Source organism: Actinoplanes sp. NPDC051411, assembly GCF_040682075.1.
Taxonomy (GTDB): Bacteria; Actinomycetota; Actinomycetes; order Mycobacteriales; family Micromonosporaceae; genus Actinoplanes.
Window position 1 is genome coordinate 1 of record NZ_JBFBAD010000051.1, and the last position, 54,412, is coordinate 54,412.

The 54,412-nt window shown below is 72.7% G+C and carries 59 protein-coding genes and 1 pseudogene (1 of these 60 cut by a window edge); 19 read left to right on the forward strand and 41 right to left on the reverse strand.

Annotation, left to right across the window (positions count from 1 at the left end; genetic code table 11):
* From AB0M88_RS26475 to AB0M88_RS26485, 3 genes are all read right to left on the reverse strand, one after another.
* Positions 1-890, reverse strand: an 890-nt coding sequence (locus AB0M88_RS26475; RefSeq protein ID WP_364106712.1) for an HAD-IIIA family hydrolase, incomplete at its 3' end; no start/stop codon positions are given.
* Complete coding sequence (locus AB0M88_RS26480; protein ID WP_364106714.1) at positions 887-1,939, reverse strand: glycosyltransferase; 1,053 nt, start codon at positions 1,937-1,939, stop codon at positions 887-889. The genes AB0M88_RS26480 and AB0M88_RS26475, both read right to left, overlap by 4 nt.
* Positions 1,936-3,558, reverse strand: a complete 1,623-nt coding sequence (locus AB0M88_RS26485; RefSeq protein WP_364106716.1) for a carbamoyltransferase C-terminal domain-containing protein — start codon at positions 3,556-3,558, stop codon at positions 1,936-1,938. The genes AB0M88_RS26480 and AB0M88_RS26485 overlap by 4 nt, the downstream gene beginning before the upstream one ends.
* Positions 3,559-3,696: 138 nt before the next feature.
* Here AB0M88_RS26485 and AB0M88_RS26490 point away from each other — a divergent pair, with 138 nt between their 5' ends.
* Entirely contained in the window at positions 3,697-5,103 is a 1,407-nt protein-coding gene (locus tag AB0M88_RS26490) for an aldehyde dehydrogenase family protein (RefSeq protein ID WP_364106718.1), read from the forward strand.
* Here the strand turns inward: AB0M88_RS26490 and AB0M88_RS26495 are convergent.
* From AB0M88_RS26495 to AB0M88_RS26525, 7 genes are all read right to left on the reverse strand, one after another.
* Positions 5,092-5,271, reverse strand: coding sequence for a DUF397 domain-containing protein (locus AB0M88_RS26495; protein ID WP_364106720.1), 180 nt, complete (start codon positions 5,269-5,271; stop codon positions 5,092-5,094). The two genes, AB0M88_RS26490 and AB0M88_RS26495, sit on opposite strands and share 12 nt — an antisense overlap.
* Positions 5,272-5,597: 326 nt before the next feature.
* A complete protein-coding gene (locus AB0M88_RS26500) occupies positions 5,598-6,656 on the reverse strand; it encodes a YihY/virulence factor BrkB family protein (protein WP_364106722.1) in 1,059 nt (352 codons plus the stop codon).
* A 68-nt stretch (positions 6,657-6,724) separates the two neighbouring features.
* Entirely contained in the window at positions 6,725-7,582 is an 858-nt protein-coding gene (locus AB0M88_RS26505) for a glycosyltransferase (protein WP_364106724.1), read from the reverse strand.
* 213 nt (positions 7,583-7,795) lie between these two features.
* On the reverse strand, positions 7,796-8,968 hold the full coding sequence (chrA, locus tag AB0M88_RS26510; RefSeq protein ID WP_364106726.1) for a chromate efflux transporter: 1,173 nt from the start codon (positions 8,966-8,968) through the stop codon (positions 7,796-7,798).
* Positions 8,965-9,666, reverse strand: a complete 702-nt coding sequence (locus AB0M88_RS26515; protein ID WP_364106728.1) for a metalloregulator ArsR/SmtB family transcription factor — start codon at positions 9,664-9,666, stop codon at positions 8,965-8,967. Before AB0M88_RS26515 ends, chrA begins: the two co-directional genes overlap by 4 nt.
* 43 nt (positions 9,667-9,709) lie before the next feature.
* Positions 9,710-10,558, reverse strand: coding sequence for a Rieske 2Fe-2S domain-containing protein (locus AB0M88_RS26520; RefSeq protein ID WP_364106730.1), 849 nt, complete (start codon positions 10,556-10,558; stop codon positions 9,710-9,712).
* A complete protein-coding gene (locus AB0M88_RS26525; RefSeq protein WP_364106732.1) occupies positions 10,558-11,826 on the reverse strand; it encodes an MFS transporter in 1,269 nt (422 codons plus the stop codon). Before AB0M88_RS26525 ends, AB0M88_RS26520 begins: the two co-directional genes overlap by 1 nt.
* Before the next feature lie 171 nt (positions 11,827-11,997).
* Between AB0M88_RS26525 and AB0M88_RS26530 the strand changes: the two genes are divergently transcribed.
* Positions 11,998-13,110, forward strand: coding sequence for a SigB/SigF/SigG family RNA polymerase sigma factor (locus AB0M88_RS26530; protein WP_364106734.1), 1,113 nt, complete (start codon positions 11,998-12,000; stop codon positions 13,108-13,110).
* On the opposite strand, the gene AB0M88_RS26535 is transcribed toward AB0M88_RS26530, so the two are convergent.
* The 5 genes from AB0M88_RS26535 to AB0M88_RS26555 form a co-directional block, all read right to left on the reverse strand.
* A complete protein-coding gene (locus tag AB0M88_RS26535) occupies positions 13,107-13,823 on the reverse strand; it encodes an ATP-binding protein (RefSeq protein ID WP_364106736.1) in 717 nt (238 codons plus the stop codon). The two genes, AB0M88_RS26530 and AB0M88_RS26535, sit on opposite strands and share 4 nt — an antisense overlap.
* Before the next feature lie 70 nt (positions 13,824-13,893).
* Entirely contained in the window at positions 13,894-15,729 is a 1,836-nt protein-coding gene (locus AB0M88_RS26540; RefSeq protein ID WP_364106738.1) for a CheR family methyltransferase, read from the reverse strand.
* 34 nt (positions 15,730-15,763) lie between these two features.
* Positions 15,764-16,801 (reverse strand): chemotaxis protein CheB, encoded by a 1,038-nt coding sequence (locus AB0M88_RS26545; protein WP_364106740.1) that lies wholly within the window; start codon positions 16,799-16,801, stop codon positions 15,764-15,766.
* A gap of 229 nt (positions 16,802-17,030) precedes the next feature.
* A complete protein-coding gene (locus AB0M88_RS26550; RefSeq protein WP_364106742.1) occupies positions 17,031-17,447 on the reverse strand; it encodes a hypothetical protein in 417 nt (138 codons plus the stop codon).
* Positions 17,448-17,479: 32 nt separating this feature from the next.
* Positions 17,480-17,650, reverse strand: coding sequence for a PfkB family carbohydrate kinase (locus tag AB0M88_RS26555; RefSeq protein WP_364106744.1), 171 nt, complete (start codon positions 17,648-17,650; stop codon positions 17,480-17,482).
* Between the two features lie 124 nt (positions 17,651-17,774).
* Here AB0M88_RS26555 and AB0M88_RS26560 point away from each other — a divergent pair, with 124 nt between their 5' ends.
* Positions 17,775-18,326, forward strand: a complete 552-nt coding sequence (locus tag AB0M88_RS26560; protein ID WP_364106746.1) for a DUF6328 family protein — start codon at positions 17,775-17,777, stop codon at positions 18,324-18,326.
* On the opposite strand, the gene AB0M88_RS26565 is transcribed toward AB0M88_RS26560, so the two are convergent.
* Positions 18,323-19,399, reverse strand: coding sequence for an NAD-dependent epimerase/dehydratase family protein (locus tag AB0M88_RS26565; RefSeq protein ID WP_364106748.1), 1,077 nt, complete (start codon positions 19,397-19,399; stop codon positions 18,323-18,325). The genes AB0M88_RS26560 and AB0M88_RS26565 overlap by 4 nt on opposite strands.
* A gap of 77 nt (positions 19,400-19,476) precedes the next feature.
* Between AB0M88_RS26565 and AB0M88_RS26570 the strand changes: the two genes are divergently transcribed.
* Together AB0M88_RS26570 and AB0M88_RS26575 are read left to right on the forward strand one after the other, a co-directional pair.
* A complete protein-coding gene (locus AB0M88_RS26570; RefSeq protein WP_364106750.1) occupies positions 19,477-20,370 on the forward strand; it encodes a glycosyltransferase in 894 nt (297 codons plus the stop codon).
* Between the two features lie 35 nt (positions 20,371-20,405).
* Positions 20,406-21,212: an SDR family NAD(P)-dependent oxidoreductase gene (locus tag AB0M88_RS26575; protein ID WP_364106752.1), complete on the forward strand. Its 807-nt coding sequence runs from the start codon at positions 20,406-20,408 to the stop codon at positions 21,210-21,212.
* Here the strand turns inward: AB0M88_RS26575 and AB0M88_RS26580 are convergent, their stop codons facing one another.
* Positions 21,213-22,397, reverse strand: a complete 1,185-nt coding sequence (locus AB0M88_RS26580; protein ID WP_364106754.1) for a zinc-dependent alcohol dehydrogenase — start codon at positions 22,395-22,397, stop codon at positions 21,213-21,215.
* A 73-nt stretch (positions 22,398-22,470) separates the two neighbouring features.
* On the opposite strand from AB0M88_RS26580, the gene AB0M88_RS26585 reads away from it, so the two are divergent.
* Genes AB0M88_RS26585 through AB0M88_RS26600 form a run of 4 tightly spaced genes read left to right on the forward strand, consistent with a single transcriptional unit; the run spans position 22,471 to position 25,404 of the window.
* The gene (locus AB0M88_RS26585) at positions 22,471-23,382 is read left to right on the forward strand and encodes an acyl-CoA dehydrogenase (protein WP_364106756.1); all 912 of its coding nucleotides are present in this window, start codon (positions 22,471-22,473) and stop codon (positions 23,380-23,382) included.
* The gene (locus AB0M88_RS26590; RefSeq protein ID WP_364106758.1) at positions 23,376-24,092 is read left to right on the forward strand and encodes a PIG-L family deacetylase; all 717 of its coding nucleotides are present in this window, start codon (positions 23,376-23,378) and stop codon (positions 24,090-24,092) included. Before AB0M88_RS26585 ends, AB0M88_RS26590 begins: the two co-directional genes overlap by 7 nt.
* Complete coding sequence (locus tag AB0M88_RS26595; protein ID WP_364106760.1) at positions 24,089-24,697, forward strand: class I SAM-dependent methyltransferase; 609 nt, start codon at positions 24,089-24,091, stop codon at positions 24,695-24,697. Before AB0M88_RS26590 ends, AB0M88_RS26595 begins: the two co-directional genes overlap by 4 nt.
* The gene (locus AB0M88_RS26600; protein WP_364106762.1) at positions 24,694-25,404 is read left to right on the forward strand and encodes a glycosyltransferase family 2 protein; all 711 of its coding nucleotides are present in this window, start codon (positions 24,694-24,696) and stop codon (positions 25,402-25,404) included. The genes AB0M88_RS26595 and AB0M88_RS26600 overlap by 4 nt, the downstream gene beginning before the upstream one ends.
* Positions 25,405-25,411: 7 nt before the next feature.
* Here the strand turns inward: AB0M88_RS26600 and AB0M88_RS26605 are convergent, their stop codons facing one another.
* The 7 genes from AB0M88_RS26605 to AB0M88_RS26635 all read right to left on the reverse strand — a co-directional run bounded on the left by AB0M88_RS26605 (position 25,412) and on the right by AB0M88_RS26635 (position 33,337).
* Positions 25,412-26,200, reverse strand: a complete 789-nt coding sequence (locus AB0M88_RS26605) for a nucleotidyltransferase domain-containing protein (protein WP_364106764.1) — start codon at positions 26,198-26,200, stop codon at positions 25,412-25,414.
* 37 nt (positions 26,201-26,237) lie between these two features.
* A complete protein-coding gene (locus tag AB0M88_RS26610) occupies positions 26,238-27,077 on the reverse strand; it encodes an SDR family oxidoreductase (RefSeq protein WP_364106766.1) in 840 nt (279 codons plus the stop codon).
* 69 nt (positions 27,078-27,146) lie between these two features.
* Entirely contained in the window at positions 27,147-29,312 is a 2,166-nt protein-coding gene (locus AB0M88_RS26615; protein WP_364106768.1) for a catalase, read from the reverse strand.
* A 79-nt stretch (positions 29,313-29,391) separates the two neighbouring features.
* Positions 29,392-29,850, reverse strand: a complete 459-nt coding sequence (locus AB0M88_RS26620) for a hypothetical protein (protein ID WP_364106770.1) — start codon at positions 29,848-29,850, stop codon at positions 29,392-29,394.
* Positions 29,851-29,853: 3 nt separating this feature from the next.
* Positions 29,854-32,109 carry a molybdopterin-dependent oxidoreductase gene (locus AB0M88_RS26625; RefSeq protein ID WP_364106772.1) on the reverse strand — a complete coding sequence of 752 codons (2,256 nt, stop codon included), beginning with the start codon at positions 32,107-32,109 and terminating at the stop codon, positions 29,854-29,856.
* The gene (locus tag AB0M88_RS26630) at positions 32,072-32,908 is read right to left on the reverse strand and encodes a MerR family transcriptional regulator (protein ID WP_364106774.1); all 837 of its coding nucleotides are present in this window, start codon (positions 32,906-32,908) and stop codon (positions 32,072-32,074) included. The genes AB0M88_RS26625 and AB0M88_RS26630 overlap by 38 nt, the downstream gene beginning before the upstream one ends.
* 33 nt (positions 32,909-32,941) lie before the next feature.
* Positions 32,942-33,337: a ChaB family protein gene (locus tag AB0M88_RS26635; RefSeq protein ID WP_364106776.1), complete on the reverse strand. Its 396-nt coding sequence runs from the start codon at positions 33,335-33,337 to the stop codon at positions 32,942-32,944.
* 49 nt (positions 33,338-33,386) lie between these two features.
* On the opposite strand from AB0M88_RS26635, the gene AB0M88_RS26640 reads away from it, so the two are divergent.
* On the forward strand, positions 33,387-33,575 hold the full coding sequence (locus AB0M88_RS26640; RefSeq protein ID WP_364106778.1) for a VOC family protein: 189 nt from the start codon (positions 33,387-33,389) through the stop codon (positions 33,573-33,575).
* Here AB0M88_RS26640 and AB0M88_RS26645 read toward each other — a convergent pair.
* The 3 genes from AB0M88_RS26645 to AB0M88_RS26655 all read right to left on the reverse strand — a co-directional run bounded on the left by AB0M88_RS26645 (position 33,572) and on the right by AB0M88_RS26655 (position 36,365).
* Complete coding sequence (locus tag AB0M88_RS26645; protein ID WP_364106780.1) at positions 33,572-34,354, reverse strand: MBL fold metallo-hydrolase; 783 nt, start codon at positions 34,352-34,354, stop codon at positions 33,572-33,574. The genes AB0M88_RS26640 and AB0M88_RS26645 overlap by 4 nt on opposite strands.
* 80 nt (positions 34,355-34,434) lie before the next feature.
* Complete coding sequence (locus AB0M88_RS26650; protein WP_364106782.1) at positions 34,435-35,316, reverse strand: MBL fold metallo-hydrolase; 882 nt, start codon at positions 35,314-35,316, stop codon at positions 34,435-34,437.
* Positions 35,317-35,444: 128 nt separating this feature from the next.
* A complete protein-coding gene (locus AB0M88_RS26655; protein WP_364106784.1) occupies positions 35,445-36,365 on the reverse strand; it encodes a manganese catalase family protein in 921 nt (306 codons plus the stop codon).
* Positions 36,366-36,481: 116 nt separating this feature from the next.
* Here AB0M88_RS26655 and AB0M88_RS26660 point away from each other — a divergent pair, with 116 nt between their 5' ends.
* Complete coding sequence (locus tag AB0M88_RS26660; RefSeq protein ID WP_364106786.1) at positions 36,482-37,732, forward strand: Nramp family divalent metal transporter; 1,251 nt, start codon at positions 36,482-36,484, stop codon at positions 37,730-37,732.
* 34 nt (positions 37,733-37,766) lie between these two features.
* On the opposite strand, the gene AB0M88_RS26665 is transcribed toward AB0M88_RS26660, so the two are convergent.
* A complete protein-coding gene (locus AB0M88_RS26665; RefSeq protein WP_364106788.1) occupies positions 37,767-38,390 on the reverse strand; it encodes a response regulator transcription factor in 624 nt (207 codons plus the stop codon).
* On the opposite strand from AB0M88_RS26665, the gene AB0M88_RS26670 reads away from it, so the two are divergent.
* Positions 38,364-39,113 (forward strand): sensor histidine kinase, encoded by a 750-nt coding sequence (locus tag AB0M88_RS26670; RefSeq protein WP_364106790.1) that lies wholly within the window; start codon positions 38,364-38,366, stop codon positions 39,111-39,113. The two genes, AB0M88_RS26665 and AB0M88_RS26670, sit on opposite strands and share 27 nt — an antisense overlap.
* Here AB0M88_RS26670 and AB0M88_RS26675 read toward each other — a convergent pair.
* Positions 39,076-39,453, reverse strand: coding sequence for an alpha/beta hydrolase (locus AB0M88_RS26675; protein ID WP_364106792.1), 378 nt, complete (start codon positions 39,451-39,453; stop codon positions 39,076-39,078). The genes AB0M88_RS26670 and AB0M88_RS26675 overlap by 38 nt on opposite strands.
* A 206-nt stretch (positions 39,454-39,659) precedes the next feature.
* Here AB0M88_RS26675 and AB0M88_RS26680 point away from each other — a divergent pair.
* A pseudogene (locus AB0M88_RS26680) lies at positions 39,660-39,901 on the forward strand (hypothetical protein); the annotation flags it as partial.
* A gap of 159 nt (positions 39,902-40,060) precedes the next feature.
* On the opposite strand, the gene AB0M88_RS26685 reads toward AB0M88_RS26680, so the two are convergent.
* The 5 genes from AB0M88_RS26685 to AB0M88_RS26705 all read right to left on the reverse strand — a co-directional run bounded on the left by AB0M88_RS26685 (position 40,061) and on the right by AB0M88_RS26705 (position 43,617).
* Positions 40,061-40,600, reverse strand: coding sequence for a hypothetical protein (locus AB0M88_RS26685; RefSeq protein ID WP_364106794.1), 540 nt, complete (start codon positions 40,598-40,600; stop codon positions 40,061-40,063).
* A 129-nt stretch (positions 40,601-40,729) separates the two neighbouring features.
* Entirely contained in the window at positions 40,730-41,335 is a 606-nt protein-coding gene (locus AB0M88_RS26690) for a DUF3618 domain-containing protein (protein WP_364106796.1), read from the reverse strand.
* Complete coding sequence (locus AB0M88_RS26695) at positions 41,311-41,733, reverse strand: phage holin family protein (protein ID WP_364106798.1); 423 nt, start codon at positions 41,731-41,733, stop codon at positions 41,311-41,313. Before AB0M88_RS26695 ends, AB0M88_RS26690 begins: the two co-directional genes overlap by 25 nt.
* Positions 41,730-42,497, reverse strand: coding sequence for a hypothetical protein (locus AB0M88_RS26700; protein ID WP_364106800.1), 768 nt, complete (start codon positions 42,495-42,497; stop codon positions 41,730-41,732). The genes AB0M88_RS26695 and AB0M88_RS26700 overlap by 4 nt, the downstream gene beginning before the upstream one ends.
* 154 nt (positions 42,498-42,651) lie before the next feature.
* Complete coding sequence (locus AB0M88_RS26705) at positions 42,652-43,617, reverse strand: iron-containing redox enzyme family protein (protein WP_364106802.1); 966 nt, start codon at positions 43,615-43,617, stop codon at positions 42,652-42,654.
* A gap of 74 nt (positions 43,618-43,691) precedes the next feature.
* Here AB0M88_RS26705 and AB0M88_RS26710 point away from each other — a divergent pair, with 74 nt between their 5' ends.
* The 3 genes from AB0M88_RS26710 to AB0M88_RS26720 are packed head-to-tail and all read left to right on the forward strand — an operon-like array spanning position 43,692 to position 46,829.
* Positions 43,692-43,919, forward strand: a complete 228-nt coding sequence (locus AB0M88_RS26710) for a CDGSH iron-sulfur domain-containing protein (protein ID WP_364106804.1) — start codon at positions 43,692-43,694, stop codon at positions 43,917-43,919.
* Positions 43,920-43,964: 45 nt separating this feature from the next.
* On the forward strand, positions 43,965-45,728 hold the full coding sequence (locus AB0M88_RS26715; RefSeq protein ID WP_364106806.1) for a thiamine pyrophosphate-dependent enzyme: 1,764 nt from the start codon (positions 43,965-43,967) through the stop codon (positions 45,726-45,728).
* A gap of 3 nt (positions 45,729-45,731) precedes the next feature.
* Positions 45,732-46,829: an enolase C-terminal domain-like protein gene (locus tag AB0M88_RS26720; protein WP_364106808.1), complete on the forward strand. Its 1,098-nt coding sequence runs from the start codon at positions 45,732-45,734 to the stop codon at positions 46,827-46,829.
* On the opposite strand, the gene AB0M88_RS26725 is transcribed toward AB0M88_RS26720, so the two are convergent.
* The 5 genes from AB0M88_RS26725 to AB0M88_RS26745 all read right to left on the reverse strand — a co-directional run bounded on the left by AB0M88_RS26725 (position 46,826) and on the right by AB0M88_RS26745 (position 50,085).
* Positions 46,826-47,746, reverse strand: a complete 921-nt coding sequence (locus AB0M88_RS26725) for a cation diffusion facilitator family transporter (RefSeq protein WP_364106809.1) — start codon at positions 47,744-47,746, stop codon at positions 46,826-46,828. The two genes, AB0M88_RS26720 and AB0M88_RS26725, sit on opposite strands and share 4 nt — an antisense overlap.
* Positions 47,747-48,037 (reverse strand): hypothetical protein, encoded by a 291-nt coding sequence (locus AB0M88_RS26730; protein ID WP_364106811.1) that lies wholly within the window; start codon positions 48,035-48,037, stop codon positions 47,747-47,749. It lies immediately after the preceding gene.
* A 43-nt stretch (positions 48,038-48,080) separates the two neighbouring features.
* Positions 48,081-48,875 carry a nuclear transport factor 2 family protein gene (locus AB0M88_RS26735; RefSeq protein WP_364106813.1) on the reverse strand — a complete coding sequence of 265 codons (795 nt, stop codon included), beginning with the start codon at positions 48,873-48,875 and terminating at the stop codon, positions 48,081-48,083.
* Between the two features lie 12 nt (positions 48,876-48,887).
* Positions 48,888-49,637: an SDR family oxidoreductase gene (locus AB0M88_RS26740; protein ID WP_364106815.1), complete on the reverse strand. Its 750-nt coding sequence runs from the start codon at positions 49,635-49,637 to the stop codon at positions 48,888-48,890.
* A gap of 76 nt (positions 49,638-49,713) precedes the next feature.
* Entirely contained in the window at positions 49,714-50,085 is a 372-nt protein-coding gene (locus tag AB0M88_RS26745) for a hypothetical protein (RefSeq protein WP_364106817.1), read from the reverse strand.
* A gap of 170 nt (positions 50,086-50,255) precedes the next feature.
* Here AB0M88_RS26745 and AB0M88_RS26750 point away from each other — a divergent pair, with 170 nt between their 5' ends.
* Positions 50,256-50,492 carry a hypothetical protein gene (locus tag AB0M88_RS26750; RefSeq protein WP_364106819.1) on the forward strand — a complete coding sequence of 79 codons (237 nt, stop codon included), beginning with the start codon at positions 50,256-50,258 and terminating at the stop codon, positions 50,490-50,492.
* Here the strand turns inward: AB0M88_RS26750 and AB0M88_RS26755 are convergent.
* Entirely contained in the window at positions 50,410-51,855 is a 1,446-nt protein-coding gene (locus AB0M88_RS26755) for a nitrilase-related carbon-nitrogen hydrolase (protein WP_364106821.1), read from the reverse strand. The two genes, AB0M88_RS26750 and AB0M88_RS26755, sit on opposite strands and share 83 nt — an antisense overlap.
* Before the next feature lie 109 nt (positions 51,856-51,964).
* Between AB0M88_RS26755 and AB0M88_RS26760 the strand changes: the two genes are divergently transcribed.
* Positions 51,965-53,029 carry a sensor histidine kinase gene (locus tag AB0M88_RS26760; protein ID WP_364106823.1) on the forward strand — a complete coding sequence of 355 codons (1,065 nt, stop codon included), beginning with the start codon at positions 51,965-51,967 and terminating at the stop codon, positions 53,027-53,029.
* Positions 53,029-53,682: a response regulator transcription factor gene (locus AB0M88_RS26765; protein WP_364106825.1), complete on the forward strand. Its 654-nt coding sequence runs from the start codon at positions 53,029-53,031 to the stop codon at positions 53,680-53,682. Before AB0M88_RS26760 ends, AB0M88_RS26765 begins: the two co-directional genes overlap by 1 nt.
* A gap of 10 nt (positions 53,683-53,692) precedes the next feature.
* Here the strand turns inward: AB0M88_RS26765 and AB0M88_RS26770 are convergent, their stop codons facing one another.
* A protein-coding gene (locus AB0M88_RS26770; protein ID WP_364106827.1) for an NAD(P)H-hydrate dehydratase crosses the window boundary here: on the reverse strand, positions 53,693-54,412 show its 3' portion. Its footprint extends 117 nt past the window's final position; 720 of the gene's 837 nt are visible here — the last part of the coding sequence; the start codon falls outside the window, past its right edge; its stop codon occupies positions 53,693-53,695.

Sequence of the window (54,412 nt, forward strand, 5' to 3'; positions counted from 1 at the left end):
GGGGGGGGCGGGGGTGGGGGGGGGGCGGCGCGCCCCCCCCCCCCCGCGCGCGCGCGGGCGGCCCCCCCCCCCCCCCCGCCGGCGCCGGCCCCCCGTTCCGGCCCCCGGGGCGCGGCCTGGGCGGGGACGGCCCCGGCCCGGCCCCACGGATCGATCCAGGGCAGCCGCCACTCGATCAGCTCGTCGACGCCCGGCAGCAGCTCGGCGGCGGCCCGGCCGCGCGGCCCGCAGAGCATGACCACGCGCTCGGCTCCGTGGGCCACGGCCCGGATCGCCGGCCCGGTCACCAGCACGTCCCCGGCCGAGTCGGAGCGCACGACCAGGACCGTGCCGGCCGTCCCCGGTCGCGGGGCCGGCTCGACCAGGGCCTGCCGGTGCAGAACGAGATCGGCCACCGCGGCCAGGTCCTCGCGGACGAAAGGCGCGGCCGCGATCTCCTCGGAGCGGGTCACCGGGGTCGGCACCAGCACGCCGGCGGCGCCGGCGGCCAGGGCCGCGGTCATGTCGCGGCCGATGTCCCCGACCATCACACAGCGGTACGCGTCGACGCCCAGCTCCGTCGCCGCCGCCTCGATCAGACCCGGCGCGGGCTTCCGGCACCGGCATCGGGCAGTGTCGTCGTGCGGGCAGATCTGCCACGTGTCGAACGGCCCGAGCAGCTCCTCGACCCGGCGGTTGACCGCTTCGAGCTGCTCAGCCGTGAAATGGCCGCGGGCCAGCCCCGACTGGTTGGTGACGACGCCGACCCTCAGTCCGGCCGCGCGGATCCGGTCGACGGCCTCGCGCGCGCCGGGCATCGGCTCGACCAGCGCCGGGTTGCCGTTGTAGGGCACGTCGACGATCAGCGTGCCGTCCCGGTCGAAGAGGACGGCCTCGAAGAGGCGGCTCATGCGGACACCCCGGTCGCCGGCTGGTACGCGGGCCGGCCGGGCCCCTCGCCGGCCGGCCCGCCGCTCTCGCCGCTCCCGCCCAGCGGCCCGCCGCCTTCGCGCGGCGGGATCGGGCGCGCGTTTCGCCAGCGCCACCAGCCCCGCAGCCAGTAGGCGACCGCGGCCGGCGGGATGGCGACGCTGGTGGCCAGCATCGTGGCCACCTCGCGACGGTCGCGGGGGCCGGGCAGGATGCGGGCGGCCGCGAATTCGGCCGCCCCGGCCGCCCAGACCCCGGCCGCCGCGAGTGCCCACAAAGGACGGCGGCGAGCGGCCGCGACGACGGCCGCGACACCGGCCGCGGTCACCACGGCGTGCCGGGGGCGGCGGCCCGGCGGAATCTCCAGCCGGGAACGCCAGCGCGGGCCGTAGAGGCGCCTCAGCAGGGCGTCATCGGCGTTGCCGCGCTGGGTACGCAGGCTCACCCACGGCGACTCCGGCCGGACCGGGTGAACGGTGGTCCGACGGCCTCGCGCGAGGGTCCAGCCGGCCCGGCGTACCCGGAAAGCGAGCTCCGCGTCCTCGCGGAAGGCTCTCGGCAGACGCTCGTCGAAGCCGCCGGCGCGCGCCAGCGCGGCGCGGCGATAAGCCATGTCGGCGGTGATCCAGGAGCCGTCGGCCAGGCCGGCCGTGACCCGCTCCCAGTCGGTCGGGGCACGGTCCGCCGGCAGCGGCACCCGCAACCCGCCCTGCACCCCGCCGACCTCGGCGCCGGCCGCCGCCAGGTCGGCGGCCAACCGCGACGGCCAGTCCGGGTCGGGCCGCACGTCGTCGTCGAGGAAGGCGATCCACTCGTGCCGGGCCGCCCGCCAGCCGGTGTTGCGGGCGGCCGCCGGCCCGGCCGACCGGCCCGCCACCACGCGCACGCCGGGCGGCACCGGCAGCGGCGCGGCCGGTGCCGGGCGGTCGTCGACGACGAGCACCTCGAGATCCGGGCCGGCGGGCACCCGTTCCAGCAGCGCGAACAGGCTGGGCCGGCCGAGCGTCGGGATCACCACGCTGACCTTCACGCCCCGAACGCCTTCCCGCGGTGAACGGCGAACGGCCCGAGGGCGAGCAGGTCGACCGGGGCCGAACCGAACAGCTCCATCGCCTCGCGGGGGGTGTCGACCATCGGGCGCCCGGCCGTGTTGAGCGAGGTGTTCACCACCACCGGCAGGCCGGTAAGGCGCTCGAACTCGGCCAGCATCTCGGCGACCAGCGGCTCGCTGTCGTGGTGGACGGTCTGCACCCGGGCCGTACCGTCGACGTGCGTGACGGCCGGGATCCGGTCGACCCAGTCCGGGCGCACCCGGTGGACGAACAGCATGTACGGGCTCGGATAGACCCCGTCGAAGATCTCGGCGAACCGTTCCGCCCGCACCATCGGGGCGATCGGGCGGAACTGCTCACGGCCCTTGACGTCGTTCATCCGGGTCTGGGTGTCGGCGTCGCCCGGGTGGGCGAGCAGCGAGCGGTGTCCGAGGGCGCGCGGACCGTATTCGCTGCGGCCCTGATACCAGGCGACGATCCCGTTGTCCGCGAGCACCCGGGCTGCCTCGGCGGCGATCGAGTCGGGTCGCGAGTAGGGCAGCCCGGCCCGCTTGAGGTCGGCCTCGAGTTCCTCGTCGGTCCAGCCGCGGCCGAGCGCCGCGGTGGTGAACGGAACGTTACGCTCGCCGAGCGCCAGCGCCGCCCCGAGCGCCGTGCCGGAGTCGCCCGCGGCCGGCTGCACCCAGACCCGGTCGTACGGTCCGTCGGCGGCGATGCGGGCGTTGGCCACGCAGTTCAGCGCGGTCCCGCCGGCCATGGTCAGGGTCGACGGGCCGCCGGCCGCGTCGTACGTCCAGCGGGCCAGGTCGAGCAGCACCTCCTCGAGGCGTGCCTGCACACTGGCCGCCAGGTCGGCGTGCTCCTCGGTCATGTCGGCGTCGGCCGGACGGGCCTTGACCAGCGCGCCCCAGTCGATCCGCTCGATCGTGAAGCCGCCGTCGTCGTCCGCCCGCACCAGGTCGCGGAAGAGTCCCAGATGCCTCGGGGTGCCGTAGGACGCGAGCGCCATCACCTTGTATTCGTCGCTGGAATGCAGGAACCCCAGGTGGCGGGTGAGGTCCTCGTAGAGCAGGCCGAGCGAGTGGGGCAGCTCCTGCTGCCGCAGCACGGTCAGCTCGCCGCCCCGGTAGGCGCCGGCCAGGTGGCTGGCCACTTCACCCCGCCCGTCGAGCACCAGCACCGCGCTGTCCTCGGGGACCGAGAGCCCGGCCGAGGCGGCGTGGGCGACGTGATGCGGCACGAACCGCACCTGGCCCGGATCGAGCCCGGGCAGCGCCGAGGCCAGGAACTGCGGCGCCCGCCGGGCGTAGTCGACGCGCAGGTGATCCCACGGGTCGTCGGGGACCACATCGGACCGGCACAGAGCCGGGTCGAACGAGTAGGCGACCGCGTCGAGGTCGCCGGGGACCAGCCCGGCCTCCTTCAGGCACCAGGCGGCGGCGAGCTCGGGGAGCTCCCAGGCGGCGAACGGCACCGGCCGTTTGCCGTGCTTACGGCGGCTGAACCGCTCCTCCTCGGCGGCCGCGACGACCCGGCCGTCCACCACCAGTGCGGCGGCCGGGTCGTGGAAGATCGCATTGATTCCCAGGACACGCATGGCGCGCCGGATACCCGTAGATCACTCCTCTAACCGAATGATCATCGACTTCTCCGGAAAACTTTTGATGGCTGTGACCTGCACTGATAAGGAGGCGGGCGAAGGTTTGGATTCGCCGGCACCGGGCAAACGGCGCGCATGTTCGAGGTTGCACAGCTGATCGCCGGGACCTGGGGACCGGGCCGTTCGGGACGCAAACTGACCGTCGCCGGCCCGGCCGACGGTCGTCCCGTCACCCTGGTCGCCCTGTCGAGTGAGCAGGACGTCGCCGCGGCCGTCGAGGCCGCCCGGGACGTCGCACCCGGCTGGGCGCGCACCGCCCCGGGCGAACGGGGTGCCGCGCTCCACGCCGCCGCCGACGCGGTCGAGGCGGCGGCCGGGGAACTGGCCGACACGATGTCGGCCGAGATGGGCAAGCCGGTCGGCGACGCCCGCGACTCGGTCATGGCCGGGGTGGGCACGCTCCGGCAGTACGCCGAACTCGGCCCCACCCACCGGGGCCGCGCGCTGGCCGGGAACTTCGACGCGGTCGACCTGATGGCGTACGGCCCGCGCGGCGTGGTCGCGGTGATCACGCCGTGGAACGACCCGGTGGCGGTCGCCTGCGGGCTGCTCGGGGCCGCCCTGGTCACCGGCAACACGGTGGTCCACAAACCGAGCGAGCGCACGCCGGCCACCGGCTGGCGACTGGCCGCGGTGCTGGCCCCGCACTTCCCGGACGGCGTACTCAACCTGGTCAACGGCGACGGCTCGGTCGGCGCCGCGCTGGCCGCCTCCCCGGTCGACGTGGTGGCCCAGGTCGGCTCGACCGCGACCGGCCGCTCGATCGCCGCCGCGTGCGCCCGCACCGGCGCCAAGGCCCTCCTCGAGAACGGCGGCAGCGACCCGCTGATCGTCGACGCCGGGGTCGACCCGGCCTGGGCCGCCGCACAGGCCGCGCTGGGCGCGTTCGCCAACTCGGGCCAGATCTGCGTGGCCGTCGAGCGGATCTATGTGGACCGCACGGTCGCCGAGCCGTTCCTGACCGCGTTGACCACCGAGGCCGAACAATGGTGCGACCGCATCGGCCCGCTCGTCGACCGCCGCCTCCGCGACGCCGTCGACGACCAGGTGCAGCGCGCCCTCAAACACGGCGCGACCGTCCTCTGTGGCGGTGCCGTGCCACCCGGCCCCGGCGCCTTCTACCCGCCGACCGTGCTGGCCGACTGCACCGACGACATGGCGGTCATGCGCGAGGAGACCTTCGGCCCCGTCGCCCCGGTCATGACGGTCGACTCGTTCGAGGAGGCCCTGCGCCGGGCCGCCGACTCCCCCTACGGCCTGGCCGCCACGGTCCTCACCCCGTCGATGAGCCACGCCCAGCAGGCCTGGCGCGAACTCCCGGCCGGCACGGTCAAAATCAACGCGGTCTTCGGCGGGGCCCCGGGCGGTGCCGCGCACCCCCGGCGCGGGAGCGGCCAGGGTTACGGGTACGGCCCGGAGCTGCTCGACGAGATGACCGCGACCCGCGCCGTCCACCTGGAGGCGCCGCCGTCAGGCTGGTAGGTCGAACTCGCCGCTCTTCACCCCGTCGACGAAAGCGACCCAGCTGTCGGCCGTGCACGCCGGCGTCCGGCCTTCCCGGTCCTTCATGTCCCGAACCGGCACGAGACCGGGAAGGTTGGTCGCCACCTCAACGCACTGGTCGACCATGAATTTCGTCCCCGCAGCCACACCTCAACGCTCTTCTCGGCCGTTTCCGGTGACAGATGAGCTCCCTCAATTTCCGGCCCAGTTGCCGTCGCGGGACCGTGGAACCGCCTTGTTCGGTGCTCACCGCGTAACCCCCTTCGCGTCCCTGGCCTAACCGCCCGGCCGGGCACGACGGAACCCAGATCCGGCGTTCGGGTACTTCGGGGAGCAGCGGGAACCCTCCGAGTCGGAACTCCCGCGTCTCGTCGGTGGCCTGGATGCGCGGCCGGGGCGCGGGTTCTGCTACTAACCCGGCCAGACCGCCGAGGGCGACGCCCGGGAGGCCTCGTCACCGGCATCCGGTCTGTTCAGGACCGGGCGCCCGGACCCCGGGCGTTCTTGACCTTGCGGTCGTCGCGGAGCTCCAGGTACGGCTCCTGGGCCGGGTCCTGCCCGGCCGCGATCGCCCGGCCCCGCTCCAGTTCGGCGTCCAGTTCGGCGCCGAGCAGGATCGCGATGTTCGAGATCCACATCCAGACCAGGAACGCGATGACGCCGCCGAGCGTGCCGTACGTTTTGTTGTAGTTGGCGAAGTTGGCCAGGTAGATCGCGAACGCCACCGATGCGAGCGCCCAGAGGAGCACCGCGAAGAGGCCGCCCGGGCTGACCCAGCGGAAGCCGCCGGTCTTGGCGTTGGGCGACGCCCAGTAGAGGATGGCGAAGGCCAGGCTGATCAGGATCACCAGCACCGGCCACTTGGCGATGTCCCAGGTCGTGACCGCCGCCGAGCCCAGCCCGACCTTGTCGCCGATCACCCGGGCCAGCGAGCCGGTGACCACGACGATCGCGGCCGACAGCACCAGCATCACGCCGACCACCGCGGTCACGCCGACCCGGATCGGCAGGGTCTTCCAGATCGGCCGGCCCTCCGGTACGTCGTAGACCGCGTTGGACGCCCGCATGAACGCCGCGACGTAACCGGAGGCCGACCAGAACGCCAGCACGACACCGATGATCGCGGCGATCCCGGCCGACTTGGGCTGCGCCACCTGGTTGAGCACGGTGTCGACGAGCTGGCGCAGCTGCCCGTTCGGGGCCAGCTGGTGGGCCGCGTCCTGCACCGTCTGCTGCCCGTTCCGGCCGACCAGCCCCAGGATCGAGACGATCACCAGCAGGCCGGGGAAGATCGACAGCACGCCGTAGTAGGTGAGCGCGGCCGCCCAGTCGGTCAGGCTGTCGGCCGAGAACTGCTTGCCGGTGCGCCGCAGCGCCGCGAAGATCCCGCGGCCCCCGAGCCGGGCCGGATTGGCGGGGCCGGCCTCCGGGCTCACCGAGGACAGCTCGGTCGGGGCGTCGGCCCCGGTACGGGTGGTCGCGGCGGCGTCCACGTCCGTGGCCTGGTCGTCTTTCTTGCGGCTGAACATCATCGGGAAGCTCCTGCTGCTACATAGATGCGTGTAACCAGCTGAATGCCCACCGCGCGGAAAGAAATGCGTCAGTTGAGGCGCCGGAGAGCCTCTTCGACCGCGGGCGGCAGCGGGTGCCGGTGCCGCAGCGCCCAGGGCAGGTTGCGGGCGACGTCGACCAGAGCCGCCGGGTGACTGCCGAGTGCGCCGGCCAGCGTGCGCGCGACCACGGCCGGCGGCCGGCGGAGCAGGGCGGTGAGCACCCGGTTGCGCGCCTCGATGCGGTGCCGGGCCCGCTGGTTGCGGCCGGCCGGCTCGGGGAAATGCCGCACGATCAGGGACGGGGCGTACGACAGCCGCCACCCGGCCGCGGCCAGATCCATGGCCAGGAGGGCCTCTTCGCCGTACACGAAGAGCCGCGGCCGGAATCCCCCGGCCGCGAGGAACGCGTCGCGTCGCACCACCACCGAGCAGGCGAGAAATCCGAGGATCGCCGGCCCGGCCGCGCCGGGCGGCGTGCCGAGCGGCGCGGCGGCCATCTGGGCCGAGACCGGGTCGAGGTACGCGCCGGCGCCGACCCGCACCTCGGCGGCGAGCAGCGCGGTCCGCGGGTGGGACCGGAAGAGAGAGGCGGCTCGCGCCAGCGAGCCGGGTTCCCAGTACGAGTCGTCATCGGCGAACGCGACATAGCGGGTCCGGGCCCGTTCGGCTCCGACGTTGCGGGCGGCCGCCCCGAGGTTGCTGTCCAGGCGCACCACGTCCGCGCCCGGTACCCGGATCGGCCGCTCCGACCCGTTGTCCACAATGATCACCGGCGCCCGGTGGTGCGGCACCGTCGCGGCGAGCCGGTCCGGCCGGTTCCGGGTGGCGACGACGATCGTCACGTCGTCGGTCTCGGCCGGCCCCGGGGCGGCACCCGCCATCTCGGCTGTCGTGGTCAATGACATGGCGCGCGGATACCCGATCGGCGCGACCTAAACACACTTTTGTGATCAGCTCACCGCCGCCCACCCGGAAGAGGGCCGCCGGCCAGGACGCAAACGCGGCGCCGACCGCCGGCCGGTCGACGCGGCAGAGGCCCAGGCAGGACGGAAACGCGGCACCGATCCCCCGGCGCCTCTGCGGCAGTGGCCCCAGCCAGGACGGAGATGTCTGGGCCGTCAATGCGGGAGGGGGCCGCCGGCCAGGACGATGATGACGCCGGCGGCGGCCGCCGTGAGGAGGGTCAGCACGGGGCCCCGGCGTAGGGCGAGGGTGAGGATGGCGGCGCCGGCGAGGACGGCGTACTGCCAGGGCCGGTCGAGGGCCAGGGCGAGGGGGACCGTGGAGCCGAGGATGGCGCCGATCGCGCCCGGCGCGGCGCCGTCGAGGAAGGCCCGCACCCGGCGGTCCGCCCGGAGCCGGTCGAAGCGGTGGGCGCCGAGCAGGACGAACGCGAACGAAGGGCTGAACGCGACGGCCGAGGCGAGCACTCCCCCGCCGAGCCCGGCCGCGGCGTAGCCCACGACCGCGACGGTCTGCACGACCGGGCCCGGGGTGACCTGGCCGAGGGCCACGGCGTTGAGGAACTGCGCGGCGGTCATCCAGTGGTAGTGGCCCACGGCATCGGCCTGCATCAGCGGGATGATGACGAACCCGCCACCGTAGGAGAGGGCACCCACCTTGATCGCGACCCAGGCGACCGAGAGCAGCACACCGCCGGCCCCGGCCGCGCCGAGCAGCGGCAGAGCAGCCACCACCCCGCGCGAACCCGCGCCGGGCGGGCGCGGCCGGGCGGGCACCCGTTGGGCGAGGTTCTCGGCGATGCCGCAGGCGATCAGCAGCAGGACCAGCCAGGGGCCGATGGTGGCCGCCGCGATGGCGCCGAGCAGGAGATAGACCGCCCAGCGGCGGCGGCTGCTCCGCTCGGGTGCCCGTTTCCAGCCGGCCGGCATCAGGCTGACGCCGGCCTGGGCGGCGACCGCGGCGACGGCGGCACCCGCGCCGGCTCCGGCGGCCTTGACCCAGGTGGGCGGGTCGCCTTCGAGGAACAGGGCGGCCAGGGCGAGGATGACGATCAGGCCGGGGACGATGAACGCCGCCCCGCCGACCAGGGCCCCGGCGCGTCCGCGGACCCGCCACGCGCAGAAGATCGCGAGCTGGGTGGAGGCCGGGCCGGGCAGCAGGTTGCAGGCGGCGATGGCGTCCTCGAACTCGCGGGCGTCCAGCCACTTGCGGTCCTCGACGCACAGTTTGCGCAGCAGGGCGATGTGCGCCGGCGGCCCGCCGAAGCCGATGCACCCGATGCGCCCCCATTCCCGCAGCACGGTCGAGAGGGGGACCGGGCCCGTCACGACGGTTGCTCCCCGGCCGCGGCGAGGTCGTGGAGCAGGAAGGCGATCCGGCTGGTCAGCTCGTCGGCGGTGCGTTCGAACTCGGAGAGCTCGGCCGGCTCGGCCAGGCTCCAGTGCGTCGGCCGCGCCACCCCGGGGAACGCGGGGCAGACCTCCTTGACCTTGTCGCACAGGGTGATCACGCGGTCGAAGCGCTCGCCGGTGAACTCGTCCAGATGCTTCGAGCGGGCCCCACTGATGTCGATGCCGCGGGCGGCCATCACGGTCACGGCGTGCGGATTGATCGGCTTGGGCCGGCTTCCGGCGCTGAAGACGGTCGCGCGCGGCCGCAGCAGCGCCTCAGCCATCTGCGAACGTGCGCTGTTGCCCGTGCACAGGAACAGCACGCGCGCCGGAACAGCGACCGGCGCGGGCGGTTCCAGCCGCAGCGCCGGATGCAGCGCACCACCGGCGTCGGCGAGCTGGGACGAGCAGCGGGCCAGGTCGAGCGAGTAGTAGGTGTCGCGGCCGTCGGCACTGCTGCGGCGCGCGGTCACGAGCGCCGCCTCGCGGAGCTTGCCCAGGTGGTAGGAGACCAGGTTCTGCGGCTGGCCGAGCAGCGTCGTCAGCTCGTGCACCGCCAGGTCGCCGTGCGCCAGTTCGGAGAGCAGTCGCCAGCGCACCGGATGCCCGGCCGCCGCCAGGAACGCCGGAGTCATGGACGGCACATTACATCAAACTGATTTGATGCAATAGCGCCGGTCAGGGCTGAGCGACCGAAACCTTGCCCTCCGAAACCCGCACGCGCAGCGACGGCTGGTCGCTGGCCGCCGGGCCGTGCACGACCGCGCCGTCGGAGAGGCGGAAGACGCTGCCGTGCCAGGGACAGGTCACGCAGGCGTCCGCGCCCTCCCCGGAGACCTCACCCTCGCCGAGCGGGCCGGTCTCGTGGCCGCAGCGCTCGATCAGCGCCGACACCTCGGCGCCCCGGCGGTAGACGAGGATGCGCACGTCGGCGACCGTCCGGACCACCGGGCGGCCGTCGGGAAGGTCGGCCAGCGAGCAGACCTCGGTCCACTCCTCGGGCACCCGCACGACCTCGGGCGCGGCCTGGTTGACACCGGCGCTCTGCGCGTACGAGAGGTGGCCGCCCAGATAGGCGCCCAGCCCGGCCACCGACAGGCCGGCGAAGCCGAGGGCCTTGCCGCGCGAGTTCCGCCCGCGCAGCCGGGCGACCAGCGAGGCCGTGTAGAGGCCGACCGCGACCGTGTTCGCCGCCGCGTGCACCAGGCCGACCCGGCGCCGGTCCTTGGTCATCTGCGACCAGTCGAGCAGGCCGGCGGCGACCGCCGGGGTGACCGCGGCGGTTCCGGCCGCGATGAGTACGGTCGAAGACCGCCGCTTGCCCGGCAGCAGGTCGAGGATCGCCGCCGAGATGAACGAGCCGACCGGCACCTGCACGAGCACCGGGTGCAGCGGGTGCCCGAGCCAGGTGCCGTGCAGTAGGTCGCGCAGGAACTGCGGCTTGACCGCCGCATAGACCGCCGCCTGCAGTTTGTCGCTGACCGGATCGAGGGAACGGGCTTCTTCCAGCCGGGTCATCATCCGCATCAACCAGGCATGCCCGCCGGCCGGAGGGTCAAACGCCGGACGAGCGCCAACCGGTAGCCGCGGAACCAGGCCAGCGCGGCCGTGGCGGCCAGCGCCGTGACGGTCGTGACGACCCCGGCCAGCAGCAGCGCCCCGCGCGGCCCGATCGTGTCACACAGCCAGCCGACCGTCGGCGCGCCGGCAATACCCGACAAGGACGACACGATGCCGACCGTCGCCAGCACCCGCCCGCGCATGTCCTCCCGGGTGTCCAGCTGGATGCGGGTCGAGACCACGGTGTCGAAGACGACCGCGCCGGCCGCGATCGGCAGCAGCATCCCGGCGAAGCCGAACACGTCCGGCGCCAGCCCCGAGCAGAACTGCAGCACGCTGATCGCCACGCCGGTCGCCAGCAGCACCCGCAGGGTCGAGCGCCCGGAGCCGGCCAGCAGCAGACCGCCGGCCACCGCGCCGACCGCGAACACGGTCGAGAGCAGGCCGTACGAGCCGGACGACCCGTGCAGCGGCCCGGCCGCCATCGCCGCCATCGTGACCTGGTAGTTGCGGCCCAGCGAGCCGAGCACGAACGAGAGCGCCAGCACGACCAGCACCACCGGGCTTCCGGCGAGGTAGCGCAGCCCGGCCCGTACGCCTCCGTCCGCGGCCGCCGGCCGCGGCAGAATCCGCAGGTCACCCGGGCGCATGGCGGTCAGAGCGCCGATCACGCCGAGGTAGGAGAGCGCGTTGATCAGGAAGAGGACGGCCGGGCCGGTGACGCCGACCAGCACCCCGCCGAGCGCCATGCCGCCGATCCGGCCGGCCGAGCTGAGCACCGAGCCGAGGGCGAGGGCCGACCCGAGCGCCTCCCGGGGCACCAGCGCCGACCCGAACCGGCCGAGCACCGGACCCTCGAACGCGCTGATCACGCCGGAGGCGAGTGCCGTCGCGAAGATCAGAATGTGGCCGGTGTGCAGCACCAGGGCCAGCGCGAGCAGCGCCCGCAGCGCCTGGCAGGCGATGAGCATCGGACGAGCGGGCAGCCGGTCGGCCAGCGCGCCGCCCCAGCTGCCGAGCACGAGCACCGGCAGCGACTGCAGCATGACCACGATCCCCATCCTCGCGGCCGAGCCGGTCTGCGCCAGGACCAGCCAGTTCAGCCCGAGCACCTGCATCCAGGTGCCCCCGGTCGACACGAGGTCGGCGACGGCCCAGAGCCGGTAATTGCGCTCACGCAGCGGCAGGAACATGCTCTCGTAGACCCCCAGACGAAGGGCGCCGCGTCTCGGCACCTTCCGCCTGTTCGGGAAGCGGCCCGGTGGCGCTTCGGACCTGGGCGGTGAGGCAACCCAGGTGCACCGGTCACGCACCTTTTCCGTACGCCGCGGGCCTCGATTGGTTTCCCTATGGCAATTAGTGGGGAAGGCCCTCTTGGCGGGCATTTTTCGGGGTAAGGGGAAGTCATGACAGTGCGTGCTCTGGAAGATCTGGACGCCGCGGCACTCGTCTACGCCGAACGCGTGGCCGCTCCGGACGCCGACCCCGGCTACGAGCGGGACCGCTTCACCAGGGAGTGCCTGCCACTGGCTCACCGGCTGGCCTCCAAGTTCCGTGGTCGCGGCGAGCCGCTCGAGGACCTCGAGCAGGTGGCCCGGCTCGGCCTGGTCAAGGCGGTCGACCGGTACGACCCGGGGCGGGGCTCGTTCACGGCGTACGCGGTCAGCACGATCTCCGGCGAGCTGAAGCGTCATTTCCGGGACGCGGCGTGGGCGGTGCACGTGCCCCGGCCGATCCGGGAGCTGCTGCTCGAGGCCCGTCACGCGCGTACCCAGATGACCGCCGAGCTCTCCCGTACTCCGACGGTCGCCGAGGTCGCGGCGCGCATCGGCGCGCCCGAGGCCGAGGTGGCCGACGCGTTCGTGGCGAACGGCGGCTATTCCCCCGGCTCGCTCGACGCCTCACCGGTCTCCGACGACAGCACCGCCCCCACCCTGGGCGACCTGCTCGGCTCGACCGACGCCGACCTGGACGGCGTCGACGACAAGCTCACGGTCTCCGGGCTGCTGATGCGGCTGCCGGCCCGCGAGCGGCGGATGCTGGCGATGCGCTTCTACGGCAACCGCACCCAGGTCGAGATCGCGGCCGAGCTGGGCGTCTCCCAGATGCACGTGTCCCGCCTGCTCAGCCACGCCCTGTCCTGGCTGCGCGAGGCGATGCTCAGCGACACGCCGCCGGTGTGGGCCGGCCGCGCCGGGGTCTCGGCCGGGCCGGACCTGCGGTTGCGGGTGGAGCGGGCGGACGGCGCGGTGACCGTGCGGGTCGGCGGGGAGGTCGACCGGGACTGCGCCCAACGGCTGCGCCTGTGCCTGCGGCACGCGGTCGCCACCGCCCGCGAGGACCGGCTGGTCGTCGATCTCTCGGCGGTCGCCCTGCTGGACGCGGCCGGGGTGGCGACGCTGGTCGACTGCGCCTCGGCGGCATCGGTCGCCGAGGTGCCGCTGGCCATCGCCGGCGCGGGCCCCACGGTGCGCCCGGTCCTGAAGCTGAGCGGCCTGGCCGCGATTCTGGCCGACTAGCGGCTCAGGGACGCCCAGACCACCTTGCCACCGTCCACCGGCAACCAGCCCCAGCTGTGTGCCATCGCCTCGACCAGGAGCAGGCCGCGGCCGCCGTAGGGTCCCGGCGTGCCCCGCCGCGGCTCCACGGTCGAGCCGTCCCGCACCCCGATCGTCACGAACCGGGGCCGCAGCGAGATGCGCATCGTCGCCATCGTGCCGGCGTGGTCGACCACGTTCGTCACCAGCTCACTGGCGATCACGGTGGCCGCGCCGACCAGGTCGGGCAGATCCCAGCGCAGGCAGGCCTCGGTGGCGACGTCGCGGGCCTGACGGGGCGCGCCCGGCAGCGGCAGCAGGTCGTCGATCAGCGACGGCACGGTCAGGCCGTCCACTCCGGCGCGTCCGCGGGCCTGGGCGACGGTGTCGGCGACCGGCAGGCGGCGGTAGGCGCCCCGGGCGAGCATGTCGCGGACCGGCTGAGCGGGGCCGCAATAGAGCACCGGGATGCCCGGCCAGCGGGCGGCCTGCCGGTTGACCGCCGAGAAGACCGCGAGGGCCAGGGGCTCCTCGACCGTCAGGCCGGCGACGTCGACGAACAGGGCGTCGGGCTGCTCGGCGAGGCACTTGAACAGCCAGACCCGGACCTGGGCCGCGTCAGCCAGGGCGAGCCGGCCGGTCAGAGTGGCGACCAGCCCGCTCTCGTCCCCGGTGACCGCGCACTCGACCGCCATTGTTTCCTCCCGCCGTACCCCGGCTGCCTACCCCCTGTCGTGCTGGCGAAACGCTCCGATCAACCAGTGGTCAATCCCCGGCCTCCATCACGATGATGGCGCCCTCGGATCCGGTTCCCGTTCCGCGACCGTCGAGCGGGGTGCAGACCACGTGGACCGCGACCGGCCGGCCACGCCGGTTGACCGCGTCGACCTCGGCCTCGCCGGCCTCGCCGCCGAGCGCGCCCCGCAGCAGCGGGCGCAGCAACTCCAGCGGCAAACCGATGTCGAGGTTGAGGAAATGCTGCCCGGTGACCTCCTCAGTGCGCAGTCCCCAGAGGTCCTCGGCCCGCCGGTTCCACATGTTGACCCGCAGGTCGCGATCGACCACCGCCACCCCGGCCTGGAGGCTGGTCAGGATGGCCTCGAGGAACGCGTTGGCCTCGTCGAGCCGGCCGGTGCTGACCCGCAGCTGGTCGTTGATGCTCTGGAGCTCGTCGTTGGTCGACTGGAGCTCCTCGTTCATCGTCTCCAGTTCCTCGTTGGTCGACTGGAGCTCCTCGTTGGTCGTCTCCAGTTCCTCGACCGTGGACTGCAGTTCCTCGTTGGTGGTCTCGAGCTCCTCGTTGGTCGACTGGAGCTCCTCGTACGCCGCCTCGAGCTGCTGGTTGGCGTGCTCCAGATCGTCGTGCAGCCGGCGAGCCTCGCTGACGTCGTGGAAGATCACGCTGACGCCGAGCAGGCTGCCCTCGGCATCGGTGAGCGGGCTGACCTGGATCTCGAGGTTCGTCACCGCGCCGCCGCCGCGCGGCACCTCGACCTCGGTGATCCGCAGCGTGCGCCGCTCGACCTGGGCCTGCTCGACGTAGCGGCGCAGCTCGACCGGACGGTAGGAGAGGTCGAGGTCGCGGAACGGCCGCCCGATGTCCCGCGACGAGACGCCGAACTGCTTCTCCAGCTGCCGGTTGGTGAGGGCCACCAGGTCGTCGGAGGTCAGCACCAGCTGGGCCAGCGGGCTGGCCGCGATCGCCTCGCCGCGCAGCTGGTCGAGGCCGGTCACCGCGGTGACCGCCGCCCGGGGCGATTCGGCGGCCGGACCGCCGGCCGCCAGGGCGATCCGGGGGACCCGGCGGAAGACCCGCCGTTTGAGATCGATCGGCGTGAACAGGCCGCCGGGGCTGAGCAGCATCTCGGCCTTGCCGAGGAACAGCACGCCGCTGTCGGCCAGCGCGAAATGGAACCGGCCGAGGATCTTGGACTGGGTCTCGGCGTTGAAGTACATGAGCGTGTTACGGCAGGTCAGCAGGTCGATCCGGGAGATCGGGGCGTCCTGTACCAGGTCGTTGCGCCCGAAGATCACCGAGCGGCGCAGATCCTTGCGGAAGCTGAACCGGCCGCCGTTCGGCTCGAAGTAGCGCTCCTGCAGGTCGGACGGCACGGCCTGCATCTCGCGCTCGCCGTACGTCGCCTGGCGGGCCTCGTTGAGCTGCTCCTCGTCCACATCGGTCGCGTAGATCTTGACCCGCTCACGGAACGCGTCCGGCCCGAGCACCTCGGCCAGCGCCATCGCCAAGGTGTACGCCTCCTCGCCGGAGGCGCACCCGGCCGACCAGACCCGGATCGGCGAGTCCGGCGGCCGGGCCAGGATCAGCGGCTCCAGCACCTCGCCCCGCAGGTAGTCCCACGCGTCGGAGTCGCGGAAGAACGCCGTCACGTTGATCAGGATGGTGTTGAACAGCGCGGTGAACTCGTCCGGGTGGACCTGGAGGAAATCCAGATAATCCTGGTAGTCGGCGACGTCGACCTGATTCATCCGCCGATTCACCCGCCGGATCAGACTCGATCGCTTGTAGCCGGTGAAATCGAAGCCCCGCGACTCCTTCAGGTAGACGAGCAGCGCTTCGAACTGCGGATCGGTCGGTTCCATCGGGCCATCCCTACGCGGAGTCTGCCCGGCGACCCTACGCCACTTCGCCCGCCCGGTTGCCGGACGTGGCCGGGCCCTCCTGCGGAACCGACGACCCGACCTGCGCGATGAGCCGCCGGATCGTCTCGCCGGCGGCCTCCGCGTCGGCCGCCATATCGCGGAACCGGGCCCCCGCGGCCTCCCCGGAGTGCCCGGCACCCGCCATGCGCCGGCTCAGCGCCGACTTCTCCTCCAGGGCCCGCAGGGCCATCCAGAGGGCGCCCTCGAGCGCGACCGCCTGCTCGTCGAGGAGGCTCTCCGGCGACCACGCGTGCCCCACCCGGCACCGGTAGCGCGGCATCGGATCGGCCGCGAACTGGAACAGGGCACCGCCGCAGGACGGACAGCCGTACCCGGCCGGCGGGACCGCCAGTTCGTCCGACGTCAGCGCGACCAGGCCGGACATGTCGACCTCGGCGTCCAGCAGATGGTCGGCGGCCCGGCCGGCCGGCAGGTCGGGGAGCTCCACGGCGGCGAGCTCCGCGATCAGGGAACCGAGCTTGGCCGCCGGCCCGGTCTGCGCGGCCGGGCACGAGGCGAGCGCCGCCCGCGGCATCCACGGGTAGAGCGCGTCCGCCGGGTCCTGCACCACCGGCGCGCCGCCCCGGGCGACGATCGCGGCCAGCCCGGCGGCGCCGTCGTCGCGCGAACCGGACAGCACCACGCCGATCGCCCGCCGGCCGAACGCCCGGGCAACCGAGCGGAACAGCGGGTCGACCGCGGGCCGGTGACCGTTCTCGGCCGGTCCCCGGGTGAGCCGGACGTGGCCGTCGAGCGTGAGCAGGTGGTGGTCGTTGGGGGCGACGTAGATCCGGCCGGGGCGCAGCGGCTCGCCGTCGACCGCGGTCGCCGCGGGCAGCGGGCCGTTGCGGTCGAGAATCGCCGGAAGGGCGCTCGGTGCGTCCCGGGGCAGGTGCAGCACCACCAGAACGGACCCGGGATAGCCCGCCGGAAGGCCCGACACCAGGGCACGCAGCGCCTCGACGCCACCCGCTGAGGCGCCGACCGCAACGATGTCCCGGTGCTCTGCCACGCGGCCTCCTCGAAAAACGTCCGTCTCGGATACCCCGAGTACCCCGCCGATAACGACCGAAGCCCAGTGCGGCCCACACCACCTTGCCACCAGTGGCCGGGAAACCGCCCACCGCGGCGCCAGACTCTCGACCAACGTCAATCCCCGGCCGGTGGCCGGGCCGGCATTCGGGCCGGTCCCGCGCCGGGGCTCGCCCGCCGTCGGCCGGATCGGCCGGAGGCGGCGACCGCTAATCGGACTCCCGCTGGGTCCGCGCGATCTCCCGGTCGACCTCCGCCTGCTCACGACGGTCGCGCTGCGCCTCGGCCCGCAACACCACCTCGCTGCGCTCGAGCCTCGCCCGCGACCGCTCCAGGGCCTCGCGGCCCTCCTCGATCAGGGCCGAGGTCTCCTCGACCCGCGCCCGGCTGCGGTCGTGCACGCTCCGCCGGCGCTCGTCGAGCCGCCCCTCCCGGGCGTCGAGCCGCTCCTCGCGCTCATCGGCGACGCGATCCCGCTGCTCAGCGACCCGATCCCGCTGCTCAGCGACCCGGTCACGCTCGTCCGCGACCCGATCCCGCTGCTCAGCGACCCGGTCACGCTCGTCGGCAACCCGGTCCCGCGGACGCGTCACCCGGTCACGCTCGTCCGCCTCCGAGTCACTCACGCCGTCCACGCTACGACCGGGCCGGTCCGGCGTCACCTGTCCGGCGCTCCCCACGGCTTCAGTTGCGGACGCCCGCCCGGGTGACGCACCGTCGAACCGGCGGCCGCGGTCGCCCGGCGGGCCGCGGCGGCCGGGTCGTCGCCGCACAGCAGGGCGACGGTCAGCGCGGCCACGAACGAGTCTCCGCCACCGGTCGTGTCCACGACCGGGCCGTCTTCGACCGGAACCGGCAGGTCGCCCCTCGGCCCAGACGAACCGGTTGCCCTCCCCGGTCGCCACCCCCGCCCGGACGTTTCCCATCCGCGTCCACGGGGAACGCGGCCGTCCATGACGCGCGAGATGAATCGCCGCCGGGGCGAGTCCGAACGGCAACGCTGGGACCGCAACTTCGCCGACCTGCTGCAGGAGCTGCGGGTGGCGCAGACCGGCGTGCAGATCCTGTTCGCCTTCCTGCTGACCCTGCCGTTCAGCAACGGCTTCCCGAAGACGACCGAGTTCCAGAAGATCATCTACATCGTCGCGCTGATGTGCGCCGCGTTCGCGACCGCGATGATCATTTCGCCGGTGGCGTTCCACCGGGCGCTGTTCCGCCAGGGCCGCAAGCCGGAGCTGGTCCGCTACGCGCACCGGATGGCCACCGCCGGCCTCGGCTTCCTGCTGCTGGCGATGGTCGCCAGCATCATGCTGATCGTCGCCTACCTCCTGTCGACCTGGATCGCGGCGATCCTCACCGCGGTGGCCGCGGCGGGTTTCCTCACCTTCTGGGCGATCGTCCCGGTGATCCGCCACACCTGGATCGACGAGGACGCCGAGGAGGAGGATGAAGAGGTGAACTCGGACGAGGGCGACCACGCGGCCGCGGTCCGCGACCTCCCCTAATAAGGGTCGCCGGTACCGGGCAACCGGCCGCGCAGCATGCCCCCGGGCCGCCCCGGCAGGTCCGGATCTCCCGACAGCGGCGGGCTCGGGGCGTCGGCCCGGTCGGCCATCCCGGCGACCAGCTCGCGGAGCGCCTCGAGGGCATCCCGCCGCGGCGCCCAGCCGAGTTCCTCCCGCGCCCGGGCACACCACATCAGGGGCGCCTTCAGCGCCAGAGCAACCCAGCCGGCGTCGATCGGCTGCAGGCGCAACCACCAGCTGAGCGCGGCGGCGCCGGCCAGTGCCGGGCCGGGCACCGGCACGCGTACGCCGTGGAAAGCGCCCGCCGCCACGCGCGGGTCGAGGACCGGCCCGGCCGCGATGTTGAAAGCGCCCCGCACGTCGGCGGTCAGAACCTTCGCGTACGCGTCGGCCACGTCGTCGGCGTGCACGGCCTGCAGCCGGAGCCGCGGATGGTCGGGCACCACCGGGATCCGCTGGTAGCGCAGGAGGCGGGCGGGCAGCAGCGGCCCGGCGAAGTACCGCGCGATCTCGGTGCCGGCCGCCCGCTGGAAGATGAGGCCCGGCCGCAGCCGGACGACCCGCAGCGTCGGGTGGTCCGACTCGACCTCGTCGAGCATCCGCTCGACCAGCGCCTTGTGCCGGCTGTAGGACGAGCGGGGCACGCCGTTGCGCGGGTAGCCCTCGGTCACGAAGGCATCCTTGGGGCCGGCCGAGTAGACCCCGACCGAGGACGCCTGCACCAGCGCGCCCACCCCGGCCTGCACGGCGGCTCGGGCGATCTCGCGGGCGCCGAGCACGTTGGTGCGGAACAGCCGCCGCGAGTCGTGGCTGGGCTGGATCTGCCAGGCCAGGTTGACCACGGCGTCGGCGCCCCGGAAGACCTCGGTCAGCCGGCCCGCCGCGTCCTCCCCGGCCACGTCGACCGAGTGCCACTCCACGCCCCGATAGACACCGGTCGCCTCCGGCCGGCGCCGGGAAACCCCCACCAGCTCCCCGGAGGGCTCGGACTGCAGGCGGCGCAGCAGGGCCGTACCCGCGTTACCGGTGGCTCCGACGATCACAACTCGCATAGTTCACGCCGTACCCGCAACGCGACGTCCTACGCCGCGAGATTGAGACGGGACCGAGCGGGGTACGTCGCGGCCCCGTGACGAATTCGCGGATCGGCGTCGTGGTCATCACCCACCGGCGCAAGTACGAGGCGCTCGAGGCGGTCGCCCGCCTGACCGACCTGCCGGAGCGGCCGCCGATCGTGCTGGTCGACAACGGTTCCGGCGACGGCACCGCCGAGGCCGTCCGCGACAAGTTCCCGCAGGTCGACGTCCTCGCCCTCGACCACAACGCGGGCGCCGTCGGCCGTAACCTGGGCGTCGGGCGGCTCGACACGCCCTACATCGCGTTCTGCGACGACGACACCTGGTGGGAACCGGGCAGCCTGGCCGCCGCCGTCGAGGCCCTCGACGCCCACCCGCGCCTGGCCGTCGTGAACGCCCGCATCGTCGCCGAGCCGGGCGGCCGGGAGGACCCGATCGTCGCCGAGCTGCGCGACTCCCCCGTCCCCGGCCCGGACTGGCTGCCCGGCCCGGCACTCGGCAGCTTCCTGGCCGGCGCGGCAGTGGTGCGGCGCGAGGCGTTCGAGTCCGCGGGTGGTTTCAGCGAACGGCTGTGGCTCGGCGGCGAGGAGGAGCTGCTGGCGACCGATCTGCTGAGCGAAGGCTGGGAGATCTGCTATCTGGACCGGCTGACCGTGCACCACGCAGCCTCGCCGCAGCGGGACGCCACCCGACGGCGCCGCGACGGCCTGCGTAACACCCTCTGGTTCACCTGGCTGCGCCGGCCGGCCGGGCCGGCCCTGCGCCGTACGTTCTTCCTGGCGCGCACCGCGCCGCGCGACCGGACGACGTTTCTCGCCTGGTGGGACGCCGTCCGCGGGCTTCCCTGGGTACTCGCCGGCCGCCGGGCCCGCCCGAAGGCGGTCGAGCGACGACTGGCGCCTCTCGACGCCGCCCAGCGCGCCTCGAAAGCCCGGCGCTACGTCTGACGCATAGAAGCGCGCCGCACGGGCATCCGGGCGCTATGACCACACCTACCAACGAGTTCGCCGTCGTCACCGGGGCTTCGAGCGGCATCGGGTTCGAGCTCGCCCGGCAGTTCGCCGAGCACGGCTACGACCTGCTGATCGCGGCCGAGGACGACGCCATCGAGCAGGCCGCCGCCGGTCTCCGCCGGGACGGCCGGAATAAGGTCATCGCCGTGCGGGTCGACCTCGCCACCTACGAGGGCGTGGAGAAGCTCTATGCCGCGATCCTCGAAACGGGCCGCGACGTCGACGCGCTGGCCCTCAACGCCGGCCGGGGCATCGGCGGCGGGTTCGTCGACGGCACCGAGCTGGCCGACGAGCTGAACGTCATCGCCGTCAACGTCACCTCGACGGTGCACCTGGCCAAGCGGGTCATCCCCGGCATGGTGCACCGCGACGCCGGCCGCGTGCTGTTCACCTCGTCGATCGCGTCCACGATGCCCGGCACCTATCAGGCCGTCTACAACGCGTCGAAGTCGTTCGTGCAGTCGTTCACCGAGGCGCTTCGGGCCGAGCTGAACGACTCGAACGTGTCGATCACCTCGCTGATGCCCGGGCCGACCGACACGAACTTCTTCCACCGCGCCGAGATGGACGACACCCGGGTCGGCGCGGGCAAGAAGGACGACCCGGCCCAGGTCGCGAAGCAGGGCTTCGAGGCGCTGATGAAGGACAGGGAGAAGGTCGTCGCCGGTTCGGCCAGGACCAAGGCCCAGGACGCGATGTCGAAGGTGCTCCCCGACCGAGCCAAAGCGGAGATGCACCGCAAGATGGCCGAGCCGGGGTCAGCGTCCTCGGACTGATCAGGGCTTCAGCACCACTTTGATGCAGCCGTCCCGCTTCTGCTTGAACATCTCGTAGGCATCGGGCGCCTCGGCCAGGGGCACCCGGTGTGTCACCAGGTCGTCCACCCCGAGCGGGTCGCCGTCACCGGTGAGCAGCGGCATGATGTCGTCGACCCAGCGCTTCACGTGGGCCTGCCCCATCCGCAGGGTCACGCCCTTGTCGAACAGTTCCATCATCGGGAACGGGTCGGCCTCTCCCCCGTACACGCCGATGACCGAGATCGTGCCGGCGCGGCGTACGGCGTCGAAAGCGGTGCGCAGCGCACCCATCCGGTCCACGCCGAAGGTTTCGGTCGCCTTGCGGGCCAGCGGATCCGGCAGCATGCCGGCCGCCTTGACCGCGGCCGCCTGGAACGGTGTGCCGTGCGCCTCCATGCCGACGGCCTCGATCACCCCGTCGGCCCCCCGGCCGGCGGTCAGGTCGCGCACCGCCTCCGGCACGTCCTCCACCTTCCCGTAGTCGATCACCTCGATGCCGTTGCGCTCGGCCATCGCCAGCCGCTCGGGCACGTCGTCGACCGCGAGCACCCGCCCGGCGCCGAGGTGCTTGGCGATGCGGGCGCTCATCTGGCCGATCGGCCCGAGGCCGGTCACCAGCACGGTGTCGCCGGGCTGAACGTCCGCGTATCGGGCGGCCTGCCACGATGTGGTCAGGACGTCGGACAGGAACAGGTAGCGTTCGTCCGGGTGCCCGTCCGGCACCTTGATCGGCCCGAACTGCGCCTGCGGCACCCGCAGATATTCGGCCTGGGCCCCCGGCACCTGGCCGTACAGCTTGGTGTAGCCGAACAGCGCCGCGCCCTTACCCTGGCCCCTCACCTGGGTCGTCTCGCACTGCGCGAAGAAGCCCCGGCGGCACATCCAGCAGTGCCCGCAGGAGATGTTGAACGGTATGACCACCCGGTCGCCGGGCTTGAGGTGGGTGACCTCCGGCCCGACCGCCTCGACGACGCCCATCGGCTCGTGCCCGAGGATGTCGCCCGGATCGATGTACATGCCCAGGACGTCGTAGAGGTGCAGGTCGGAACCGCAGATCGCGGTCGAGGTCATCCGCACGATCGCGTCGGTCGGTTCTTGAATCGTCGGGTCGGGGACGGTCTCGACCGAGACCTTGCCCGTGCCCTGCCAGGTCAATGCACGCATGCGACCCCGGGTACCCGCCGTGACGCCGAACCCACGTGGATTCGGCCCGGCGCTTTCCGGGTATCCGCCGTCCGTGTCGATCATCGAGGCTCCCGACCTGCCGCTGCCCGGCCACGGGCGGACCCTCGAGCGCTTGCGGGGGCTCACCGCGCTGGGCCGGGCCGATCTCGTCGCCGCCCGGCTCGGTGAGGGCCATGCCGACGCCGTTGCCATCCGCGCCGAGCTGGGCGACGCCCCGCCGGGCGACCCCCCGCCGGGCGAGCGCTGGGGTGTCTGGGCGGCGGCTCCTTCTTCCGTACGCGCGGTCGCCGCCGAGGACGGCTGGCGGCTGACCGGGGACCGGCCGTGGTGCTCGGGTGCCGAGTGGTGCACCCACGCGCTGGTGACCGCGGCCGCGCCGGACGGGATCCGGTTGTTCGCCGTCGCCAACGAGGCGCCCTTCGCGGAGCCGCTGGACGGCACCTGGCCCGCTGTCGGCATGGCGGGCAGCGACAGCCGGACGGTCCGGTTCACCGGCGCGCCCGGCCGCCCGCTCGGCGGCCCCGGCGACTACGTCGACCGTCCCGGCTTCTGGCACGGTGGGATCGGCGTGGCCGCGGTCTGGTTCGGCGGCGCCCTCGGGGTCGCCGACACGTTGCGCTTCTCGTCGAAGGAGTTGTCACCGCACGCGCTGGCCCACCTCGGCGCGGTCGATGTGGCGCTGGGTGCGGCCGGCTGCGTACTGGATTCGGCGGCGGCCACGATCGACGCCTCACCGGCCGAGAATCAGCACCGGCTCGCCCTGCGCGTGCGGGCGACGGTCGAGATGGCCGCCACGTCCGTGCTCGACCGGGTGGGACGCGCGCTCGGCGCCGGGCCGCTCTGCCAGGACGCCGGCCACGCCCAGCGGGTCGCCGACCTGACCGTCTACCTCCGTCAGTCCCACGCCGAGGGCGATCTGGAACAGCTGGGCCGTCTGCTGATCGCCGAGGACCGGCCGTGGTGAGGCCGATCGACGTCGCGGGAGGCACCCCCGAGGCGGATTGGAAGTCCCTGCCGGTGTTTCCGGCGCTCGCGCTGGATCCGGCCGGCCCGCCGCTGGTCGTCGCGCCGCACCCGGACGACGAGATCCTGGGCGTGGCCGGGCTGATGGCGATGCTGGGCAAGGCCGACCTGGCCGCGGTGACCGACGGTGAGGCGTCCCACCCGGGCTCGGCCGTTCACACGCCGGCGTCGCTGTCGGCGATCCGGCGGGCCGAGACCGCGGAAGCGTTGTCCCGCCTGGGTCTGGCGGCCTCGGCGGTGCACCGGCTCGGCCAGCCGGACGGCGGCATCGACGAGGACGCGGTCCGCGCCGCGCTCGTCCCGCTGCTCTCCCCCGGCCGCTGGTGCCTGGCCACCTGGCGCGAGGACGGCCATCCCGACCACGAGGCGGTCGGCCGGGCCGCCGCCCGGGCGTGTTCGGACACCGGCGCGCGCCTGCTCGAATACCCGATCTGGATGTGGCACTGGGCCGGCCCGGGCGACCCGGCGGTGCCGTGGGAGCGGGCCCGCACCGTCGACCTGACGCCCTCGGCCGCCGCGGCCAAGGCCGCCGCGATCGCCGCGTTCCCGAGCCAGATCGCGCCCCTAGGCCCGGACCCGGCCGACGCCGCGGTCCTCCCGCCCAACGTGCTCGACCACTTCGTCCGCCCGTTCGAAACGGTGTTCGTGTGACCACCCCGCTCAGCTACTTCGAGGCCCTGTACACCGCGAATCCCGACCCGTGGAGCTTCGAGACCCGCTGGTACGACACCCGCAAACACGCGCTGACCGCCGCCGCGCCGACCAGGCCGCACTACCGATCGGCGTTCGAACCGGGCTGCTCGACCGGCCGCCTGACCGCCCTGCTGGCCCCGCGCTGCGACCACCTCCTGGCCGTGGACGCCGTCCCCGCCGCCGTCGAGGCCGCAACGGCCCGGCTCGCCGCGACGCCGCACGTGACCGTCGGCCAGGCGCACCTCCCCGCGGACTGGCCGGCCGGCTCCTTCGACCTGATCGTGCTCTCCGAACTGGCCTACTACTTCGACGACGCCGACCTGACCACGTTGCTGGACCACGCCACCGACTCGCTCGAGCCCGGCGGCGACCTGGTCGCCGTCCACTGGCGCTGGCCGGTCGCCGAACACTTCCGCTCCGGCGACGAGGTGCACGCCGCGCTGGCCGCCCGGCCCGGGCTCGCCCGGCTGTCCCGCCACGAGGAGGACGACTTCCTGCTCGAGGTCTTCACCCGGGTGCCGCCGGCGGCCCGGTCGGTCGCCCAGCGCGAGAACCTGGCGTGACCCCGGCCCGCCTCGCCGTCGTCATCCCGGCCCACAACGAGCACCTCCTGCTGCCGGCGTGCCTGCACAGCGTCTTCGCGGCCCCGGCACCGGTGCCGGTCGAGGTCATCGTGGTCGCCGACGCGTGCACCGACGACACCGCGGCGCTCGCCTCGGCGGCCGGCGCCTCGGTGGTCACCGTCGCCGCCCGCAACGTCGGCCGGGCCCGCGACGCCGGCATGCGGCACGCCCTGCGCACCGGCCCGGAAGGCCTCTGGCTGGCCACCACCGACGCCGACAGCCGCGTCCCGCCGGGCTGGCTGCGCTGGCACCTCGCTCATTTTCGCGGCGGCGCCGACCTGCTGGCCGGAACGGTCATCGTCGACGACTGGTCGTCCTGGCCGCCCGACCTCCCGGCCCGCTATGAGCGCCGCTACCGGTCCGAGCCGCTGCACCCCCACGGCGCCAACATGGGAATCTCGGGTCAGGCTTACCGCCGCGCCGGCGGCTTCCCTCCGGTACGCCACGGTGAAGACGTCGCGCTGCTCACCCGCGTACGGCACAAGGAAGGCCACATCGTGGCCGACGCCTCCTGCCCGGTGGTGACCAGCGCCCGCCGGCAATCGCGGGCCCCGGACGGGTTCGCCGCCCACCTGGCCGCCATGGCCGCCCAGCCGATCGGCGGTACCGTCGACGGACGGCGGGGACGGTCGTCACGCCTTTCCTGATCCGTGGTCAGCTCAGTTCGGGTGGGAGTGTCCCGGTAAGCCAGGCGAGTTCGTTGTCGCGAATGAAGATGGAATCACTCGCCGTACGATCCACGGGCCAGCGGTGGAAGGCCTCTAACGCCTGCACGTACGCGTCGGCGCTTTCCCGGCTCGGCCGGGTGATGAGCCGCCGGGCGAGGTCACCGTATCCGTCCGGTAGGCGGTCCAGCGTGGCCAGTGTCGCGTCGAGGTATTTCGGCCCGCGGAAGAGTTTCCGATTCAGCGCGAGCAGTGCCCGCCCGCCGGCGCCTACCGTGTGCACGGCGGCGTGATGCAGCAGGAACGTGTTGTCCAGCGCGACGGCTTCGCGCAGAAAGTCGGTTCCGTGCAACCGGACCTGGGAGATGAACGATGCGGCCCGGCCTTCCCAGACCGTCGCCGGGAGCACTGGGATCGCGGCCACCAGTTCGGCGATGTCGTAACCATCGCGGGCCCAGGCCACCCGGGCGCCTTCGAACGACGCGCGAACCGGGTCGTCCCCGCGCTCGGCCGCCGCCCGCAGGAACGCGACGGTGGCGAGCTTGACGTCGACATAGCCGCCCGGATAGTCCGCATCGGAGCGTTCGATGAAGATCACACGATCGGCGGCGATGGCCGAACCGAACACGTCATCGGGGACGACCAGATAGACGTCGACGTCCGAGTCGGGTCGTTCGGTGCCGAGAGCAACCGATCCCACGACGATGACCGCGATCGTGTCCGGGTCGGCCTTCACCCGTCGCACGTACGCCCGTAGGGCGTCCTCGTGGTGCTCCATAAAACGCGCAATATACCTCCGCGTGGCGCCGGCCGGGTCAGAGGATCGGCTTGCCTCCGGTCACCGGGATCACGGCGCCGGAGATGTAGCTCGCCTCGTCGGAGGCCAGCATGACGTAGACCGGGGCGAGCTCCTTGGGCTGACCGGGGCGGCCCAGCGGGGTGTTCTTGCCGAACTCGGCCACCTGCTCGGGCGGCATCGTGGACGGGATCAGCGGCGTCCAGATCGGGCCCGGCGCCACCGCGTTGGCCCGGATGCCGCGGTCGCCCAGGAGCTGGGCCAGACCGGCCGTGAAGTTGGCTATGGCGCCCTTCGTGGTGGCGTACGGCAGCAGGGTCGGCTTGGGCTGGTCGTAGTTGACCGAGCTGGTGTTGATGATGGAGGCGCCGGCGTGCAGGTACGGCAGGGCGTTCTGCACCAGCCGGAACATCGCGGTGATGTTCAGGTCGAAGGTGTACCGCCACTCCTCGTCCGGGATCTCCTCGACCGTCTGGTGGGTCATCTGGAAGGCGGCGTTGTTGACCAGGATCTCGAGACCGCCCAGGCGCTGCACCGTCTGCTCGATGACGTCGCGGCAGTGGTCGCGGTCGGTGAGGTCGCCGGGCAGGAGCAGGGCCTGGCGACCGGCCTTCTCGACGTAGGAGGCGGTCTCGCGGGCGTCCTCGTGCTCGTCGAGATAGGAGATGGCCACGTCGGCACCCTCGCGGGCGAAGGCGATGGCCACCGCGCGGCCGATGCCGCTGTCGCCGCCGGTGATGAGGGCGTGTTTGCCGGCCAGGCGGCCGCTGCCCTGGTAGCTGTCCTCGCCGTGGTCGGGGCGCTCGCGCATCGCGGCCAGCGTGCCGGGCGGCTCCTGCTGACGCTCGTGGTCGGTCACTGGGACTCCTTTGAAGATCGGCCCGGCCCGTCCCCACCCGCTCGGGGCGGGGACGAGCCGAGCACCTGGTCAGGTAAGCGACGCCGGGAAGCGGTCCCAGACGCGGTGGTCGGCGAGCAACTCGCGTACGGCGTTGAAGGCCGCCGGGCCGTCTCCTGCCGTGACCACCCCGGGGGTGCCGGCCGCGCCGGTCTGTTCGAGCAGGGCCGTGCCGTCGCCCCAGGCGCCGATGGCCTTGGCGTGCCGCCAGGCCTCGTCGATGAGCAGCTGCACGCGCGGGTCGACCGGCGCGGCGCCCGGGGCGCCGGCCTTGGCATCGCGGGCCGGGATGGCGCCGGGTGCGGGAGGCGGCGCGGCGCCGATGAGGACGGCGTCGAACTCGACCGATCGTGCGGTGTCGAAGGTGCGCTGGATGCCGGGGCCGCCGTGCGCCCCGATGACAAGCGGGACCATCCCGGCCGCCAGTACCGCCTCGCTCAGGGCGGAATCCGGGTCGGCCACGATGCCCACGACCCGGCCGTCGACCGGCCACGACCGGCCGAGCTGGGACAGCGCGGGGCTCGGCGTCACGTCGACCGGGTCGGTGCGGGGCGCCGGCGCGGGCCGGCCGAGACCGGTCGCCACCTGCTCGCACAGCACCGGGTCGATCTCGGCCAGGCACTGCAGCTGCCGCTGTTTGATGGCCTGTTCGTAGCACTTGCCGAGTTCGAAGGTGTAGGCCGCGACGATGTGTTCCTTCTCGACCGGCGACATGCTCAGCCAGAACAGCCGGGCCTGGCTGAAGTGGTCGTCGAAGGAGGCCGGGTTCTGCCGGATCTTCGGGGCCTCGGCGACCCTCACCGGCACGTCGAGGAAGCCGTCCGGGTCGGGGAACGGGTTGCCGCCGTCGAGCGAGTTCGGCCGGTAGGGCGCCACTCCCGCGTGCACGGCGTGCTGGTGGAAGCCGTCGCGCAGCATGTCGTTGACGGGCGCGTGCGGGCGGTTGACCGGGATCTGCTCGAAGTTCGGCCCGCCGAGGCGGGTGAGTTGCGTGTCGACGTACGAGAAGAGGCGTCCCTGCAGCAGCGGGTCGTTGGTGACGTCGATGCCGGGCGGCAGGTGGCCGAGGTGGAACGCGACCTGTTCGGTTTCGGCGAAGAAGTTGGTCGGCACCTTGTTCAGCACCATCCGGCCGACCGGCTGCACCGGGGCGAGCTCCTCCGGCACGATCTTGGTCGGGTCGAGCAGGTCGATGCCGGCGAAGGTCTCCTCGGGGTTGTCCGGGAACACCTGCAGGCCGAGCTCCCACGCCGGGAACGCGCCGGCTTCGATCGCGTCGTAGAGGTCACGCCGGTGGAAGTCGGGGTCGACGCCGCTGATCAGCTGCGCCTCCTCCCAGGTCAGCGAGTGCACGCCGAGCGCCGGCTTCCAGTGGAACTTCACCAGCACGGTCTCGCCGGCCGCGTTGACGAGGCGGAACGTGTGGACGCCGAAGCCCTCCATGGTCCGGTAGGAGCGCGGGATGCCCCGGTCGGACATGTTCCACATCGTGTGGTGCTGGGCCTCGGTGTGCAGGGAGACGAAGTCCCAGAACGTGTCGTGCGCGCTCTGCGCCTGCGGGATCTCCCGGTCGGGGTGCGGCTTGCCGGCGTGGATGATGTCCGGGAACTTGATCGCGTCCTGGATGAAGAACACCGGGATGTTGTTGCCGACCAGGTCGAAGTTGCCCTCGTCGGTGTAGAACTTGGTGGCGAATCCGCGGGTGTCGCGCACGGTGTCGGCCGAGCCGCGCGAGCCGAGCACGGTCGAGAAGCGGACGAAGACCGGGGTCTCCTGGTCCTTCTTCAGGAAACTGGCGCGGGTCAGCGACGAGGCGGTTCCGTAGCCGGTGAACACGCCGTGGGCGCCGGCCCCGCGCGCGTGCACGACCCGCTCGGGGATCCGCTCGTGGTCGAAGTGCGTGATCTTCTCGCGGAAGTGGTGGTCCTGCAGCAGGATCGGGCCGCGCGGTCCGGCCTTCAGCGAGTGGTCGGTGTCGCGCAGCCGCGTCCCGTCGCCGGTGGTCAGGAACTCGCCCTGCTGGCCGTAGGCGGTGACCGGGCAGCCGGTGACCGCGCCGGTCGGGGTCCGCGGCTCGGGCGCGCCCTGTTCCGGCTTCGGCGGCAGAGGTTCGGCCGGCGTGGTCGGCTCGTCGACCGACGGCGTGCCGCTGCCGGGTGCGCCGGGAATCTTCGGCGATGCCTTACGGGAATTCATGGGCGGGCAGCTCCTCACGGCAAAATACGGATCCGCCTGGCATACCCGGCAAATACCGCCTCTAACGCCCCGCCTGCCGTCAGTCGGCCACCACGAGGGCCTGCGGGGCGGCCGCCTTCATCCGGGTGCGCAGCCACTGCAGTTGGACGGCGATGTCGGCCCCGCCCTCGGCGGCCAGCTTCGCGAGGTCGTCGTCCCGGATGCCGCGGGCGGCCTGCTCGACGACGGTCCAGCAGATATCGCACTCGGCGGTCATCAGATAGAGGTCCTGGAGGTCGCGCAGCAGGCCGAGACCTCCGCCGCGGGTGCCCCGGAACAGTTCCGAGTGCAACCGCTCCGGCTCGTCGGGGGCCTCTTCGGCGTACGTCCGGGCGAATGACCGCACCTCGCGGGACCAGTGCTCGCAGCGCGCGGCCCGCTGTTCCGCGAGGTGCGCGATGTCGGCCTCGGCCGCGTGCCCGGCCGCGACCTGCCGGAGGGCGTCGGCCATCACCGCGTGCGCCCGGTCGAGAAGACCGAGGTAATGGGCCAGGTGCATCGGTTACGCCTTCTTTCGTACGCGCACGGCCGCCAGCTTGAACAGAGGTTGCTTGGACACCGGGTCCCAGGCGGTGATCGTGAGCTCGTTGGCCGCCTGTTCGGCGTAGTGGAACGGCACGAAGACCGTGCCCGGCCGGATCCCGCACAGCCGGGCGGGTGCCTCGATAGCTCCTCGGGGCGATTCCACGCGTACGCCATCGCCGTCGGCGACGCCGAGCGCGAGCGCGTCGCTGGGATGGAGTTCCACCCAGGCCTGCGGGGCGGCGTCGTTCAGTTCGGGCACCCGGCCGGTCTTGGTGCGGGTGTGGAACTGGGTGAGCGTCCGGCCGGTGGTCAGCAGCAGCGGGAACTCGTCGCCCGGGATCTCCGGCGCGGGCGTGAAGTCCTCGGTGAGCAGGAACGCGCGGCCGCCGGGCTGTTTGGCCCGGTGCTGTTCGGCGGTGAATTCGGCGCCGGTGCTCAGGTCCTGGCCGTAGGTCTCGCAGTAGTCGGAGTCGGTGTTGAAGACACCGTCGGTGTAGAGGCGCTCGCCGCCCCACTGCAGGCCGGAGCCGCCGCGCAGCTTTTCGTAGGTGATCTCGCTGTAGTCGCAGGGCCGTCCGGCCGAGCACCGCTGCCACGCCTGGTAGGCCGACGAGGCGTCATGCCACTTGACGAGCGGGTCGCCGTCGCGGTCGCGGAAGTCCATCCGGGCCGCGTAGTCGAGGAAGATGTCGAGGTCGGCCCGGGCCTCGCCGGGCGGCTCGACCGCCTTCTCGGACAGGTGCACGGTGCGGTCGGCGTTGGTGAAGGTGCCGGTCTTCTCGCCCCAGGTCGCGGCCGGCAGCACCACGTCGGCGAACTCGGCGGTCTCGCTCAGGAAGACGTCCTGCACGACCACGAACAGCTCCGGCCGGGCCAGAATGCGGCGGATGCGGGCGAGGGCGGGCAGCGAGACGGCCGGGTTGGTGGCGCTGATCCAGAGCAGTTCGATCGAGCCCTGCTCGGCGTAACGCCAGATCTGCATCGCGTGGGTCGGCGGCGACCAGTGCGGAATCGTGTGCCGGTCGACGTTCCACAGGTCGGCGAGCTCCTGGACGTGCGCCGGGTTGTCCCAGTTCCGGAAGCCCGGCAGGTCGCCGTCGGCCCCGCACTCGCGCGTGTTCTCGGCGGTGGGCTGGCCGTTCATCTGCAGCACGCCGGCGCCCGGCCGGCCGATCATCCCGCGCAGCAGGTGCAGATTGTTGACGCCGACGGCCGCCGCAGTGCCCTGATGGGACTGGTAGAACCCCTGGAGCACCGTGGACAGCAGGGCCCCGGCGTGGCCGATCAGCTCGGCCGCCCGTTCGATGTCGCCGGCATCCAGCCCGCAGATCTCGGCCACCCGCTCTGTTCGGGAACCGTCGACGGCCTTTTCCAGGTCGTCGTAGCCGAGCGTGTGCGCGGCCACGAAGTCGTCGTCCACCCAGCCGCGCTGGATGACGAGGCGGAGCAGGCCGTTGAGCAGAGCCAGGTTGGTGCCGGGCCGGACCGGCAGGTGCAGGTCGGCCTCCCGGGCCACCGGCGTGGTTCGCGGGTCGACCGCCAGCATGGCCGGCGGGTTGGCGCCGTGCCGCCGGTCGAGCATGCGCATCCAGAGGACGGCCTGCGTCTCGGCGACGTTGTGCCCCCACAGGGCGATCGTGTCGCAGTGATCGACATCGGTGTAGGACGCCGGCTGACCGTCGGTGCCGAAGCTGGCCTTGAGCGCGGACGCCGAGGTCGCCGTGCACAGCCGGGTGTTGCCGTCCATGTGCGGGGTGCCGAGGCCGGCCTTCCCGATCACGCTGAGCGTGTAGTACTCCTCGAGGAAGAGCTGTCCGCTCGTATAGAAGCCGAACCGGCCCCAGCCGCCCCGCTTGTCGAGCAACTCCTTCGACTTCGCGACGATCCGGCCCATCGCGGTGTCCCAGCTCGCCTCGACCAGGCGGCCGTTCTCCCGCACCAGCGGCCGGGTCAGGCGGTCCTCACTGAGATTCGCCTTCCAGCCGTAGACGTCCTTCGGGTCGAGACGGCCCCGGTTGACCCGGTCGACCGCCCGCCCGCGGACGCCGACCAGCCGGCCCGCGCGGGTCCCGATGTCGATGCCGTCACCGTTGGAGTGCAGCAGCGAGGCCGACTGCGTCCACCGGTCGGGCTGCTCGACCGTGAACTCGTCCACCCGTACCGGCCACTGGTCGCCCCGGCCGTACGGCGTCCGGTCACCCCACCGGTCTTTCGTCGGCGCGTACTGGTCCATGCGAACCGCTTACCACCGCCGCGCCGCCCTCAAACCGGTCCGCCCGGTCGCAGTTCGCCATGATCGCGTCGTGGACGTACTGCGACAGACCGGGCGCCATGTCGTCGTAGTTGCGGCCGCTGCGCTGGTTCGCCCGATACAACACCGCCAGCTCGCGGTGCTTGTCGTAGTCGCAGTCGTGGAACCAGCGGTCGGTGTGCCGCCGCAGCTCCTCGGCCAGGTCCATGACCGCCGGGTCGGTGGCCGGCACGCCGCGGCCCATGCCGTCGGCGAGGCCCCGATGGATGGCGTGCAGTTCGTCGCGCAGTTTCAGCCAGTCCTGTTCGGTGTAGCTCGCCGTCCGCAGCTGGCGCTGCGCGAACGAGGCCTGGTGACCCCACCGCCGCTCGGCCTCGTCCAGGTGGTCGAGAAGCCGGTCGCCGCCCCACACCTTGCGCCGCTCCTCCGGCGTCAGGCGGATGCCCCCTTTGCGGGCCGCCAGCTCCCGGTCGATGACCGCGAGCATGGCCCGCGACCGGGCGATCCGCTGCTCGACCATCGTCCGCTGCCGGCGCAGATGCCCCTCGTCGGTGATCTGCGGGTTGGACACGACCTCCGCGATGTCGCCGAGGTCCAGATCCAGCTCCCGATAGAAGAGGACACGTTGCAGAAGGGCGATGTCGGCCTCGGTGTAGAGGCGGTAGCCGGCCGGGCTGCGGCTGCTCGGCCGCACGAGCCCGATCTGGTCGTAGTGGTGCAGGGTCCGCACCGACACCCCGGTCATCTCGGCGGCGACCCCCACCGTGTAATCGTCGGTCATGCCCTCACTCTGCGGCCTGACGTCACGTCAGGGTCAAGAGCGGGCCTTGCGGTCGCTGCGGGCGTTCGCCTTCTGGATCGCCTCGACCAGCTCGGGCTTGGTCATGCGGGAACGGCCGCTGATGTCGAGGCGCTTGGCGATGTCCATCAGGTGCTGCTTGCTGGCGTTCGCGTCGACCCCGCCGGCCGTCTTGGCCTTCGTGTCGCGCCCGCCGGCCGCCTTGGCGTCGCTCGGGCCACGCTTCTGTTTCGGCTCCCAGTGGTCGCCGACCTTCTCGAACGAGTGCTTCACGGCCGAGAACGCCGTACGGTGGGCGCGTTCGCCCTCGCCGTACTCCCGCACCGCGGAGTCGTGGGTCTCGGCGTACGTGTCCTGCGCCTTCTTGGGCGACCGCTTCAAGGTGCTCGGCATATCCTCACGCGCTGGCATGACCTCCGGGTGCCCGCTCGGGCCATCGTTAAACGGGTACGGTGCGGCGATGCGACTGGTAATGGTGCTGGACTGCGTGGACGCCGACGCCCTGGCCGACTTCTGGAGCACCGCGCTCGGCTACCGCCGCGACGCGTTCGGCCACGGCTCCTCGACGGTCGTCCTTCAGGACCCGCAGGGCAACGAGTTCTGCGTGCTGCGGCCGCCGGACGGCGACCCGCGCCTCGCCGAGATCTAGGAAGGCAGCTCGACCGTTTCGCCCCGCCCGATCGGCTGTACGCCGCGGACGCCTTCCCGCGAGGCGCGCTCGAGGAAGCGGGAAAGGGGCGACTTCATCACCTTGTAGTCGTCGTAGTGGACCGGGATCGTGCGGCCCGCCCCGATCAGGCGGGCCAGGCGGGTGCCCTGCGAGTCGTCCATGGTGACCAGCAGGCCGAGCACCCGGGTGCCGCCGAGATGGATGAGCATGGCGTCGATCTCGCCGAACCGGCGCGGGATCTCGGCCAGCCGCGGCAGGCAGAGGGTGTCCCCGGTGATGTAGAGAGTCAGGCCGCGCTGCCCGGCGACCGTGAACTCGACCACCGAACCCATGACGTCGGGCAGCAGCAGGTCGGCGATTCCCGGCCCGTGCCGGCCCGGCACGGCGGTGACCCGCAGCCGCTGGTCGCCGCGCGTCCACTCGTGCGATTCCCAGGTCGGCAGGCCGCGTACGGCCGGGAAATGCCGGCGCAGGCGGCGCTCGGCCTGGGGGGTCGTGATGATCGGAAGAGCGGGGTCGAGGCGGCGGCGTGCGGCCCGGTCGAAGTGGTCGCCGTGCAGGTGCGACAGCAGCATCGCGTCGAGGTCGAGGCCGTCGAGCGGGCCGAGCACCGGGTCGCGCAGGCGCTTGGTCCACAGCCCGTGGCCGAGCGACACCCGGCTCCCGGCGGGCCCGAACGCCGGGTCGGTGAGCAACGTGAAGTCACCGATCCGCAGGAGCACGGTCGCGTTGCCGATGAAGGTGGCGGTGGCAGGCATGGCCGGCGCTTACCCCGCGACCGGCCGATCATGCGACCGGCTGGGACGCGCCGGCCTCGCGGGCGAACTCCAGGACGGTGTCAGCTGAGCCACGCCGCGACCGCGGCGGCCGGGAACTCCTCGCCGTCGCGCAGCGCCCGGATCGCCTTCGCGCTGACCCAGGCCAGCGTCGTGCCGTGGCGGTAGTCCGGATAGCGGGCCAGCATCGCGTCGAAATACCCGGTCGCGCTCGGATCACCGGCCAGCACGGCCTCGGCCTGGCCGAGATAGTCCAGGCTCCCGGCGATGATGCGCCGGGCGTCGTGGTCCAGCGCCCGGTCGCCGTGGCCGGCGACGACCCACCGCGGATCCAGGTCGGCGATCTTGGCGATCGCCGCACGCCATTCCTGTACGCCGGCGGCCGCCGCGTCGCCGAGGTACATGTGGGCGCCGTTGTAGAGCACGTCGCCCGCCACGACGAGGCCGAGCGCCGGGACGTGCACGACCGAACTGTCGGCGCAGTCGCTCGCGCCGACCGGGACCAGGACGATGTCGTCGCCCTCCAGCCGGAAACGGTCGCCCGGGACGGTGGTCGCGGTGACCGGGCTCGCCGGGATCTGGCCCGGGAACAGGGTGTCCCACAACAGCGGGCGTGCCGCCTCGTGGAACCGCATCAGCTCGATGGTCGGGGCGGTCGCCACGACCTGGGCGCCGAACCGCCGGGCGAGCAGGTCGGCGGTGAACCAGTGGTCGCCGTGGCCGTGGGTGATCGCGATGTGGGTCAGGTTCTTACCGCCGGCGGCGATCCAGTCACCCACCGCCTGGGCGTCCGACCGGGTGGTCGGCGGATCGACGAGAACGGCGTCCGCCGTACCGGAAATCAGGGTGACCGCCAACGGCTGGAACCGGCGCTCCTCGCCGTTGGGCAGGCGGCCACCCGGGCCGATCGGCAGCGGATCCAGATGCAGTACGTCATAGTTCATGCCACCAATATGACCGGTCGTTTCAGTCGGCGGAAGCGTCGACTACATCACCTTGACTTCTCTAGACGACCGGTCATATAGGCCGCCGGGCCCGGCACTTCCCCGCAAGCGCCGGGCCCCGGACCGGATCAGTTGTCCGTCACCGCGCCCTTGATCTTGTTGACCACATTGGCGACACCCTGGCCGTGCGCGCCCGCCCCGGTTCCGGGCTTGCCCTTACCCATCGCGCCGTCGTAGGTGACGAACAGCTTCGGGTCGGGCGCCGGGCCGAGCGGCTTGTCGTCGGTGAGCGGCTGGGCGTCCGGCACGTACTCGATCTCCTCGCCGAGCAGTGTCTGGCCGACGGCCCACCGGCCGCGTCCGGCCTGGCTCTCCGGGTCGAAGCTGTAGAACGTCCGGCGGGCGAACTCCTTCTCGACGTCGCCGTTGGAGTTCTCGATCGGGGTGTCGGTGAAGCCGTCCTCGATCAGCGACTCGATGCCGAGCAGCCACTGCTGCTGGTGGTAGGTGTCGCGGGCCAGGTTGAACTGCAGCATGTCCTTGACCCCGCGGTCGTCGGTCATGTTGTAGATACGGCTGGTCTGCAGCCGGCTCTGCGCCTCGGCGGCCACATTGGAGCGGAAGTCGGCCAGCAGGTTGCCGCTGGCCACGATGTAGCCGGCGTTCCACGGCACGCCCTGGCTGTTGGTCGGCATCGGGCCGCCGCCGGTGACGATCGAGTGCTGCGGGTTCTGGCCGCCGAGGACCGCCGCCAGCAGGGGGTTGGCCGCCGCGGCCTTCTCGGTCGCCTCGGCCGGCCCGCCCTCGAGCAGGCGGGCGAGCATGGTCGTGAGCATCTCGACGTGACCGATCTCCTCGGTCGCGATGTCCATGATCATGTCCTTGTACTTGCCGGGTACCCGGCACGACCAGCCCTGCCACAGGTACTGCATCATCACGGTCATCTCGCCGAACTGCCCGCCGATGAGCTCCTGGAGCTTGGCCGCGAAGAACGCGTCCGGCTTCTCCGGCTTGGCCTGGAACTGCAGGTAATCCACGTGCTTGAACATCGAGGTCCGTCCTCCCATGCGATCGGTGTGGCACGGGGTGGGCTACCCGGGTGGCTGGCCCCGTCGGGACCGGTTGTGGCCCGAAAGGGTCAGCCGGGCCGGGCATCCGGGGCGGCATGGTCGTCCTGGATGTCACCCTGCCCCTGCGCCGCCGCGTCGCGCGGGTCGCCCCCTGGTTCGGGCCCGCCTTCGTGGCCGCCATCGCCTACGCCGACCCCGGCAACTTCGCCACCAACTTCACCGGTGGCGCGAGCTTCGGCTACCGCCTGGTCTGGGTGATCGTCGCCGCCAACCTGATCGCGATGCTGATCCAGTCGCTGTCGGCCAAGCTCGGCCTGATCACCGGCCGTGATCTGGCCCAGCTGTGCCGCGACACCCTGCCCCGCCCGGTCTCCCGGTTCCTCTGGGCCCAGGCCGAAGTGGTCGCGATGGCCACCGACCTGGCCGAGATCATCGGTGGTGCGCTCGCGCTGAACCTGCTCTTCGGCATCCCGCTGCCGATCGGCGGCCTGCTCACCTGCGTGGTGGCGTTCGCGTTGCTGGCCCTGCATCAGCGCGGTCTGCGCCGGTTCGAGACGGTGATCGGCGGCCTGCTCGGGGTGATCCTGCTCGGCTTCCTCTACGACGCGCTCCGCGCCGGCACCGACCCGGTCGCGGTGGCTTCCGGACTCGTTCCGTCGTTCGCGGGACCGGACAGCGTCGTGCTGGCCACCGGCATCCTCGGCGCGACCGTGATGCCGCACGTGATCTACCTGCATTCGGCGCTGACGAAATCCCGCGCCGAGGCGGCGGCCGAGGCCCCGGGCGTACGCAAGAGCGCGCTGCGCTGCCAGCGGGCCGACACCCTGCTCGCCCTGGGGCTGGCCGGTGTGATCAACCTCGTGATGCTGACCATCGCCGCGCGCCTGTTCTTCCGAACCGGCACCCCCCGGACGGACAGCCTGGCCGGCATCCACTCCGCGCTCGGCGCCGCCCTCGACCACTGGGCCGCCCTGGCGTTCGCGGTCGCCCTGCTCGCCTCCGGCCTCGCCTCGTCGAGCGTCGGAACCTTCGCCGGGCAGGTGGTCATGCGCGGCTTCATCGGGCGGAGCATCCCGCTGACCGTACGCCGGCTGCTCACCATGACCCCGGCCATGGCCGTCCTGATCGCCGGCGCCGACCCGACCGCGGCCCTGGTCTGGTCGCAGGTCGTGCTCTGTTTCGGCGTGCCGTTCGCGCTGGTGCCGCTGATCTGGCTGACCAGCCGCCGCCGGATCATGGGCGAGTTCCGCAACCACCCGGCCACCACCGTGCTGGCCGGCGCCGCGGCGGCCCTGATCATCGGAATGAACGGGCTGCTGATCCTACATTTTGTGGGTGTTATTTAGGCGAATCGGCGGGAACGCCACGCCTCATGCCGCTTCACAGTAGACCGGCGCTCCCGGCGAGCGCGGCCGCTTCCGTACGGCTGGACACCCGCAGCCGCCGCAGCAACGTAGCGGTCTGCCGTTTCACCGTGCGCTCGGACAGGTGCAGCCGGGCCGCGATGTCCACCGTCGACAGCCCGGCCGCGATCATCCTCAGTAGATCCCGCTCGTCGTCGTTCAGGCGGATCTCGAGGCGCCCGCCTCCGGTCGCACCGATCAGCGCGGCCAGCACGGGCGACGGCAGCACGGCCCAGCCGTCCAGCGCGGCCAGCAGCGGGTTCACCAGATCGCCGGGCTCGCTGCTCTTGGGCAGGAAGCCCTCGGCCCCGGCCCGCAGCGCCTCCACCGCGGCCGCCGGGTCGTCGTCGCCGGACATCGCCAGCACCCGGCTGCGCGGCTCGGCCTGCCGGACCGCCGCGATCGCCCGCAGGCCGCCCGGCGGCGGCATGTGCAGATCGATCAGGACCACGTCGGGCACGGTCCGGCGGACCAGGCCGGCCGCCGACGCGGCGTCGCCGCTGCTCGCGACCACGGTCGCCCGGCCACCGCTCACCTCCGGCAGCAGCAGCTCCAGGCCACGTACGAAGAGGGGATGATCATCGATGAGGACGATCCGCATGTGCGTACGCATGCCGCACGCATGCCCCGCCCCGGCCGCATCATGCGGCTGACCCGCAAGGCCGCCGACCCGGCCGGAAAGCTGCTGCTGCGCAGCGTCTGCCACGAGCTGCGGCCGCCGATCGCCACGCTGTCGTCGCTCGCCCGGGCGCTGGAGGCCCAGCCGTGCCCGGACCGCCGGGCCGAGATGGCCCGGCTCGCCACCGAGTACGCCGCCCACGCCCTGTCGGTGATCGCCGAGGCCGACGCCATCGCGGCCGGGCTGTCCGACCGTTCCGGCGACGCCGCCCCACTGGCCCGGCTGCTGCCCGGCGTGGCCGCCACCGCACCGGCCGGCCGGCTGTCGACAGTGGTCACCCCGGCCGCCGCCCGCTGGCCGGTGCACGTCCAGCACACCCGGCAGATCCTGATCAACCTGGTCGGCAACGCCGTCCGCCACTCCCCCGGCCAGATCCGCCTGGGCGCCCAGCAGTGGGCCGGGCGGCTACGCCTGACCGTCGCCGACGAGGGCCGCTGGAACCCACGGCTGGCCCGGGCCCTGGAGCGCGACACTCCCCCGCCGGACGACAACGGGCTCGGCCTGTGGGTGGTGCGGCACCTGGCCGCCCTGCACGGCGGCCGGCTCCAGGCCCGGCGTGGCCGCGCGGACGGCCTCGTGATGGAGGTCGTGCTGCCGCGCTACCGGCTCATCGGGCGGCGTCGACCGCCTTTTCCACTTCGGTGAGGACGAGGTCCGGACGGTCGGCGGGAACCTCATGGGAGCTGCCCTCGGCGGGGACGGTGCCGGGCCACGAAACCTGGTGACAGGCGTGCTGCACGGGAACGAAGCCGGCCGCGGTCGCCAGCAGCTGCCGGGTCTCCCTGGTCGACGGGGCCGCTTTCGCCGCGTCCACCTGGGGCTTGGTCGCGGCGACCAGCCGGGCGATTTCCGGGTCGGTGAAGAACCGCGGCAGGTCGGCGTCGACGAGCACCGCGCCGGACACCAGCCCCAGGTCGTCCCGCACGAAGTAGGTCGCGACCTCGCCGCCCTGCGAATGCGCGACCAGCACCACGTTCCTGGTCACGCCGAGCCGGCGCAGCCCGGCCCGCAGGTCGCCAGAATCCCGGCCGCCGGAACCAGCAGGAGCATCGCCGGCAGGGCCCGGCGCAGGCGGTGAGGCAGACGGAGGTGGCCCATGGAGGACCCTCTCGAAGCTGACCACGCGGACCGCGGCTGATCAAGATCAATCCTCGGATCGCGGTGCGCGGTGCGCTGGACCGCGACGGCAAGCGGTTGCACGACGCCGTGCTGGTCACTACCGAGGCCCGGCCGCGGCAGGTGGTGGACAACCTCGCCCGCCCCGGTCCGGTGCTGGTCGTGGTCGACCGCCGGGCTCGATCGGTGCGCTGCCGGTCGCCGTCGGCCGGGCCTACGGTCAACAGGTGGCCTATCTGCCGGCCCGGGTCACCCGCCGCTCCGGTCTCTGGATCCCGGCGAGCATCCACCCACAGGCGGCAACAAACAGCTCAAACACGCGTGCGACTACTCGGGTTTCCGTGGGCAAGTCCAGGGTGACTCCGCCGCGGCAGAGGTACATGGCTGCGGTGAGCGCGTCGAGGTTGCGGTAGCCGAAGCCGCGACGCTGGGTCAGTCGGAACTCGGCGCAGCGCCAGCACGATGGGTCGCGAGGACTATGTCACGTCTCGAGCACCGTAGGCAAAGGCGCCCTGACGGTAGCGAGCCAAGATGCTTGTGGCCACTTCCTCCGGAGTTCCCCGTGGCTCGATGATCAGGTGCCGGGCGTCGATGCGGGCTTGCTCGAACTGTCCGTGCATATACCGCGTACCGGGTTCGTCGTCACCGTTGCCCTCCCGGGTGGTGACGTTCTGCACGCAGCGTTCCACCGAGGGCAGCAGGACGGCGTAGTGCAACTCGTTCAGTCCGGTGGCCTCGAAGAAGGCCGGCAGGAACCATGGCCCCATGACTCCGTCGAAGACGGCCTCGTATCCTCCCCGCGCGAACTGCCCAGCGGCCGCACCCGAGGCGCGGATGACCGTCCGGTTCTGATCCTTTGCCTCGGGCAGCCACGGCTTCCGCGCACCCTGGTCCAGGAATCGGAAGAAGGCGTCTCCGCGGATCAGGACGCTTGGTGAGAGACGCGAAGAAGCGATGGAGCTGACGGTCGACTTCCCGGCTCCGGGTGGCCCGGCGATGACAAGCAGGGTGGACATGTGGCCCTGTCTATCAGTATCGCTCCTCGCCAGCGGCCCCCACACGCGTCTCGCCCCGTTGCACCGAGGCCGGGGAACACACCGGACGCTACGTTGCGCCCGATGTGCCCCCCGGCCCGCGGCGGGCGGTCATGACCCGTCGGGCCGGGCCGCCTGCACTGTGTCCTGCGCGGACGACCGCGCCTGTTCCCGGGTGGTCTGGACGGCGTCCTGGGCGGTGTCCTTGACTCGGCCGGCCGCCTCCTGGACCGTTCCGCCGACGTCGTCCTTGAGGTCGCTCGCGACCTCCTTGACCTTGTCGGTGAGCGGCTCGCCGCGGTCCTTCAGCTCTTGGCCGGCGCGCTTCTCGGCGTCGGTGACCGGGATCAGGGTGGCCGCCAGCAGGCCCACTCCGAAGGCGATGACGCCCGCGGCGATCGGGTTGCCCTGTGTCTGCGAGGCGACCGCCTGCGGCGCGGCGCGGACGGCGTCGGCCGCGTCGTGCGCCTTCTCGCCGGCCACGTCACCGAGGTGGGACGCCTTGTCCTGTACGGTCCCGCCGATGTCGGACGCCTTGTCCTGCACGGTGGACGTGGCCGAGCCGGTGCTGCCCATCACCTTCTCCTTCACGGCGGTCCACCGGCGGCGGGCCACCTGCTTGGGGCTCGCCTTCTCGGCGAGCCGGTCGACGTCGCGGGTCAGGCCGGCCCGCGTGTACTCGATCTCCTGCCTCAGCCGGTCGGGTTCTTCAGCCACTGGGCGTCCTCCTTGAGCGTGTCGACGGTGCGCCGTGGCATCGGGTCCACGGTCTTGAGCCGCTTGCGGCCGGTCGCGTACAGAACCGCGCCGATGATCGCCCAGACGACGGCGATGATCAGGGCGGCCCATCCGCCGTCCATGACGTTGGCCAGGCCGAACACCGCCGCGAAGCTGAGCAGCACGACGGCCAGGTAGCCGGCGAACCCGGCGACGCCGAGCATCCCGGCCGCCTTGCCGGCCTTGGCCGCCTCCTGGCGCAGTTCGACCTTGGCCAGTTCGACCTCCTGCCGGAACAGCTGGGACAGGTCGGAGCTGATGTTGCCGATCAGCTCGCCGATCGAGGTCTCGCCGGCCGGCTGCGCGCGGTCCTGGTCCTGGGGGTAGGGCGTCGTCATGGCCGCGACTCCGGATACTCCGGCTCGGCGACCAGCGGCGTGCCGGTGCCGGTCGACGTGTACTCGGTGCCGGTGGCCTCGTATCCGGTCGCGTGCCGGCCGGGGTCGGCGTAGCCGCCGGTCGCGGCCGGATCGGTCACGTAGCCGGTGCCGGCCGGCGAATATCCGGGCGTCTCGGAATAGCCGGTCGTTTCCGAATAGCCGGGGGCCGGCGAATAGGCCGGCGTCTGCGGATAGTTCGACGCGAACGTGTCGGTCGACGGTTTGACGCTGGTGTCGGCACCCGCGTTCGGGTCGGCCTTGGCCACACTCTTGCCGAGTCGTCCGACGACGAATCCGGCCGCGAGCGCGGTGGCCAGGAAGGCGCCGGGCCGGCGGCGGGCGAAGTCCTGCACCTCGCGGAGGACGCCCTCGGGGCCGTGGTGGTCGAGGTAGTCGGCCAGCTGCCGGCCGCCGTCGGCCACCCGCGCCACGACGGTCGCCGCGGGGGTTCCGCTGCGGTCGCCGCGCATCTCGTCGAGGTGGTCAGCGGTCTCACGGATGCTGCCGACCAGGCGGTCGTTCTGCGTGCGGGCCTGCTCGCCGAGCCTGTCGCGCACGTCCGAGGCCACCGTCCGGGCCTGGGCGCGCGCCTCGGCGCCGACCCGCTGGGCCTGGTCGGTGGCGGTCTCCCGCACGTCCGTCACCGCTTGGCCGGCGGCCTGGGTGCCTTGGGCGGCCACCTGTTTCACCGTGGACTGGCCGCCGGTCGTTGATTCACTCACTATGCCTCCTCGAATCAGGTCGTTTTGGCAAGACGACGGATGCCCCCATTCACGGCCCTTAATCCTTTGATTTCCGATCGATCATGCGGGTTCAAATCTCCTCAGTAGAGATCGGTATCGAGCGAATGCGCGGCCGTACCCGGCGGGACGCTTTCTATGCGCGCAGCGAGGAAAGTCCTTTCTGCCATTTTTCGAGCACATGGAAAGCCCATCGGTTGTCGACCGCGAGCGCGCACCGCGCCCCCCACAGGACGTCTCCGGCCAGTTCCGGCTCGGCGGCGGCGAAGGAGCCGCACAGGTCGTGGGCGGCGATCTGCTCGTGCACCGCGTCCGCCTCGACGTGCTCGTCGTAGAAGGCGGTCGCCCCGGCATCCCCGCCGAGGCGGCGCAACCCGTTGCCGTACGCGCGGTTCGGCAGCGACGACGTCATCTCGTACGCCGCGAGGTGGCCGAGGACCGCGCCCCGCCGGCGCCGGTGCAGCCCGAAGTACGACATCAGGTTGTTGACGGCCAGGGTCGGCGCGCCGACGTCGTCGACGTACGCGCCGTAGGTCAGGTCGAGACCGAACCAGCCCATGGTCTGCTTGAACAGCTCCTGATGCATCCGCCGGGTGACGCCCCCGCCGTACTCGTCGGCCTGGATCTCGATCAGCGCGGCCTTGGGCCGCCCGGCCAGGCGCGGGATGGCCCAGGTGTGCGGGTCGGCCTCGCGCAGGTGGTAGACCGACCGGTGGACGACGAACTCACGGAACTGCTCGCGGGTCGCCCGGCCGCGCAGGTAGCCGGAGAGCGACGGGCCGTCGTCGGCCGCCACCGCCTCGGCCAGCAACGCCGGCACGTCGGCCGGGTCGGTCGCGGCCGGCGGCCCGGTCAGCTCGCGCAGGCCGGCCGCGAAGTGGTCCTCGAGCGCCGCCCGCACGCTCAGCAGGCCGGGATCCCACTCCCAGGCGTCGTCGACGCCGTCCCAGCCCCGGTAGGCCAGCTCATAGCAGACGAACAGCGCCAACTGGAGGTCCTCGTCGTCGTCCGGCGCCCGCCCGGCCGGCAGGTCCGTCGCCTTTCCGGCGAGAACGTCGATCAGCGCACCGGACAGGGCACCACGGGGCCCGGGAAGTTTCATGCCGCACCGGCTTCCCGCCAGAACCCGAGGTAAACCCAGGTTTCGCCGGGCCGGAAACGGGGATCCGGGGCGGCATGACTTCGACGATCACCCCGTACGAGGACGGCCCGCTCATCATCCGCGGGGATTTCGAGATGCGGACCCCGGACGGGACGCCGATCGAGCCGGGGCGGGCCACGGTCGCGCTGTGCCGGTGCGGGAAGTCGGCGATCAAGCCGTTCTGCGACGGCACCCACAAGGCGGTCAACTTCCGGGCCGGCACCGGGCGGGACACCCCGGCCGCGCGGGGACCGGGAGTGTGACATTCCGGCAGGTTTGACGCCCTCCGGCCGGGATATCCGACCGGAGTGTCCGAGATAACTTCTGAGGTACTCATCGCGCGGCTCGCCGAGTGGGGCGTCGACACCGTCTTCGGGCTTCCCGGGGACGGCATCAACGGCATCATGGAGGGCCTGCGCCGCAACACCGACAAGATCAAATTCGTCCTCGTGCATCACGAGGAGGCGGCGGCCTTCATGGCCTGCGCCCACGCCAAGGCGACCGGGAAGATCGGCGTCTGCCTGGCGACCAGCGGGCCGGGCGGCATCCACCTGGCCAACGGCCTCTACGACGCCAAGCTCGACCACGCGCCGGTGCTCGCGATCACCGGCCTGCAGGAGTCGAGCGTGCTCGGCACGGCCTACCAGCAGGAGGTCGCGCTGGACAAGCTCTACGAGGACGTCTCGGTCTACAACCAGGTGATCATGAACCCGGCGCAGGTGCCGGCCGTGGTCGACATCGCGATCCGCACCGCGTACGCCCGGCGCGGGGTGGCCCACCTGACGATCCCCAACGACATCCAGATCGCGCCGGCGCACAAGGATCCGTACACCAGCGTCGCCCCGGTGAGCCCGCCCGCGACCAAGCCGATCTACCTGGCTCCCGCCGTCCGGCCGGCCGATCGCGATCTCCAGCTGGCGGCCGACGTCCTCAACAGCGGCCAGAAGGTCGCCATTCTGGCCGGCATCGGCGCCCGCGGCGAGAAGGAGCGACTCGAGCGGACCGCCGACATCCTCGGCGCACCGATCGTCAAATCCCTGCTCGGCAAGATGGTGGTGCCCGACGACTCCCCGTACACCACGGGCGGCCTCGGCCTGCTCGGCACCGCGCCGAGCGAGGACCTCATGGAGGACATCGACACGCTGCTGATGCTGGGCACCAACTTCCCGTACACGAAGTTCCTGCCCGCCCCCGGCAAGGTGAAGGTCGTCCAGGTCGACGTCGCGCCCGAACGGGCCGGCACCCGCATCCCGACCGACGTCCCGCTGGTCGGCGACGTCGGGGCGACGCTCGAGGCGCTGATTCCCCGGCTGGAGCGCAAGGACCGCAAGCACCTGGCGAAATACCAGGACAAGATGAAGGACTGGCGCGAGAACATGACCGCGCTGGAGTCGGCCGACCGCGAGCCGATCGCCCCGCAGTTCCTCGCGGCGCAGATCGACGAGCTGGCCCGCGGCGACGCGATCCTGGCCTGCGACTCGGGCACGATCGCGACCTGGGCCGCCCGGCACTGGCACATCCGCGAGGACCGCGAGTTCTACCTCTCGGGCACCCTCGCGACGATGGCGCCCGGACTCCCCTACTCGATCGCCCTCCAGCACGCCCATCCCGGCCGGCAGGTCATCGCCTTCGTCGGCGACGGCGGTTTCGCGATGCTGATGGCTGAGTTCCACACCGCGGCCCGCTACCACCTGCCGATCAAGGTGATCATCAACAACAACAACTCGCTCGGGCAGATCCTGTGGGAGCAGATGGTGCTGGGCTATCCCGAGCACGGCGTGCGCTTCGGCGAACCCGTCCCCGACTATGCCGCCTGGGCACGCGGGTGCGGGGGCTTCGGCGTACAGGTCAGCAAGCCCGGCGATCTGCCGGGCGCGCTGCAGGAGGCCTTCGCCCATCCCGGGCCCGCGCTGGTCGATGTGGCCGTCGACCCGAACGAGCCGCCGATGCCCGGCAAGGTCTCCTACGACCAGGCCAAGAAGTTCGCGACCGCGTTCCTGCACGGCCAGCCGCACAAGGCGGCGATCGCGACGACGCTGTTCAAAGACAAGATCGAGCAGTTGAAGGGCTGACGGGTGCCTCCCGGACAGTCCGGCGACATCCGGTCCGTCGAGTGGGGCGCCTACCGCGTGCCGACCGACGGGCCGGAAGCCGACGGCACCTTCACCTGGGACGCCACCACCGTCGTGGTCGTCCACGTGCACACCGCGGAGGCGACCGGTCTGGGCTGGACCTACGCCCCCGCCGCGGCCGGGCACCTCATCTCCGAGATGCTCGCCCCGGTGGTGACCGGCCGGCCGGCCTCCGACGTGCCGGCCCTCAACACGGCGATGGCCCGGGCGGTGCGCAACACCGGCCGCGACGGCGTCGCGGCCACCGCCATCTCGGCGATCGACGTGGCCCTCTGGGACCTGAAGTCCCGCTTGCTGGGCGTACGCCTGGGGGCCCTGCTCGGCGCGGCCCGGCCGTCGGTCCCGGTCTACGCCAGCGGCGGCTTCACCACCTGGGACGCCGCCCGCCTGACGAGCTGGCTCGAGGACAACCTCGCCTGCGGCCGCGCCAAAATCAAGATCGGCGAGGCGTGGGGCACCGCCGAAGCCCGCGACCTGTCCCGGATCGCCCTGGCCCGGCGGGTTCTGGGCGACCGGGAGCTCTATGTGGACGCCAACGGCGCCTATTCGGCCGCCCAGGCCATCCGCCTGGCGGCGTCGTTCCCGGACGTCCGCTGGTTCGAGGAGCCGGTCTCCTCGGACGACCTCGACGGGCTGCGCCGGGTGCGCGACTCGGTGACCGCCGACGTGACCGCGGGCGAATACGGCTACCACCTCGGCTATTTCGCCCGCCTGGCCGGCTCGGTCGACTGCCTGCAGGCCGACGTGTCCCGCTGCGGCGGCATCACGGAGTGGCAGCGGGTCGGCGCTCTGGCCGCCGGGCTGGGACTGGACATCTCCGGTCACTGCGCGCCGGCCCTGCACGTGGACGCCGCCCTGGCCACTCCCAACCTGCGCCACCTGGAGTACTTCCACGACCACGTGCGCATCGAACAGCTGTTCTTCGACGGCGTCACGCCACTCGGCCCGGACGGCTCGCTGCACCCCGACCTGACGGCGCCGGGGCACGGGCTGACGTTCAAGCGGGCCGACGCCGCCGCGTACGAGATAGCAGCCGGCTAACCCTCGGCGCCGACCAAAGTCACCGTCACCTGGGCGATCCCGTCGTCGGCCAGCAGCTCCGACCGCAGCCGCCCGGCCAGCGAGACGAGTTCCCCGGCCGAATCAGCGAGCGCGGACGCCGACGGCCGGATCCACAGGTTGACCAGCAAGCTCGACGGCCCGAGATAGACCGCGTGCATGTCGGCGATCTCCCCCACCCACCCGACCGCCGAAACCCGGGCCCGGATCGGGTCGGCCACATCGGCCGGCGCCGCCTCTTCGAGCATCAGCGCCTTCGACCGTACGGCGAGCAGGAACGCCACCGCGATCAGCAGGACGCCGATGGCCATGCTGCCCAGCGCGTCCCACCCGGCCCAGCCCGTGCCCGCGTGCAGCAGCAGCGCGACCAGGGCCACTGCGAGTCCGACCAGCGCCGCCGAGTCCTCCAGGAACACCGTGGTCGCGCTCGGGTCGGACGCCCGTACGAGCTGTTCGAACAGCGACCGCTTCTGGTCGCGGGCATTGTTGCGCAGCTGTTTGCGGGCGGTGTGCCACGAATAGCCCTCGAAGCCCGCCGACACCAGCAGCACCGTGACGCCCACCCACAGGGACTCGAGGGGCTCGGGCATCAGCAGGCTGCGGATGCCCTCGCCGACCGAGAGCGTCCCGCCGACCAGGAAGATGCCGAGCGCGGCCAGGAACGCCCAGAAGTACCGCTCCTGCCCCCGCCCGAACGGGTGCGCCCGGTCGGGCGACCCGGACGACTTGCGCAGCCCCACGAAGAGCAGCACCTCGTTGCCGGTGTCGGCCACCGAGTGCGCCGCCTCGGCCCACAGCGACGCCGACCCGGTGAACAGGGCGGCCACCGTCTTGGCGACGGCGATCCCCAGGTTCGCCGCGACCGCGACGATGACCGTCCGCGCGCTCTCCTCGGCCATTCAGGAGGCGCGGTGCAGATCGTCGCGGCTGACCCGGAGGATGACGACGCCCTGGTCGGTGTCGCGGATCTGGTCGCCCCCGGCGTACGTGTCGTTGGACAGCAGCCCGGTCCCGTCGATCCGGGCGTAGCCGGCGCCCATGAGCTCCTCGGCCACCCCGGCCACCGCGTCGGGCCGCACGTCGGTGCCGGGCATCTGGACGGCCACGACCGTGCCGGCTCCGGCACCGTCCCGGTCGACGACGGTCATGCCCACGGTCACGTTCTCGATCGGAGATGTCGAAGGCTGCATGGGACGCTCGTTCCCACGTCGGCCGACGGCAAAACAATTCGCGCTACGCCAGGTCGCCGTAAATGCGGACGGCGGCGAGCAGCCCGTCCGCCCCGCGCTCGTAGGCCACGAGCCCGGCCTGCGGTGACATCTCGCGGCCGCCGAGGCGCAGGCAGTTGAACTCGACCACGCAGGCCGAGCCGTCGTCGGTCACGACGCACGGCTGCAGCTCGACGCTGCCCACCCTGGAGAGGTACGCCCGGAGCTCCGCCCCGCCCCGATGCGTCCGTTCGTCGGTCTCGCGCAGATAGGCGCCCGGCCCGAAGGTGGCGAGCACCGCCTCGACGTCCCCCGCCGCCAGCGCTTCGAGGTGCCAGCCGACCACGCCGCCGGGCACTGCCGCGCCGCCGGGGAGGATCGACGGCCGCGGGAACCGCTGTCCCTCGGTCGGCCGCCGGCTGAAGTAGCTGCGGAACACCACCGAGTCGTCGTGCGATTCGGCGACGATCGCGACCGGCCACGGCCGTTGCGTGCCGTCGAAGGTCACGTGGCCGAGCAGTTCCACGACCGCCCGGCCGGGCACGACGATCCGCTTCCGGGCGGCGTCGAGGTGGGCCTGGAACTGGGCGAGCAGGTCGCGGCTGCGGTGGACGAAGTCCCTCAGGTCGTGATGCCCGCGGACCTCGCCCGCCCGCGGGTCGAAGACGACGACGCGCTCGGGCCAGGCGTCCTCGATCGCGTGCGGGTCGCCACCGGTCAGCGCGACGATGTATTGCCCCACCGGGTCGGCGTGGCCGGCCGCGTGGGTCTGCCTCCGCGCGAGTTCGGCGGCGTTCTGGAAGTCCGGCAGCCACGGCATGACGCAACCCTCTCACACGATCTGCTGGCCGCCGTCGATGTCGTAGGTCGCTCCGGTCAGCGCGGTGTTGACCATCAGATGGATGGCCAGTGCGGCGACGTCGGACGGTTGGACCACCCGGTGGATCGGCAGGTTGGCCCGCAGTTCCTCGCGCCGCTTGTCGAGGTCGTCGCCGAGCAGCCGGGCCGACAGCGGGGTGTCGACGAAGCCGGCCGCGATCGCGTTGACCCGGATCGGGTCGAGTTCCAGCGCGAGGTTCGCGATCAGCAGGGGCTGGGCGGCGGTCAGCGCGCCGGGAAGCGCGAGGCCGAGGGCGGGCCGGCGGCCGCCGGTGCCGCCCATGAAGAGCAGGGCGCCGCCGGGGTTGATCCGGCCGATGACCGCCCGCGCCAGATGTACGGGCAGCCAGAGATGCTCGTCGACCAGCTTGCGGGCCTGGGCGAGGTCGAGGTCGGCCAGCCGCGCGTAGTAGTTGCCGCCCGCGGTGACCATCACGTGGTCGACCGGTCCGGGCAGGCCGCCGAAGAACTCCTGGAGGCGTTCCGGGTCGGCGGCGTCGAACGCGGCGGTGCCGGTCGCGCCGACCTCCTCGGCCGCCTGCCCGAGGTGGTCGGGATCGCGCCCGACCAGGATCACGTCGGCCCCCTCGGCGCGGGCGAGCCGTGCCGTCTCGAGCCCGATGCCGGCGCTGCCGCCCAGCACGACGACCTTCTGTCCGGCCAGCTTCTGTCCGGACGGTGACCGGGGTGCCGTGGTGTCCATGGCTGCCATGGTCGCGCGGCGAGGCCGGCCCTCGCGCCAGTGACTGTCCCTGGCGGCGGGGCCGGCCCCGTTACTCCTAGTGGTGCGGCCCGTGTGGTCCGCCGCCCGAGTGGTGGTCGCCCGAGTGGTGGTCGCCCGGGTAGTGGTTGCCCGGGCCCCCGTTGTCGTGCGCGTTGTAGCTGTCGGCGGTCAGCTCGTACATGTCGCGGAACTGGCCGTAGTCGACGCTGTTGCAGTCGTACTGGTCCCACCGGTTCTGCATGTCGCCGAGCCGGCCCACCCATTCGCAGTCCGACCGGTTCTGGAAGTACCCGATCAGGTCGCCCTGACCGTGGGGAGGCTGGGGTCCCTGAGGCGTAGCGCCCGCCGCCTGAGCCGGACCCGCCCCGATGGCGGCGCTCAGGAGACCGGCACCGATCAGGATCGGCAGCCGTGCCGTGATGTGCATCTCGGTCCTCCCTCTGATGAGATGGCCCGGTCAGGTCATCACGCCCGGGGTGCAGGGCCGGGGAAACGGCGCTTTCCCGTCCGGCCCACGCCCCGAGTGGGAAAATCAGGTGCCCTCCGGTCGCGATTATCGACGTTCATAATCTTCGTGATTCCGGGTATTCCCTGGTCATGACGAATCCCTCATCCGCCGCCGGCCTGCCTCTGGCCGCCGAGACGGCCGCCCGGCTCACCGAGCAGGAAACCTCCGACCCCGAGACCGGCCCCACCGTGGGCGCCGACGACGCCGAGGCCGACGCCGCCCGCAGCGGCGCCGACGCCGACCTCACCCACCCCCGGCGAGACTCCGACGGCGTCCCGGTCGGCGAGGCCGATCTGGAGGAGGACAAGCGCCGGTCCGGCGCGTAACCCGCTCAGCGCGCGTACGGGACGACCACAGGGCCAGCAGAAACAACGGCACGGCCGCGACCGGGAACCAGTCGCCCGTACGCGCGTAGACCGTCCCCTGCGCCGCCGGCCTCATCGTGACCAGCAGCTGCGCGTCGTCTTCGCCCAGCACCCGCCCCCGGGCGTCGGTGACGGTCAGGCGGCCGTAGTCGGCGGCGCGCACCACCGTGAGCCCGTCCTCGACCCCGCGGACCAGCGCCATCCGGCTGTGCAGCCATCCGTCGGAGGTGAAGTCGAGGGCGGGAACCAGCATCACCCGCGCGCCCTGCGCCCGATATCGCCGCACGAGCCCGGGGAAGTCGAGGTCCTTGCAGATCGCCACGCCGAACCGCCCGTCGACGATCACGTCGTCGTGGCCCGGCGTCAGCCAGTCCTCCAGCCCCGGGATCAGGTGCTGCTTGGCATACGGAGTCACGGTTCCGCCCGCTCCCAGCACCAGCGCGACGTTGTTCGCCGTGTCCGGCCGGCGCAGCACCGCCCCGACCACCACCGACGTACCGCCGGACGTGACCGGCCGGAACGCGTCCACCACCACGGGCAGCGTCGTGTCGGTCACGCCGAACACCTTCTCCGGCAGCACCACGACCCGTGCCCCGCGGGCGGCCAGGCCGGCCACCCGCGGCACGTAGCGGGCGAGCAGGTCGCGGCCGGACGCCTGATCGACCGGCAGCCCGTCGTCGGACTGCTCCATCGCGGCCAGCCCGACGGTCAGCGCCCCGGTTCCGGCCGTCGGCCGGCTCAGCGACCAGGCCGACCACCCGCCGGCCGCCGCCACCACCGCGAGCAGGCAGGCAACGGCCACTCGGGGGCTCATCCGCAGAGCGGCGAGCGCGACCGGGACGGCGACCAGCAGGTAGGTGACGCCCCAGACGCCGGTCAGCGCCGTCAGCTGGATGACCGGGCGCACGTCGGCCTGGGTGTAGGCGAGGCTCCACCACGCGCCGTGCGGCAACAGGCGTGAGGCGGCGTACTCGCCCAGCACCCACAGCGCCGGAACGGCCAGGACGGCGGTCGCGGTCCGTCCGCGCAGCAGCAGGGCCCGGGCGAGCAGGACCGTGCCCGCGGCCAGGGCGGCGCCGAGCAGGACCACGCCGGCGACCTCGGGAACCGGCATCGACAGGGTGACGTGGTAATACGCGAGCACCCCGAGCTGGCCGATCAGCCAGGCGAGGACCGCCGCGCCGAGCGCGGTCCGGGCGCGTACGCGGAAAGAGGCCAACAGAAGCGGGAGCGGCGCGACCCAGGTGAGCCCCCAGATCGGGTGAAGCCCGGTCCCGCCGAGCCACAGCAGACCGCTCAGGACGGCGGCGACGAGTGTCATCATGCGCCGAGCGTGCGGCAGTGCCGGCCGAAGCGGATCGCCCCGCGCTCCGAGCCGGATCTGGTCCCGTGGAGGGAAGCGCGGCGCCGGCCGGGGCGGCGATACTGCCCGGGTGAAGCGGTACGTCAATCTCGCCGTCACCGCGGCCGCGGTCGCCGCCACCGTCGTGCCCGCCCTGATCGGCCGACCGCACGCCTGGTGGGTGCTGCCCCTCGCGGTGGCGTCGTCGGTGCCGGTGCTGTGGCGCGAACGCGCGCTGCTCACGGTCGCCCTCGTCGTCGGCACCGCCACGACGGTCTCCGCCTCGCTCGGCGCTCCCCCGCTGCTGCCCGTCGGGCCGCTCGTCTGCCTCTACACGTTCGCGGCGCGCGCCTCGCTCCCGATCCGGCTGCTCGGCGGCGCGGTCACCGCCACCGGCCTGCTGTTCTCGGTGCTCTACCCGCGACCCGACCTGGAGGTCCTGCGCTACCTGGCCGTCGCCTTCGCCTTCGCGTACGCCCTGGGAACCAGCACCCGCGCCCGGCGCACCGAGGCCGGGGCGCTCGCCGAGCGGCGCCGGGCGGCCGTGCTACGCGAGCGCACCCGCATCGCCCGCGACCTGCACGACATCCTCACCCATGCCGTCGGCATCATGATCGTCCAGGCCGAGGCGGGGCCGCTGCTCGTGCGCACGAACCCGGACGCCGCCGACGCCGCGTTCGCCGCCATCGCCGCGACCGGCCGCGACGCGGTCGTCCACCTGCGCCGGGCGGTCGGCGGCCTGCGCGAACCCACCGACCGGCCGCTCGACCAGCCGGGCCTGGCGCAACTGCCCGACCTGGTCGAACGGATGCGCACGACCGGCCTCGACGCCGCCCTCACCGTCTCCGGAACGCCGTTCGCGCCCCCCGCCGACGTCGGGGTGGCCGTCTACCGGATCGTGCAGGAGTCGCTGACCAACGTGGTCCGGCACGCCCGCGCCCGGTCGGTGCGCGTCCGGCTGGACTACACGGCGGAATCGCTGACCGTGGCCATCACCGACGACGGCCCCAAGCCCGGCCGGGCCGAACCCGGCTACGGAATCGTCGGCATGCGCGAGCGCGCCCAGGCCTGCGGCGGCACCCTCCACATCGGGCCGGCGGACGGCGGCCGCGGCTTCACCGTCACAGCGACGCTGCCCGCGCCGGTGGGCTGCTGATGCTGCGGGTGGTGCTCGCCGACGACCAGGACCTGTTCCGGGCCGGCTTCGCGACGATCCTCGGCGCCGAACCGGACATCGAGGTGGTCGCCGAGGCCGCCGACGGCGCGGCCGCGGTGAGGGCCGCCGTCGAGCACCGGCCCGACGTGGTGCTGATGGACATGCGGATGCCCGTCCTCGACGGCGTCGCCGCCACCCGCCAGGTGTGCGAGCGGACGGCCGGCCGGGTCCTCGCCCTGACCATGTTCGACACCGACGACTACCTGTACGCGGTGCTGCGCGCGGGCGCCAGCGGCTTCCTGCTCAAGGACGCGCCCCGCGCCGAGCTCGTGAACGCCGTACGCGTGGTCGCCGCCGGGGACGCCCTGCTCGCCCCCGGCGTCACCGCCCGCGTGATCGGCGAACTGCACCGGCGCGGCCGCCCCGACCCGGCGCTCGCGACCGCGATCGCGGGGCTGACCGGCCGGGAGACCGACGTGCTCCGCCTGATCGCGGCCGGCCTGTCCAACGCCGAGATCGCCGCCCACCACCGGCTGAGCGAGCACACGGTCAAGACCCACGTCGGCAACCTGTTCGCCAAGCTGGGCCTGCGCGACCGGGCCCAGGCGGTGATGGTCGCGTACGAGTCGGGCCTGGTCGTGCCCGGCTCCTGACCGTGCGGGCTCAGACCGTGGCGATCGTGTTGGCGACCTCGTCGACCAGCTCGCGGGCGAGGAAGCCGGTGCGCCCGTAGCGCGGGCTCAGCCGCTGCCCGCTCACCGCGTGGGCGTAGGCGGCCCAGCACGCGGCCTGGGCCGGTTCGGCGCCCCGGCCCAGAAGTCCCGCGACCACCCCGGCGCGGGCGTCGCCGCTGCCCGAGGTGCCGAGACCGGCGTCGCCGCTCTCCTCGCGCCAGCCGCTACCGTCCGGGGCCGCGATGTGCCCGTAGAGCGAAACCACCGCCTGATAGCGCGAAGCCACCTCCCGCGCCGCCGTGGCCAGGTCGTCACCGGGCTCCGATCCCAGCAGGTGCGCGGCCTCGGTGACGTTGGGCGTCAGCACCGCCCGGCGCTGGCGCAGCAGCTTCGGGTCCTTGCTGAGCGCGCCCAGCGCGTAGGCGTCCAGCACCACCGCGGTCTGCGGGCCCGCCGCCTCGAGAACGCCCCGCATCAGGTCGGTGGTCTGCTCGATGTCGTCGAGCCCGGGGCCGAGTGCGACCACATCGGCCTCGGCGGCCAGCTCGAGCACCTCGTCGGGGGCGCCCGAGGCCGGGAACCCCACGACCCGCGCCTCGGGCACGGCGACGCTCACCGCGACCGCGCTCTCCTCGGCGACCGCCAGCTGCAGCCGGCCGGCCCCGGCCCGCAGCGCGGCGGTGCCGGCCAGCAGCACCGCACCCGGGTT

Excerpts from the sequence above, each read along its gene's own strand:
- AB0M88_RS26485 (WP_364106716.1), bottom strand. The coding sequence starts at position 3,558 with ATGCGTGTCCTGGGAATCAATGCGATCTTCCACGACCCGGCCGCCGCA.
- AB0M88_RS26490 (WP_364106718.1), top strand. The coding sequence starts at position 3,697 with ATGTTCGAGGTTGCACAGCTGATCGCCGGGACCTGGGGACCGGGCCGT.
- AB0M88_RS26500 (WP_364106722.1), bottom strand. The coding sequence starts at position 6,656 with ATGATGTTCAGCCGCAAGAAAGACGACCAGGCCACGGACGTGGACGCC.
- AB0M88_RS26505 (WP_364106724.1), bottom strand. The coding sequence starts at position 7,582 with ATGTCATTGACCACGACAGCCGAGATGGCGGGTGCCGCCCCGGGGCCG.
- AB0M88_RS26515 (WP_364106728.1), bottom strand. The coding sequence starts at position 9,666 with ATGACTCCGGCGTTCCTGGCGGCGGCCGGGCATCCGGTGCGCTGGCGA.
- AB0M88_RS26520 (WP_364106730.1), bottom strand. The coding sequence starts at position 10,558 with ATGCGGATGATGACCCGGCTGGAAGAAGCCCGTTCCCTCGATCCGGTC.
- AB0M88_RS26530 (WP_364106734.1), top strand. The coding sequence starts at position 11,998 with ATGACAGTGCGTGCTCTGGAAGATCTGGACGCCGCGGCACTCGTCTAC.
- AB0M88_RS26535 (WP_364106736.1), bottom strand. The coding sequence starts at position 13,823 with ATGGCGGTCGAGTGCGCGGTCACCGGGGACGAGAGCGGGCTGGTCGCC.
- AB0M88_RS26540 (WP_364106738.1), bottom strand. The coding sequence starts at position 15,729 with ATGGAACCGACCGATCCGCAGTTCGAAGCGCTGCTCGTCTACCTGAAG.
- AB0M88_RS26560 (WP_364106746.1), top strand. The coding sequence starts at position 17,775 with ATGACGCGCGAGATGAATCGCCGCCGGGGCGAGTCCGAACGGCAACGC.
- AB0M88_RS26565 (WP_364106748.1), bottom strand. The coding sequence starts at position 19,399 with ATGCGAGTTGTGATCGTCGGAGCCACCGGTAACGCGGGTACGGCCCTG.
- AB0M88_RS26575 (WP_364106752.1), top strand. The coding sequence starts at position 20,406 with ATGACCACACCTACCAACGAGTTCGCCGTCGTCACCGGGGCTTCGAGC.
- AB0M88_RS26580 (WP_364106754.1), bottom strand. The coding sequence starts at position 22,397 with ATGCGTGCATTGACCTGGCAGGGCACGGGCAAGGTCTCGGTCGAGACC.
- AB0M88_RS26605 (WP_364106764.1), bottom strand. The coding sequence starts at position 26,200 with ATGGAGCACCACGAGGACGCCCTACGGGCGTACGTGCGACGGGTGAAG.
- AB0M88_RS26615 (WP_364106768.1), bottom strand. The coding sequence starts at position 29,312 with ATGAATTCCCGTAAGGCATCGCCGAAGATTCCCGGCGCACCCGGCAGC.
- AB0M88_RS26620 (WP_364106770.1), bottom strand. The coding sequence starts at position 29,850 with ATGCACCTGGCCCATTACCTCGGTCTTCTCGACCGGGCGCACGCGGTG.
- AB0M88_RS26625 (WP_364106772.1), bottom strand. The coding sequence starts at position 32,109 with ATGGACCAGTACGCGCCGACGAAAGACCGGTGGGGTGACCGGACGCCG.
- AB0M88_RS26630 (WP_364106774.1), bottom strand. The coding sequence starts at position 32,908 with ATGACCGACGATTACACGGTGGGGGTCGCCGCCGAGATGACCGGGGTG.
- AB0M88_RS26635 (WP_364106776.1), bottom strand. The coding sequence starts at position 33,337 with ATGCCAGCGCGTGAGGATATGCCGAGCACCTTGAAGCGGTCGCCCAAG.
- AB0M88_RS26640 (WP_364106778.1), top strand. The coding sequence starts at position 33,387 with ATGCGACTGGTAATGGTGCTGGACTGCGTGGACGCCGACGCCCTGGCC.
- AB0M88_RS26645 (WP_364106780.1), bottom strand. The coding sequence starts at position 34,354 with ATGCCTGCCACCGCCACCTTCATCGGCAACGCGACCGTGCTCCTGCGG.
- AB0M88_RS26650 (WP_364106782.1), bottom strand. The coding sequence starts at position 35,316 with ATGAACTATGACGTACTGCATCTGGATCCGCTGCCGATCGGCCCGGGT.
- AB0M88_RS26655 (WP_364106784.1), bottom strand. The coding sequence starts at position 36,365 with ATGTTCAAGCACGTGGATTACCTGCAGTTCCAGGCCAAGCCGGAGAAG.
- AB0M88_RS26660 (WP_364106786.1), top strand. The coding sequence starts at position 36,482 with ATGGTCGTCCTGGATGTCACCCTGCCCCTGCGCCGCCGCGTCGCGCGG.
- AB0M88_RS26670 (WP_364106790.1), top strand. The coding sequence starts at position 38,364 with ATGATCATCGATGAGGACGATCCGCATGTGCGTACGCATGCCGCACGC.
- AB0M88_RS26665 (WP_364106788.1), bottom strand. The coding sequence starts at position 38,390 with ATGCGGATCGTCCTCATCGATGATCATCCCCTCTTCGTACGTGGCCTG.
- AB0M88_RS26685 (WP_364106794.1), bottom strand. The coding sequence starts at position 40,600 with ATGTCCACCCTGCTTGTCATCGCCGGGCCACCCGGAGCCGGGAAGTCG.
- AB0M88_RS26695 (WP_364106798.1), bottom strand. The coding sequence starts at position 41,733 with ATGACGACGCCCTACCCCCAGGACCAGGACCGCGCGCAGCCGGCCGGC.
- AB0M88_RS26705 (WP_364106802.1), bottom strand. The coding sequence starts at position 43,617 with ATGAAACTTCCCGGGCCCCGTGGTGCCCTGTCCGGTGCGCTGATCGAC.
- AB0M88_RS26710 (WP_364106804.1), top strand. The coding sequence starts at position 43,692 with ATGACTTCGACGATCACCCCGTACGAGGACGGCCCGCTCATCATCCGC.
- AB0M88_RS26725 (WP_364106809.1), bottom strand. The coding sequence starts at position 47,746 with ATGGCCGAGGAGAGCGCGCGGACGGTCATCGTCGCGGTCGCGGCGAAC.
- AB0M88_RS26730 (WP_364106811.1), bottom strand. The coding sequence starts at position 48,037 with ATGCAGCCTTCGACATCTCCGATCGAGAACGTGACCGTGGGCATGACC.
- AB0M88_RS26735 (WP_364106813.1), bottom strand. The coding sequence starts at position 48,875 with ATGCCGTGGCTGCCGGACTTCCAGAACGCCGCCGAACTCGCGCGGAGG.
- AB0M88_RS26740 (WP_364106815.1), bottom strand. The coding sequence starts at position 49,637 with ATGGACACCACGGCACCCCGGTCACCGTCCGGACAGAAGCTGGCCGGA.
- AB0M88_RS26745 (WP_364106817.1), bottom strand. The coding sequence starts at position 50,085 with ATGCACATCACGGCACGGCTGCCGATCCTGATCGGTGCCGGTCTCCTG.
- AB0M88_RS26750 (WP_364106819.1), top strand. The coding sequence starts at position 50,256 with ATGACGAATCCCTCATCCGCCGCCGGCCTGCCTCTGGCCGCCGAGACG.
- AB0M88_RS26755 (WP_364106821.1), bottom strand. The coding sequence starts at position 51,855 with ATGATGACACTCGTCGCCGCCGTCCTGAGCGGTCTGCTGTGGCTCGGC.
- AB0M88_RS26765 (WP_364106825.1), top strand. The coding sequence starts at position 53,029 with ATGCTGCGGGTGGTGCTCGCCGACGACCAGGACCTGTTCCGGGCCGGC.